Source organism: uncultured Tyzzerella sp. (assembly GCF_963558545.1).
Taxonomy (GTDB): Bacteria; Bacillota; Clostridia; order Lachnospirales; family CAG-274; genus Tyzzerella.
Map to the genome: position 1 here is coordinate 1 of NZ_CAUWHO010000015.1, position 42,239 is coordinate 42,239.

Here is a 42,239-nt window from a genome sequence, read left to right on the forward strand (position 1 = left end):
GTAAAAAGAATGATATTTTATAATAATTAAAATTCTATTTATAATCTTGAAGGAGGATATATGAAAAATAAATTATACTGGTTGTTATTAGTTCCAGGGATTATACTATTGGTGTTTTTTCTCGTTATACCAATTTTAAATACTTTATTTCCTACGGTATATGATAATGGATTTACCCTGTCTAAATATATAGAATTTTTTAGAGATGAGTATTATCTTAGTATTTTAATTAGAACATTAAAAATTTCTATAATTAGTACGATAGTATGTGTCTTACTGGGTACACCTACAGCATACTATATATCAAGATGCGACAAGAAATGGCGTAGTTTACTTATTGCTATATCTATTTTTCCGTTATTAACTAACTCAGTTGTAAGAAGTTTTGCTTGGATTAATATTTTAGGTAAAAAAGGTGTTATTAATACAATGTTAATGAAAATTGGGTTAATAGAAGAACCACTTACATTGTTATATACAGAGTTTTCTATTATTATAGGAACAATATATTTATTTTTACCTTTAATGATAATAACAGTAGTTGGAGTTATGGAAAACATAGATAATGATATGATGGAAGCAGCAGAAAGTCTTGGTGCTAATCGTATAACAGCATTTTTTAAGGTTGTATTACCTATGAGTTTACCAGGAATTATTGTAGGCAGTGTTTTAGTATTTACAGGAGCCTTAACAGCATATACAACACCGCAACTACTAGGAGGTAATAAAAACTTAGTTTTGGCTACGTTTATACAACAACAAGCTATGTCTGTTGGAGATTGGACAGGAGCAAGTGTTATAGCTACTATAATGATTATTATAACTGTTTTAGTTATTAAAATATTAAATATGATATCATCAAAATTAGATAAGAGAGGTGAAGATTAATGCGTAAAAATAAACTACTTACTATTTTTTCTATGCTTGTATTTTTATTTTTGTTTATACCATTAATAATTATAGTAGTAACAGCTTTTGGGGAAGAAACTACTATAACATTTCCTATAAAATCTTTTTCATTAAAATGGTTTTCTAGTGTGCTTGAATCACAATCTTTTATGTCTTCTTTTTTAATTAGTATAGTAATAGCTTTATTTGCAACTTTATTAGCATTATTAGTAGGAATACCAGCATCTTACGCTATTTCTAGGTATTCTTTTAAAGGGAAAAATTTTCTAAAAGGTTTTTTCTTATCGCCAACTATTATTCCAGGTATTGTTGTAGGGTTTTCGCTTTTTCAATTTATGGTAATTAAACTTAGGATACCTGTTTTTTATGGTTTATTGTTAGGGCATTTTTTAACTGTTTTACCATATATTATACGAGTTGTTGGTTCTAGTTTAGAACAGTTTGATTTTTCTATAGAAGAGGCTTCTTGGAGCTTAGGGTGTAATAAATTTAAAAGTTTTTTTAAAGTTGTATTGCCTAACATTACATCTGGTATATCTTCAGCATTTTTGTTAGCTTTTATAAATTCTTTTAATAATATACCAATATCTATGTTTTTAAGCGGACCAGGGGTTACAACATTCCCTATATCATTAATGAATTATATTGAATATAATTATACCCCAACTGTATCTGCAGCATCTGTTTTACTTATGTTAGTTACTATAATTATAATGTTTATTGTAGAAAAAACATTGGGTATATCGGCATTATCTAAATAGGAGGAAAGAAAATATGTCATTTATGAAGCTAGACAAAATAAATGTTAGCTATGATGGTAAAAAAAATATACTAGAAGGCCTTAGCCTTGATATAGAAAAAGGTGAGCTAGTATCTTTACTTGGGCCTAGTGGTTGTGGTAAAACTACAACGCTTAGAGTTGTTGCAGGTTTTGTAGAGGCAACAGGAGGAAAATTTATATTAGATGAGGAAGATTTAACAAAAACTCCTGTTCATAAAAGAAATTTTGGGTTAGTTTTTCAAAGTTATGCACTTTTTCCACATCTTAGTGTATATGATAATGTTGCTTTTGGGCTTAAATTAAGAAAAGTAAATAAATCAAAAATTGATGCAAAAGTTAAAGAAATATTAGAAGTTTGTGGTTTATCGGAGCTTGCAAACCGTTTTCCAAAACAAATGTCTGGTGGACAAAGACAAAGGGTTGCTTTAGCTAGAGCTTTAGTTATACAACCTAAATTATTATTATTAGACGAGCCTCTTAGCAATTTAGATGCTAAGCTTCGTATAAATATGCGTGTAGAAATAAAACGCTTACAAAAAAAATTAGGCATAACAACTTTATTTGTTACACACGACCAAGAGGAGTGTTTTTCTATATCAGACAAAGTTGCAGTTATGAATAATGGTGTAATTGAGCAATATGATACACCTGAAAATATATATAACCGTCCTAAAACAGAGTTTGTTGCACGTTTTATTGGTTTTGAAAACTTTATAAAGCTAGAAAGAACAGAGGGCAACAGCTATAAGTCAGAAAATGGACAAGTGTTTACTGTTGAAAGTGATAATCATTTACAAAGCTGTCTAGGGACTATTAAACCAGATGATATAATAATATCAAATGATGAAAACCTTCAAAATACTATAAAAGGAATTGTACAGGTTAGAACATTTTTAGGTAAATCTTATCAATATGAAATAGAAACACCTTTAGGAAAGTTTGTTGTAAATGAACAAGCAGATAAAATGTATGAAACAGGTGATACTTTAACAATAGTATTGCCTTCAAATAAAATAATTTTAGTATAATTAAAAGGAGATAACAATAATGAAAAAAACTTTAGCAATATGTTTTGCAACATTAATTACTACAATATCTTTAGCAGGCTGTGGCTCAAAAGCAGAGGATAATAAAACATCAGAAGAAAAACGTAAATTAGTAATTTCTACTTGGGGATTAAGCGAAGACGTATTAAAAGAAGATGTTTATAAACCTTTTGAAGAAAAATTTAATTGTGAAATAGTTTTAGAAGTAGGGACTACACCAGAGCGTTATACAAAATTGGCAACAGACCCTAATTCTAAAGTAGATGTAATAGATTTATCTCAAGCAAAAGCAGCAGAAGGTTATGAGGCAGATATTTTTGAAAAAATAGATTACTCTAAAATACCAAACTCTAAAGACCTTATACCAGCAGCAACAGAGCTTACAAAGTTTGGATATGGTCCTGCTTATACTATAAATAGCATTGGTATTATGTATGATAAAGAAGCTTTAGGTTTTGAAATTACAGAATTTGCAGATTTATGGAAACCAGAACTTGTAGGTAAAATATCTATACCAGATATTACTTCTACTTTTGGACCTGCTATGATGTATGTTGCAAATGACTATAAAGGTGGAGATATAGCATCAGATGAAGGGGAAAAGGCTTTTGAAGCTTTAGAAGAATTAAAACCTAATATTGTTAAAACTTATTCTAAATCTTCAGATTTAGCTAATATGTTTGCATCTGGCGAAATACAAGTAGCAGTAGTAGGAGATTTTGCTATACCTACAATACAATCTGCTGCTCCTCAAGTAACATATGTAAGCCCAGTTTCTGGTACATATGCAAACTTTAACACAATGGATATTAATAAAAATTCTAAAAATAAAGATTTAGCTTATGAATTTATTAACTGGAGACTTAGCAACGAATTACAAACAAAAACAGCTTCATCTTTAAACGAAGCTCCTACTAATAGTACAGTACAATTAACAGATGATGTTGCTTTAAATAAAACTTATGGTGAAGTTGCTAATAATGCAAAAATTATAGATTATAATGTAGTTAACCCACTTTTAACAAAATGGGTTGATAAATGGAACCGTATTTTAAATAGTTAATTATATTTAAATATAAATTTTAATAATTTAAAGGGAAATTAATATGGAATATGTAGATTTAATAATAAAAAATGGTAATGTATATAACACATTTTTGCAACAATTTGAAAATAAAGATATTGCTATTTTAAATGGTAAATTTTATTACATATCTAATAATATGACAGAAATAAAAGCTAATAGTGTTATAGATTATAAAGGCAAATACATTATTCCCGGATTTATTGATATTCATATGCATATTGAAAGTTCTATGACTGTTCCTAGTCAGTTTTCTAAAATGGTTTTACCTTATGGGGTCACTACAGTTGTAGCTGACCCTCATGAGATAGCCAATGTATTAGGGATAGACGGAATAAATTATTTTTTATCTAGTGATACAACACTAGATATTTTTTATGGAATTCCATCAAGTGTACCATCTACTAATAGTTACTTAGAAACAACAGGTGGTAAAATTTTAGAAGAAGACGTTTTAGAATTACTAAAAAATCCTAAAATAATATGTTTAGGAGAAGTAATGAATTTTAAAGAGTTAATATCTAAAGATGATACTTTAATAAAAAATATTATAAAAATATGTAAAGAAAATAAATCGTATTTGCCAATAGAAGGGCATTGTCCTAAAATATCAGGGTTAGACTTATCCAAGTTTATATATGCAGGTGTTGATTCGGACCACACACAACAAACAGCTGAATCTATATACGAAAAAATAACAAATGGAATGTTTTTAGAAATACAAAGAAAATCTATTAATAAAGATACTATAAAAACATTAGTAGAGAATAATTTTTATGAATATTTTGCTTTTGTAACAGATGACGTTATGGTAGACCAGTTAAAGGAAGGGCATCTTAATAAAATTGTAAAAATGGCAGTAGATTTAGGTATGCCTATAAACAAAGCTATATATTGTGCAACGTATACACCGGCTAGAAGAATGAACCTTACTGACAGAGGCTGTATATCTGTTGGGAAAATAGCAGATTTTATAGTTTTAGATAATATAGAAAATTTAAAAATTAAAGATGTATATAAAAATGGTAATTTGTATTTAGGAGAAGATAGTAAAAAAGAAAATTTTCCACAATATTTTTATAATACTGTAAAATGTGATAAAGCAGTATTAGAGGATTTTGAATTAAAAACTAATAAAAAGGATAGTGTATTATGTAATGTTATCCAAATTAATAAAGATAGTACATTTACTAAAAAAATAACAAAAAAATTGCCTGTTGTAAATGGCAAAATAAATTGGGAAGATAGTGGACTTTCTTTACTTGTAGTGTACGAAAGATACAATAAAACAGGTAATAAAGCATATGCTTTAGTTGAAGGAGCAATTAATAAAAAAGGCGCAATAGCTACAACTTTGGCACATGACCATCATAATCTTATGGTAATTGGGATAAGTAAAAAGGATATGTTAATTGCTCAAAATAGTATAGTTGATATGCAAGGTGGCTATGTTGTTTGTGAAGATGAACAAATAAAAGCAAAAGCTATTTTAAATGTTGGAGGCATAGTAAATGATGGAGATATTAATGAACTGGCTAAAGATATAAAAAATGTTAGAAAAGCTATGAAAAATTTAGGATATGAGCATATTAATGAAATAATGTCTTTTTCTACATTATCTTTACCTGTTTCTCCAGAAATAAAAATAACTGATAAAGGTATGTTATATACAAAAACTCAAAAATTTATTAATATAGAAGGTGAATAAATGAAAACTATTATAAAAAATGTTAAAATTATTACTATGGATAATAATATGACAGAATATGAAAATAGTTTTGTTTCTATAGAAGGTGAAAATATATCTTTTATAGGGCATATGAAAGATTTTAAAGAAGAGAGTAATTGTAATATAGTAGATGGTAATAATGGTATATTAATGCCTGGTATGATTAATACTCATACACATTTAAGTATGATACCTTTTAGAAGCCTTGGAGATGATTGTAAAGATAGGCTAAGAAGATATTTATTTCCTTTAGAAAATGAATGTATGAACGAAAAATTAGCTTATTTTAGTGCTAAATATGCCATATGTGAAATGCTTTTAAGTGGTGTTACTACTATTATGGATATGTATTATTTTGAAGATGAAGTTGCAAAAGCTAGTGAAGAAATGGGTATAAGAGCATTTTTAGGAGAAACTATTGTAAATTTTCCATCTTGTGATAGTAAAGAGGCTTTTGGTGGGTTAGATTATGCCATAAAATTTATAGAAAAATGGAAAAACCATAATTTAATAACTCCTTTTATAGCACCTCACGCACCAAATACAAATAATACTAAATCTTTAATAGAAGCTAACCAAATATCTAAAAAATATAATGTACCTATAAGTATGCACTTGTCCGAAATGGATTATGAAATTAAATATTTTAAGGAAAAATATAACAAAACACCAATTGAATACTTAGAAAGTATAGGGTTATTAAGTGATAGATTAGTAGCAGCACATTGTATTTATTTAACAGATAATGATATAAAACTTTTAGAAAAATATAATGTAAAGGTGGCACATTGTATTGGTTCTAACACAAAATCTGCCAAAGGTGTTGCACCTGTTAATAAAATGTTAAATAATAATATATCTGTTGGTCTTGGTACAGACGGAGCATCTAGTGGAAATACATTAGATATTATTACTCAATTTAAGTTATTTGCAAATTTTCATAAATTAGAAAATAAAGACCGTAGTATATTTCCAGCTAAAGAAATTGTAAAACTAGGAACTATTTTAGGTGCAAAAGTATTAAATAAAGATAAAGAAATAGGTTCAATAGAAGTAGGTAAAAAGGCAGATTTAGTTATTATAGAAACAGAATCTGTTAATATGTTTCCTGTTTTTGACCCTTATTCCGCTATTGTATACAGTGCTAATGCTAGCAATGTTAATACAGTTTTTGTAAATGGAAAATGTCTTGTAAAAAATAAAAAACTTGTAAATAATAATTTAGAGGCCATTAAAAATGACTTAAAAAGTAATATGAGGCAGTTTGAAGAAAAAGCTAAAAAACAGCTAGAAAAGGCTATCCTATAGTGTAATTTATAAAATTAAATTTTACTAATCAATATGATAAAAAAATACTTGAAATTATATAATATGTATGTTATAATTTACAAGATATGTAATACGAATGTTCCGCTGTTATAATAGATAATAAGAACATTTAATTTGAAAGGGGATTACTTATGAATAATATTATTAGAGAAATTGAAAATGAACAACTTAAAAAGGATATTGCAGATTTTAACGTAGGTGATACTGTTAAAGTTTACGCTAAAGTTGTTGAGGGTACAAGAGAAAGAACACAAATGTTTGAGGGAACTGTTCTTAAAAGACAAAACGGTGGTGCTCGTGAAACATTTACTGTAAGAAGAATTTCTTATGGTGTTGGTGTAGAAAGAACTTGGCCTTTACATTCTCCAAGAATTGAAAAAATAGAAGTTGTTAGATACGGTATTGTTAGACGTGCTAAACTTAATTATCTTCGTGATAGAGTTGGTAAAGCAGCTAAAGTTAAAGAAGATATCAATAGAAGAAGCAAATAATTATATTTTTAATAATTATAGAAAAAGAATAATAGATTTCTATTATTCTTTTTCTATAATTAAAGCTATATAAAATAAATTTAGAACCGGTGGGATAAAATGAATATACAATGGTATCCAGGACATATGACAAAAACAAGACGTATGATGCAAGAAAACATAAGTCTTGTAGATATTGTTATAGAACTTTTAGATGCAAGAATTCCTTATAGTAGCAAAAATCCTGAAATAGATGAACTTGCTAAAAATAAACATAGGATAGTTATTTTAAACAAAGTAGATTTAGCAGATGATAAAAAAACAAATCTTTGGATAAAATATTTTGAAGAGAGAAATTGCAAGGTTATATTAGTAAACTCTATAACAGGCAAGGGGCTTAAAGATATAACAGAAGTAGCTAAAGAGCTTATGAAAGAAAAAGTAGAAAGGTTAAAACAAAGAGGGAGACTTTTTGTTCCAACTAGAGCAATGATAGTTGGAATACCTAATGTTGGTAAATCTACATTGATAAATAAATTTGTAGGTAAATCTTTAGCAAAAACAGGAGATAAGCCAGGTGTTACAAGAGGTAAACAATGGATAAAAATAAAAAAAGATTTTGAACTTTTAGATACACCAGGTATACTATGGCCTAAATTTGAAGACCAAAAGGTTGGGTTAAAATTAGCATTTACTGGTGCAGTTAATGATGATATATTAGATACTTATACTCTTGCTTTAAATCTTATAGACTATTTAAGACAAATATATCCAAATAGCTTAAAAGAGAGATATAAAATAGATTTTAATGATGAAGATAAGTCAGAAAAAATATTAGAAAATATAGGTATAGCTAGAAGTTTTAAAACAAAAGGTGGAGAAATTGATTTACAAAGAGCTGCATACATACTAATAGATGAATTTAGAGGATGTAGGCTTGGTAAAATAACTTTGGAAGAACCATACGATTTTTTAGATAATGATTTAAATGTATAAATTTTACTGAAATCAACCTGTATAAAAATTAAATATATGACAATAATATCTATTGTAAGGTAAGTTAATATTTTAAAAAGTAATTTATTAAGGAAAAATATATTACTTTAAATATAAGCTAATCTTATTTTATATATCAACTCATAAAATATATTTATTTTTAGGAGGTATTTCTTATGGATAAGAAAAACAGTAAAAATTTAAAATCTAACAAAAATCAAATGAACAACTCTAATTCTAGAGTAGAGTTTGCTGATGACATAAGCTCAAACACAAGTAAAAAAGCTAGTAAACACAATACTAACAAGCATAGTGATTGTAATAGTAGCAAATAATTAAAGAATATCTAAAATAGTTAAAAGACTGGAAACTAATTTAAGTTTACAGTCTTTAACTATAAAAAATATATTTATGAGGTGATTTATATTGAGAGGGAAAGAATTATTAAAACTAATATTTAAAAGGTACTTTATATCAGGTTTAAATGGTATGGCTTTAGGTCTTTTTGCAACACTAATAACAGGCCTTATAATAAAACAAATAGGGTTATTAATAGGTGGAGAAATAGGGGTAATATTTTCAAAAATAGGATTATTTGCATCTATATGTATGGGAGCAGGTATTGGTATAGGTGTTGCTAAATCTTTAAATTGCCCAGACTTAATAATATATTCATCTTCTATTACAGGTTTTTTTGGCTCGTATTCACCACAAATATTTGAAGGTAAAATATTTAATGAAGGTAGTATAATACTAGGTGGAGCAGGAGACCCACTAACTGCATTTTTAGCAGTTATTTTTGGTATAGAGCTAGGAAGATTAGTACATAAAAAAACAGTTGTAGATATAATAGTTACACCATTAGTAACTATTATAAGTGGGTGCATATTAGGATTGCTAATTGCACCATTTGCATCATATATTATAAATTCAATTAGTAATTTTATTGAGGTTGCAACGAATTTCCAACCATTTTTAATGGGGATTATAATATCTGTTATTATGGGGATATTATTGACATTGCCAATTAGCTCAGCAGCTATTGCTATTATACTAGGATTATCTGGTATAGCAGGTGGTGCTGCTACAGTTGGTTGTTGTGCACAAATGGTTGGTTTTTCTGTTATGAGCTTTAGAGAAAATGGTTTAAATGGACTTTTTGCTCAAGGATTAGGAACATCTATGATACAAATATCTAATATTATTAAAAAACCAATTATTTGGTTACCACCAATAATAACAAGTGCTATATTAGGACCTATAAGTACAGTAGTTTTAAAGATGGAAAATATTCCAACAGGAGCTGGTATGGGGACAAGTGGTTTGGTAGGACAAATATCTACTTGGCAAGCTATGTATAATGGGGAAAACGGGTTATCACTTATTATAAAGATTTTATTACTTCATTTTATATTACCAGCAATAATAACACTTTTAATATCTGAATTTATGAGAAGTAAAAATTTAATAAATTTAAATGATTTAAAATTAAATCTATAAAAGGCTATTTTTAAATAGCCTTTTTAATTTGAAAATATTATGTTAATCTCTTTTTTATGTAAAGTATTAAAAAAATTAATTTTAAAATCATAACATAAATATGAGAATAAATTATTTAAATAAAAATTTATTAATTTTTAAAATTTACTTAACATTGACAAATCCAATTAAAAGATATTATAATAAGTAGTATCTTTTAATAATATTAAGTTATAAACTTTCAATATTAATTGATAATTATTAATATTAAGAAAGGGGGTTTTACAAATGAATAAAATAGTTTTTATTGTCTTTTATTGTTTTATGTTATTAACTTTAAATGCTTGCAGTAAAACAGAAAATGTTAAAAAGGAGGCAGAAAAAATGGAAATATCAAAAGATTATATTAATGTAGAAAATGCCAAAGAAATTTATTTTGCAGGGGGGTGTTTTTGGGGCATTGAAAAATTGTTCCATAGTATAGATGGGGTTTTAAATGCAGAAAGTGGTTATGCAAATGGTAAAGAAGAAATTATACCAGATTATAAAAGAGTTTTAAAGGGAGATACAGGTTATAGGGAAACGGTAAAAGTTTTATACGACCCAAGCAAAGTTTCTTTAGAACAGTTACTTGGGGCATTTTTCTATGTAATAGACCCAACAATAGAAAAAAGACAAGGTAATGATATAGGTGACCAATATCAAACAGGCATATACTTTGTAGATGAAGATTCAAAAAATATAGTTGAAAAATTTGTAGAAGAAGAAAAGAAAAAATATAAAAAGTTTGTTGTAGAAATAGAACCTTTAAGCAAATTTTTCTTAGCAGAAGATTACCACCAAGATTATTTATATAAAAATCCAAATGGATATTGCCATATAGTTCCAAAAACATTTGACGAAATAAATGATATAATAAAAAATATTCCTAAATTAGATGTTCCAAATTTAAATAAATATGTTAAACCTAGTGATAAAGAATTGAAAAATAAATTAACAGATTTACAGTATAATGTAACTCAAAAAGGAGCTACGGAATATGCTTTTACAGGAGAATATTGGGACTTTTATGAAAAAGGTATATATGTAGATATAGCAACAGGAGAGCCTTTATTTTCCTCTTTAGATAAATATGAAAGTAGCTGTGGTTGGCCTAGTTTTAGTGCACCTATAGATAAAAATAATATAATATTTAAAGAAGATAAATCTTTTGGTATGGATAGGACAGAGGTTAAAAGCAAATCGGGAGATTCTCACCTTGGGCATATTTTTTATAATGAACCTGAAAGTCCTAATGGTGTTAGATATTGTATTAATAGTGCTTCTTTAGAGTTTATTCCTTATGATAAAATGGAAGAAAGAGGATATGGTCATTTATTACATATTTTCGATAAAAATTAAATTATTTAAAAAGGCTATATTTTTATATATAGCCTTTTGTTGTATACAAATTGATATTTGTATTTTCATCTATATTTTATTTTTAGGAGGTCTTTCTCCAAAGAATTGATAAAATTCAACCTTTACATTACCATTAAACAATTTTCTTTTTTTGCTACATTTTTTACCATATAATTTTTCAAAACCTTCGTGAGAAGTAAGGATATAAGTAGAAAAAGTTTTATTACTATTAAAAATTTTACCCATATCTTTATAAAGCTGTTCAACTTCTTCTAAAACACCTATACGTTCTGCATAAGGAGGGTTGCATACACATATTCCATATTTTATATTTTGTATATCTAATTTGTTTAATGGTTTTACTTCAAATCTAATACAGTCGTCAACACCAGCTATTTTTGCATTACCTTTAGCTATTTGTATAGCTTTTTCATCTATATCACTTGCATATATTTCTGGTCTACAATCTACATCTATTTTACTATAAGCATCTTTTCTAGCTTCTTTCCAATAAGATTTGTCTATAAAATCCCAATTTTCAGATGCAAAATTTCTAGTAAGACCTGGAGCAATGTTTTTGGCTATCATAGCAGCTTCAATAGGGATAGTACCAGAGCCACAAGTAGGGTCTATTAAAATACGGTCTTTTTTATAGTAGCTTAAATCTATTAAAGCACTAGCTAAAGTTTCTTTTAAAGGAGCAGCAAGTTGATTTTCTCTATAACCACGTTTATGTAATCCTGTGCCACTTGTATCAAGAGTAATAGTAACATTATCTTTTAACAATGCCACTTGTATTTTATATAAATTACCAGACTTTGAAAAATAATCTATATCTTTATATGTTAGCTTTAGTTTTTCTACAATAGCTTTTTCTGTTATTTTTTGACAAGCTGGTACACTTGATAAAGTAGATTTTAAAGATTTACCAGATATAATAAAGTTAGCATCTTTAGGTAAAAAATCTGCCCAGTTTACTCCTTTTACACCTTGAAAAAGCTCTTCAAAAGTAGTTGCCTTAAACTTTGCCATAACCATTAATATTCTATCAGCACTTCTAAACCATATATTAGCTTTAGGTATATCTTTTATCTCGCCTGTAAAATTTACTATACCATCTTCGACAGATATGTTAGAAAAGCCTAAATTTTGGGCTTCTCTTTTAACAATAGCTTCTAGCCCAAATGTTGTAGTTGCAATAAAATTTATCATAAAAATTCTCCTATGTTTTGAGTTTATAAATTAATTTAAACTTTAATTTTATATTAATTGTATAAATTATAGCTTAATTAAATAAATTAATCAATAAAATATTAAATAAATACTTTATTATATAATTAAAATATTGTATAATTAAAAAGTATAAAAATGTAAAATGAAAATTAGAGTAGAGGTTTTAATATGTATAAATTGTTAAAAACAGAAGGCAGAGCCAAGCTTGGTGAGTTTCATACAGTGCACGGTGTTATAAAAACACCAGTTTTTATGAATGTTGGTACAATAGCAGCTATAAAAGGTGCTGTTTCTACAGAAGACTTACAAGGTATAAAAACACAAGTAGAACTATCTAACACATATCATCTACATTTAAGACCAGGTGATAAAGTTGTAAAAAAATTAGGTGGGTTGCATAAATTTATGGTATGGGACAAGCCTATATTAACAGATTCTGGTGGGTTTCAGGTATTTTCTTTAACAGGGCTTAGAAAGATAAAAGAAGAGGGGGTATATTTTAACTCTCATATAGACGGTAGAAAAATTTTTATGGGACCAGAAGAAAGTATGCAAATACAATCTAATTTAGCATCTACTATTGCTATGGCATTTGACGAATGTCCTCCTTATCCTGCTACAAGAGAATATATGCAAAATTCTGTTGATAGGACTACTCGTTGGCTAAAAAGATGTGTAGTTGAGATGGATAGGCTTAATTCTTTAGATGATACTATTAATAAAAATCAAATGCTTTTTGGTATAAACCAAGGTGGGACTTTTTCTGATATTAGGATAGAGCACGCAAAAGTTATATCAGATTTAAACTTAGATGGATATGCAATAGGCGGGCTTGCAGTTGGAGAAACACATAAAGAAATGTATAGGATATTAGAAGATGTTGTTCCATATTTACCACAAAATAAGCCAACTTATCTTATGGGAGTTGGTACGCCAGAAAATATTTTAGAGGCTGTTGATAGAGGAGTAGACTTTTTTGATTGTGTTTTACCTGCAAGAAATGGTAGACACGCTAATGTTTATACTAATGAAGGTAAGTTAAATCTTAACAACGCTAAATATGAGCTAGATGATAGGCCAATAGCAAAAGATTGTAATTGCCCTGCTTGCAAAACATATAGTAGAGCATATATAAGACATCTTTTTAAAGCTAAAGAAATGTTAGCTATGAGATTATGCGTTTTACACAATTTATATTTTTATAATAATATGATGGAAGAGATAAGAGATGCTTTAGAAAAAGGAGAATTTAAGGCTTATAAAAAAATGAGATTAGAAGGCTTTAAACAAAATGATAAATAAAATAAATTTTAATTATTAATTATATAGCGTAGTATTTATTATTTGTAAAGGAGATTTTGTAATGGCAAATATTAAAAGAATTTTTGTAGAAAAAAAAGATGGTTATAATATAGAGGCTAAAGGTTTATTAAAAGATTTTATTCAAAATTTAGGTATAAAAAGTTTAGAAAATATTAGAGTTTTAAATAGATACGATATTCAGCTAAAAGATGAAGGTGTATATCAAGATGCAAAAAATACAATATTTTCTGAACCACCAGTTGATATAGTTTTTGAAGAAAATATTAACCTTAATGATGACGAATTTATGTTTGCTGTTGAATATCTTCCAGGGCAATATGACCAAAGGGCAGATTCTGCCATACAATGTATAAGCCTTATAACAGAAGGAGATGTTTCTTTAGTAAAAAATGCTAAAGTGTTTATTTTAAAAGGAAACCTTTCTAGCGAAGAAATAGAAAAAGTAAAATCTTACGCTATAAACCCAGTAGATTCTAGGGAAGCAAGTGGAGAAAAACCAGATAACTTAGATATGGCATTTTCTAACCCTGATGATGTAGAAATATTAGACGGGTTTATACAAAAAACAGAAGAAGAGCTAGAGCAATTTAGACAAGAATTAGGCCTTGCTATGAACAAAGAAGACTTAATTTTATGTAGAGATTATTTTAAAGATACAGAAAATAGAAACCCTAGCATTACAGAAATAAAAATGATAGATACATATTGGTCTGACCATTGTAGACATACAACCTTTGCTACAAAACTTAATAACATAGAAATAGAAGAAGGATTTTATAAAAAACCAATAGAAGATGCTTATAATGTTTATTTAGAAGAAAGAAAAGCTTTATATAAAGATAAACAAAAAGATATTTGCCTTATGGATATAGCTGTTATGGGAATGAAAGCCTTAAAATCTAAGGGGATTTTAAAAAATCTTGATGAATCTGAAGAAATTAACGCTTGTAGCATTGTAGTAGATGTTGATGTAGATGGTAAAAATGAAGAATGGCTTGTTATGTTTAAAAATGAAACACATAACCACCCAACAGAGATAGAGCCTTTTGGTGGGGCTGCAACTTGCCTTGGTGGTGCTATAAGAGACCCACTATCAGGTAGAAGCTATGTTTATCAAGCAATGAGGGTAACAGGTAGTGCAGACCCTACAACAGAAATAAAAGACACGTTGCCAGGTAAATTACCTCAAAGGACAATAACAAAAACAGCAGCTCACGGGTATAGCTCTTATGGTAACCAAATAGGGCTTGCAACAGGATTAGTAGCAGAAATATATGATGAAGATTATGTTGCTAAAAGAATGGAGATAGGTGCAGTTATAGGAGCTAACAAAAAAGAAAACGTAATAAGAAATGTGCCTAAAAAAGGCGATGTTGTTATTTTAACTGGTGGTAGAACAGGTAGAGATGGTTGTGGTGGAGCTACTGGCTCGTCTAAAGAGCATACAGAAGAATCTATCAACAATTGTGGGGCAGAAGTGCAAAAAGGAAATGCACCTACAGAAAGAAAGCTACAAAGATTATTTAGAAACGAAAATGTAAGCAAGCTTATAAAAAGATGTAATGACTTTGGAGCAGGGGGGGTATCTGTTGCCATAGGTGAGTTATCAGATGGGCTTGATATTGATTTAGACTTAGTGCCTAAAAAATATGAAGGGCTTGATGGAACAGAGCTTGCTATATCAGAATCTCAAGAGAGAATGGCTGTTGTTGTAGAAGAAAAAGATGTTGATAAATTTATAGCTTTTGCTAATGAAGAAAACTTAGAGGCAGTTGTTGTTGCTAAAGTTACAGATGACAGACGCTTAAGAATGAAATGGAGAGGCAAAGAAATAGTAAATTTATCTAGAGATTTTTTAGATACTAACGGTGCTACTCAAAATATGGATATATTTGTAAAAAGCCCTAAACAAAAAATAGAAGAAAAAGAAGATTTAACAAATATAAAAGAAAAATTACTTAACAATTTAAAAGATTTAAACGTATGTAGCCAAAAAGGGTTATCTGAAATGTTTGACTCTACTATTGGTACAGGGACTGTTTTAATGCCTTTTGGTGGAGAAAATCAACTAACACCTCCAGAAGCTATGGTTTGTAAAATACCTGTTTTAAAAGGTGAAACTAACACAGCTACAATTATGAGCTATGGATATAACCCTAAAGTTGCTAAATGGAGCCCGTTCCATTCTGCTATATATGCCGTTGTAGAATCTGTTTCTAAAATAGTTGCCACTGGTGGAGATTATAAAAATATTAAATTAACTTTCCAAGAATATTTTGAAAAATTAGGTAACGATAAAGAAAAATGGGGCAAGCCATTTAGTGCATTAATAGGTGCTTTACACGCACAGCTTAACCTTGGCATAGCTGCTATTGGTGGTAAAGATAGTATGTCTGGTACTTTTAAGGATATGAACGTACCTCCTACATTAGTGTCTTTTGCTTTAGATGTTGCTAATGTTAATAATGTTATATCGCCAGAGTTTAAAAAAGAAGATAACTATATTATTAAGCTTAATACAAAATATGATGATTATGATTTACCTATTTTTGATGAGCTTACTAAAAACTATGAAAAAATAAATAACCTTATAAAAGATAAAAAAGTTTTATCTGCTAGCACAATAGGATTTGGTGGAGCTTCGGCATCTATTAGCAAAATGTCTTTAGGTAATTACATAGGTGCAAACGTTTCTTTAAATAAAGATGTATTTAATTATAGCTATGGTTCTTTTATTTTAGAAGTTGATAAAAATGTGAACATAGAAAAAGAATTTGAAGGCTTTACATATGAAAATTTAGGTAAAACTACAAAAGAACAATTTATAACAATAAATAATGAAAAAATAGATTTACAAGAAATACAAAAAGCTTGGTTTGACACTTTAGAGCCTATATTCCCTACAAAATATTACGATGAGTTTAAAAAACTAGAGATAGATGTTAAAGAATATAAAGTGTGTGAAAAAAGAAAAAGCAACATATCTATAGCTAAGCCTAAAGTTTTTATACCTGTATTTCCTGGAACAAACTGTGAATATGATTTAAAACGTGCTTTTGAAAAAGCAGGTGGAGATGTAGAAACATTTGTATTTAAAAATCTTGATAGTGATGGAATAAAACAATCTATTGAGCAAATGGTTAAAATAATAGATAAATCTCAAATAGTTATGATACCAGGTGGATTTAGTGCTGGAGATGAGCCAGATGGGTCTGGTAAATTTATTGCATCTATATTTAGAAACCCACGTATAAAAGATAGCGTAATGAACTTACTTAATAACAGAGATGGGCTTATGCTTGGTATTTGCAATGGTTTTCAAGCCCTTATAAAACTTGGGCTTGTACCTTATGGTGATATAAGAGATATGACAGAAGATGCACCAACTTTAACATTTAACACTATTGGCAGACATATATCTTGCCTTGCAACAACAAAGATAATCTCTAATAAATCTCCTTGGCTTTATAATTGTAATGTAGGAGATACACATAAAATACCATTTTCTCACGGTGAGGGTAGGTTTGTTGCAAACGAACAAATGATGAAACAGCTTATAGAAAATGGGCAAATAGCTACACAATATGTAGATAAAAACAATAACCCAACTTATGATATTAAATTTAACCCTAATGGGTCTATGCTTGCCATAGAGGGTATAACAAGCCCAGATGGACGTGTGTTTGGAAAAATGGGTCATTCTGAAAGGATAGGAAATGGTCTTTATAAAAATGTAATAGGAGAAAAAGACCAAAAAATATTTGAGGCAGGTGTTAATTATTTTAAATAGTTAGTATAAAAGTGTAAAAATAGGAGATTATATGATAAAAGATAAAGAAAAGTTAAACAAAATTCTTTGAGGATTAGTTTTAATATATATTCCTTTTCATTTAACATTTGCTTTTCCTATATTTAAGCTAACTACATTTGATAAAAATATAATAGGTATAGTATTTACAATAATAGCGTCTATACTTATATTAAAAAAAGAAGTTGATAAAAATAAAGCTATAAGTATGATACTTCCTATTATTATGTTTGCATTAAATATAAAATTATATGGGATAGTATTAATATCAATTATATTTACTTTAATAAAAAATAAAAATTACTTACTTATGTATTTTATTACGTTTATTTTAACTTGTTTAGGTATGGTTTGTAGATATATTTTAGAATATGGGGAAGTATCAAATACAAGGGATTTTACTATTTTTAATATATTAATTACATTAATTTTTATGCCTATATTAGTTATGTTAATAACATTATTAATTGAAAAAGCATTAAGTATAAAAAATACTAAATAAAATAAAAAAAATGGGGTGTTTTTATATGAAAGTTACAAGCGTTGTTATTAGTGGTATAGCATTATTAATAAGTGTAAGTGCTTTAGCTTTATCTATTGTATCACTTGTTCACAAAAGGAAATAAAAATAAAATTTTTGTTAAAAAGTTGTTTATCTTATTGGGAATTTGTGTTATAATGTAATCATAGTTGTTAAAAAGTAGTAATTACTATTTTTTAACCATAATCTTTAAAATTAGGAGGACTTTAAAATGATTAAAGTAGGTATTAATGGTTTTGGACGTATTGGTCGTCTTGTATTTCGTGCTTCAATTGAAAGAGATAATTTAGACGTTGTTGCTATAAATGACCCATTTATCGACCTTGAATATATGGTTTATATGCTTAAATATGACTCTGTTCATGGTAGATTTGATGGTGATGTTTCTGTTAAAGGTGACAAGCTTGTTGTTAATGGTAAAGAAATTACTGTTTTCCAATGTATGAACCCAGAAGAAATTGCTTGGGGCGAAGCTGGTGTAGAATACGTTGTAGAATCTACAGGTGTATTTACTACTATCGACAAAGCTTCTGCACACTTTAAAGGTGGTGCTAAAAAAGTTGTTATCTCTGCTCCTTCTGCAGATGCACCTATGTTTGTTATGGGTGTAAACCACAAAGAGTACAAATCAGATATGAACGTTGTATCTAATGCTTCTTGTACAACTAACTGTCTTGCACCTTTATCTAAAGTTATCAATGATAAATTTGGTATCGTTGAAGGTTTAATGACAACTGTACACGCTACTACAGCTACTCAAAAAACTGTTGATGGACCATCTAAAAAAGACTGGAGAGGTGGACGTGCAGCAGCTGCTAACATAATCCCATCTTCTACTGGTGCTGCTAAAGCAGTTGGTAAAGTTATTCCAGAATTAAACGGTAAATTAACTGGTATGGCATTTAGAGTTCCAACTCCTAACGTATCTGTTGTAGATTTAACTTGCCGTCTTGAAAAACCAGCTACTTATGAAGAAATTAAAGCTGCTGTTAAAGAAGCTGCTAATGGCGAATTAAAAGGTATCTTAGGATACACTGAAGATGATGTAGTATCTACTGATTTTGTTCACGAATACTGCACATCTGTATTTGATGCTAAAGCAGGTATTGCTTTAAATGACAACTTTGTTAAATTAGTTTCTTGGTATGACAATGAGTGGGGCTATTCAAACAAATGTCTTGATTTAGTTGCTCATATGGCTTCTGTAAACTAATATTAAAGATTAAATATAATAAAACCTATAGCAAAATGCTATAGGTTTTATTATATTATTAAAAATGTGTGTTTACTAAAATATCTACCCAAAATGAAAAAATAGCTGTAGTATATATAAGCATAAAACAAATATAAAATAGTAAATATATAAAATAAAATTTTTTTATATTTTGGTATTTATTTTTTGATTGTGTAAAAACATATACTATTATGCCTAAAAAGTTAGAATAAATAGATACTATAAGCCATAAAAATGGTTCGAGATTTTTTTGTTTTGCATCTAAATAAACAAAAATATAGGCAATAATATTTAAGATAATAGGAATAATAAAAATTAAAGTAATAGATACCATATAAGAAAATAAATATATTAATAGTTCCATAAAAAATAAACTCCTTACGTTATAATATGAAATATTATACCATAAAAAAAACTACAAAGTAAATATTTGTAGCTTTTTTTGTAATAAAGTGTTTAATTTTTATTAAAATTGTCATCATTATGGTTGTTATCATTATTATTAGTATTGTTATCTACGGGGTCTACATTAATAGTTGTAGTATTATAGTTAGTATTTGAAGGCTCATTACTTGTATTAAAGAAATCTTTTATAGACTTTGTAAAATCGTCAAATAATCCTTCTGTTTTATTAATAATTATCTGTGCATTTTCTTTAATTTTTTCTGTGTTTGGCTTAGGCATATTATAAATTTTATATTTTATATCATTTGCAAAATCATCAAAGTTTGAAGAATTGTTTTTATTTAAAGCATTTAAAAGTTTAACTCCATCATCAACAGAAATTTTGCCATCTTTAATCATTTCTAAAATCATCATTCTTTCATTTGTCATATCAATAACCTCCATAAAATTTTTATTTTATTTATATAAGAATACGCAAAAAATAAAAAAAGGTTTATATATTGTATAAGTTTTTATAAAAAAATAAATAATATGATAAAAGAGGGTTAATTTTTAGTAAAAGTATTTTTAATTGTGTGTTATTAATAAAAAATTACATTAAAACTAATGAAAAATTGTATAAAAAATGTAAAGCAATAAAATGGTAAATATGTTATAATATTATCAATGTAGTTTATATATTATTAACTACAAATTCTAAATATAAACTTTAAATTTAGTAGCACAAAAAATTGTGTATTTTGAAAGGGGAATTTATTATGTTAAATAAAAAATCCGTTGATGATTTACAAGTAAAAGGGAAAAGAGTATTAGTAAGATGTGACTTTAATGTTCCATTGCAAGATGGTGTTATTACAGACGAAAACAGAATAGTTGCAGCTCTTCCAACAATAAATAAATTAATAAATGAGGGTGCAAAAGTTATTTTATGTTCTCATTTGGGTAAACCAAAAGAACCAACTCCTAGTGCGTCTTTAGCACCTGTTGCTACTAGATTATCAGAAAAATTAGGTAAAACAGTTGTTTTTGCAGCAGATGATACAGTTGTTGGCGAAAATGCTAAAAAAGCTGTAGAGGCTATGCAAGAAGGTGATGTTGTTTTATTAGAAAATACTAGATTTAGAAAAGAAGAAACTAAAAATGTAGAAGACTTTAGCAAAGAGCTTGCTAGCCTTTGTGATGTTTATGTAAATGATGCATTTGGTTCTTCTCATAGAGCACATTGCTCAACTGTTGGTGTTACAAAATTTGTTTCAGAATCTGCAGTTGGATATTTAATGGATAAAGAAATTACTTACTTAGGTAATGCAGTAAATAATCCAGAAAGACCTTTTGTTGCTATATTAGGTGGAGCTAAAGTTTCTGATAAAATAAATGTTATTAACAATTTACTTGAAAAAGTAGATACACTAATAATTGGTGGTGGTATGGCTTACACATTTATGAAAGCTAATGGTCTTGAAGTGGGTGAATCTTTATTAGAAGCAGATAAAGTAGACTATGCTAGAGAAATGATGGAAAAAGCTAAAGCTAAAGGTGTAAATTTCTTAATACCTGTTGATACTGTTGTTACAAAAGAGTTTAAAAATGATACAGAATTTAAAACAGTAGAAGGTGGTATTCCAGCTGGTTGGCAAGGACTTGATATTGGGGAAAAAACTAGAGAGTTATTTGCTAATGCTTTAAAAGATGCTAAAACAGTTGTTTGGAACGGACCTATGGGTGTATTTGAATTTGCTAATTTTGCAAAAGGTACTATTGCCGTAGCAGAAGCTTTAGCAAATATTGATGCTACAACTATTATTGGTGGTGGAGATTCTGCAGCAGCTGTTAATCAACTTGGATTTGCAGATAAAATGAGCCATATTTCAACTGGTGGTGGTGCTTCTTTAGAATTTTTAGAAGGTAAAGAATTACCAGGTGTTGTTGCAGCAGATGATAAATAATATTTTTAAAATATAAAAATAAATTTTTATAATAGGCTAAGGCTTTTTAGCCTTAGTCTATTATTTTATGGAGGATATTATGAGAAAAAAAATTATTGCAGGTAACTGGAAAATGAATAAAAACCACAATGAAGCAGTTGAGCTTATCAATACTTTAAAAAGTGGTATCGATACAGATAAAAGTGATGTAGTTGTTTGTGTTCCTTTTGTAGATTTAATGTCTGTTTCTGAAGCTATTAAAGGTACAAATATTAACCTTGGTGCTCAAAATATGCATTTTGAAGAATCGGGTGCATACACTGGAGAAATTGCTCCTGCTATGCTTAAAGAGCTTGGTGTTAAATACGTTATAATTGGACATTCTGAAAGACGTGCATATTTTGGAGAAACTGATGAAACAGTAAATAAAAAAGTTAAAAAAGCTTTAGAGCACGATATAGTTCCTATTTTATGCGTTGGTGAAACTCTTGAAGAAAGAGAGCTTAATATTACTATCGAGCTAGTTAGAATACAAGTTAAAAAAGCTTTTGCAGATGTTTCTAAAGAAGATGCTAAAAAAGTTGTTATAGCTTATGAACCAATTTGGGCTATAGGTACTGGTAAAGTTGCTACTAAAGAACAAGCTGAAGAAGTGTGTGCAGAGGTTAGAAAAGTTGTAGCAGAGATATATGGCCAAGATGTAGCAGATGTTGTTAGAATACAGTATGGTGGAAGTGTTACAGGGGATAGTGCTAATGAGCTATTTAATATGCCTAATATTGATGGTGGATTAGTTGGTGGTGCTAGCCTTAAAGAAGATTTTATAAAAGTTGTAAATTATTAATAGTATAAGGAGATAAATATGGGCAAAAAAACTACTGTTTTAATGATACTAGATGGGTTTGGAATAAATGAAAAAACAGAAGGTAATGCAATTAAACTTGCAAATACTCCTAATATTGATAAAATAACTAAAGGATATCCTTGTGTTAATGGTAATGCTAGTGGTTTATTTGTTGGCTTACCAGATGGACAAATGGGAAATTCTGAAGTTGGACATTTAAATATGGGAGCTGGGAGAATTGTTTATCAAGAGCTTACTAGAATAACTAAATCTATACAAGACGGAGATTTCTTTGAAAATAGCGTATTAAAAGGTGCTATGGAAAATTGTAAAGAAAGAAATACTGCATTACATTTAATGGGACTTTTATCTAGTGGTGGTGTGCATAGCCATAATGAACATTTATATGGATTATTAAAAATGGCTAAAATGAATGGTATTGAAAAAGTTTATATCCACGCATTTTTAGATGGTAGGGATACACCTCCAACATCTGGTAAAGGATTTTTACAAGAATTGCAATCTAAAATAAATGAGATAGGTGTAGGTAAAATAGCTACTATTAGTGGTAGATACTATGCTATGGATAGAGATAATCGTTGGGAAAGAGTGGAACACGCTTATAATGCTATGGTTATGGGTAAAGGTGATAGTACAGATAATGTTATCACTTACATAGAAAGCTCTTATTCTAAAGATGTTAATGACGAATTTGTAGTGCCTACTGTTGTTACAGAAAATGATATGCCAGTAGCTACTATTAATGAAAATGATTCTGTTATTTTCTTTAACTATCGTCCAGATAGAGCAAGAGAAATGACAAGAGCATTTTGTGATGAAGATTTTACAGGTTTTGACAGAGATAAAGGTTACTTTAATACAAAATTTGTTACTTTTACAGACTACGATTCTTCTATAAAAAATAAAGAAGTTGTTTTCTTAAAAGAAAGTTTAAGCAATACTTTTGGGGAGTACATATCTAATTTGGGACTTACTCAATTAAGACTTGCAGAAACTGAAAAATATGCTCACGTTACATTTTTCTTTAATGGTGGTGTAGAAGAACCTTATAAAAATGAGGATAGAATTTTAATACCTTCACCGCAGGTAGCTACTTATGATTTACAACCAGAAATGAGTGCTAAAGAAGTTACAGAAAAATTAACAGAAAATATTGCAAATGGTAAATATGATTTAATTATTGTAAACTATGCTAATCCTGATATGGTTGGGCATACCGGTGTTTTAGATGCTGCTGTTAAAGCTATTGAATATGTAGATGAATGTATTGGTAAAGTGGTAGATACTGTTTTAGAAAATAATGCACAAATGTTTATATGTGCAGACCACGGAAATAGTGACCAACTTATTGATTATACAACAAAAGAGCCTTTTACAGCACATACAACAAATCCTGTTCCATTTATACTTGTTAATTGTGATAAAGCTAAAGGCCTTAAAGAAGGTGGCAAGCTTGCTGATATAGCCCCAACTCTTTTAGATATGATGAATTTAGAGCAACCAAAGGAAATGACAGGTGAAAGTTTATTAGTTAAATAATTTAAAAATTATAGTGTTAAAATATTGACATTATTTACATTTAAAGTTATTATTATATTATAACAGGTTATGTTATACAACATAAATTGAAAGGAGATTTTTATATAATGAAAGGTTATATTGAAATTGTTGATGTAATTGCAAGAGAGGTATTAGACTCTAGAGCTAATCCTACTGTTGAAGTTGAAGTTATCGTAGAAGATTTAGTAGGTAACTTAGTAATGGGTAGAGCAGCTGTTCCTTCTGGTGCATCTACTGGTGAACACGAAGCAGTTGAGCTTAGAGATGGTGGAGATAGATATGTTGGTGCTGGTGTTGAAACAGCAGTTAAAAATGTAAATGAAATTATCTCAGAAGAAATTATTGGTATGAATGCTCTTGACCAAGTTTCTATTGATAGAACTATGATTGCTTTAGATGGTACTCCTAACAAAGCTAAATTAGGTGCTAATGCTATTTTAGCAGTATCTATGGCTGTTGCTAGAGCAGCTGCAGAAGCTTTAAATATGCCTTTATATCAATATTTAGGTGGATTTAATTCTAAAACTTTACCAGTTCCTATGATGAACATTTTAAACGGTGGTAAACACGCAGATAACACTGTTGATGTTCAAGAATTTATGATTATGCCTGTTGGTGCTACTTCTTTCAAAGAAGCTTTAAGAATGTGTGCTGAAATTTATCACAACTTAAAGAAAGTATTAAAAGCTAGAGGTCTTTCTACAGCAGTAGGTGATGAAGGTGGTTTTGCTCCTGACTTAGCTACTTCTGATGAAGTTATCGATTTAATCCTTGAAGCTACTGAAAAAGCTGGTTATAAACCAGGTGAACAAATTAGAGTTGCATTAGACGTTGCTTCTTCTGAACTTTATGACAAATCTACTGGTAAATACTACTTTGAAGGCGAAAGCAAAATGAAAGGTGAAGAAATTTACAGAACTTCTGAAGAAATGGTTGCTTACTATGAAGCACTTGTTGCTAAATACCCAATCATCTCTATTGAAGATGGTTTAGATGAAAACGACTGGGACGGTTGGAAATTATTAACTGAAAAATTAGGTAATAAAATTCAATTAGTTGGTGACGACTTATTTGTTACTAACACAGAAAGATTACAAAAAGGTATTGAGCTTGGTGTTGCTAACTCTATCCTTATTAAAGTTAACCAAATCGGTACTTTAACTGAAACTTTTGAAGCTATTGAATTAGCTAATAGAAATAATATGACAGCAGTTGTATCTCACCGTTCTGGTGAAACAGAAGATTCTACAATTGCAGATATCTCTGTTGCTGTAAATGCTGGTCAAATTAAAACTGGTGCTCCTTGCCGTTCTGACAGGGTTGCTAAATATAACCAATTATTAAGAATTGAAGAAGAACTTAATGATACAGGTAATGTAGCTGAATATTTAGGTCTTAACACTTTTTTCAATTTAAAAAATAAATAATTAATTATTGTTAAAAAGGCTATGATTTTATCATAGCCTTTTTATTGTATGTAGAATATATAAGGGATATTTTATGAAATTCTTTATAGTACTGGATTGGAGAGGTGTTAAGTCTAATTATGATTTTTAAAAATCTTTTAATACTTTTGAAAATGCATTGCTTGATGGGATAGAGATACCAAAAGAAGAATGGCTTTTACTTTGTTGAAAAACTGTATCGGATTAAATGAAATACAATTTATTCTGATAAGTGAAAGCAAGTAGGTATATTCACACAAACGGCTTAAATAAGGAAATGGCTGTGGATATTTTTCATTGTTCTTAAAAATAGCAGAGAGATTCGGACTATTGTATCGAGCCACGTTGAAACTGTTGTAATGCTTTATAAAAAATATTATTTCAAAATAAAAAATAAATTTGTATAGCCTTATAATGTATAAGTCATATTATTATTTAGCTCCTTTATCTTATTAAAATAATATAAAGTGGCTTTTTTTATTAATTTTAAAGGAAAAATTGATTTGATTACTCTACCATTATATAGATAATTATAATAAAGTTGATAAATTTATGATAAAGGTATAATATACATATGTAAAATTTTAAAATTATTTTATATACGTACTTTTGTTAATATAGTGTAAGATTAGCTATATATATATATTATTTTTTATTAAATATTAACATATAAAAAACTTGTATTTATATGTTGTTTTTGGTAAAATATGCTTATAAATTTTAATAAACTAAATTAATACAGATTATGTTTTGATTTCTAAATATAATTTAATAGGAGAGATGATATTTTGTACAATGTAATTATCGTAGACGATGAAGAAGAAATAAGAAATGGACTTATGAAAAAAATAGATTGGGAAAGATATGGTTTTAACATTATTTCTCAAGCAGAAAATGGAAATGAAGCTTTGGATAAAATAGAAAAATTAAAACCAGATGTCGTTTTTACAGATATAAAGATGCCTTTTTTAACAGGCATAGAGCTTATTAAAATTATAGCATCTAATATGTATAATATAAAAGTAGTTGTAATATCCGGGTTTAATGATTTTGAATATATAAAGGAGGCTATGGATAATAACGCATTTGGTTATCTTTTAAAGCCAATAGATAGTGAGGAGCTTATAAATATTTTAAATAGAATAAAAAATAATTTTGATATAGAGTATAACCAAAAGCGTAACTTAGAAGTATTAAAAAAACATTATTTAGAAAGTTTACCTGTAATAAAAACTCAATTTTTAACAAAGGCTATAGAAAGAAAACTTTCATTAGATTATTGGGAAAATAAATGTAACAGCTTAAATATAAATTTAAATAATAAGTATTTTTTAGTGGCTACGATAAAATATAGCTTTAAAGATAGTGAAAATAATTTTATAGAAGATGATGAGCTTATCCCATTTTCTATAAAAAATATATTTGATGAAAAAATGGAAGAGGGTATAAAAAATATACAGTTTGTTAGCTTTTTTTATTCAGATAACATAGTGAGTATATTTAGTTTAGATAATAAAAGGTATATTAAAAGCTTAATAAAAGAGCTTAATAGTGTTTGTGATATTTATTATAAGATAATGAATATAAAGATAACAATAGGTCTTGGGTATTGTGTTGAAAAAATAGAACATTTAAAAAATTCTTATGAAAGTTCAGAAGAAGCTCTCTTATATAAGATGATTATAGGAAGTGGAAAAACAATATTTATAAATGACATAGATCCAGATAAAAGTATAAAATTATCTTTTTCAGAAAATGATGAAAAAAAACTCTTTTCTATTATAAATTTAGGTGAAGAAGATGATATTGAAAAATTTATTAATGAGATATTTTATGATATAGATAAAACCATAGTAAATTTTAATGAATATAGGCTGTATCTTATAGAAATAATATTATCTATTTTAAAAATAAGTAAAAATTATAGTATAACTAGCGAAGAAATATTTGGTAAAGATTTTGAAATTTATAAAACTATAGATAAGCTTGATTCTATAGATGTGATTAAACAATATTTTTTAGAAAAGTTTAATATTTTAAGTATTTTTATAAGAAATAAAAGAATTAACTCTACAAATGCTATTGTTGAAAAAGCTAAACTTTATATAGATGAAAATTATTCAAATCCAGAACTTTCTATAAATACTATATGTGATGTTTTATTTATAAGTCCTACCTATTTTTCTTCAATATTTAAAAAAGTTTTAAATATAAGCTTTATAAAATATTTAACAGATTTAAGGCTTGAAAAGGCATTAGAGCTGATAAATACAACATCTGAAAAAACTTATGTTATAGCACAAAAAGTAGGATATACAGATGCAAACTACTTTAGCTACGTTTTTAAGAAAAAATATGGTGTATCACCTTTAAAATATAAAAATAAGGAATGATTTTTTGAAAAAAAGAAAAAATAGATGGCTGTCTTTTAATAATTACGGTATACAAAAAATAATAATGTTATCATTTACTTTTATATCTATAATTTGCTTAAGTATAGTAGGGATAACATTTTATCTAAGGTATGTTACAAATATTAAAAGTGTTATATCCAAAAATAATGATTTATTATTGGAGCAAGTACATATTAATATAAATAGCTATTTAGATAATATGATAGATATATCAAAAGCTATTTATGATGAGATTTATATTAAAAATTCTTTAGATAATGTAAATATAGATAATGAAATACAGATATTACACAAAGTTAATAATAAAAAAGTTGTTAATATAGGTTTATTTTCTAAATATGGTGAGGCAGTATCTTTAAGCGATAATATAAGTTTAAAAGAAAATATAGATGTTAGAGATAATGAATGGTTTATAGATGCTATAAAAAATAAAGATAAGTTTAACTTTTCGGTACCTCATATACAACAGTGTTTTGAATATAAAAATAATGAACATATTTGGGTTATATCTATTAGCAAATATGTTCAAATTAAAAAAAATGGGAAAATGATAGATGGAGTTATATTAGTAGATATAAATTTTAATGATATAGAAAAAATAATGTCTAAAGCTAACTTAGGAGAAAAGGGATATGTATATCTTGCTAATAATAAAGGAGATATTGTCTATCACCCAAGGCAACAACTTATATATTATAATTTAATAGAGGAAAATAACAAGAAAAATAGTTTGTTAGAAAAAGGTGTTTATGTTGAGGATTATGAAAACTATGAAAGGATAGTTAATGTAAAACCATTAGATGCTATAAATTGGACAATGATAGGGATAACCCCTGTTATAAATATGAAAAAAGAATATATAAATATAGGGATATTTATATTATCTATTTTATTATTTGCAATATCACTTATTTTGATATTAAATATGATTTTATCTTATAAGATAACTATGCCTATAAAGGAGCTAGAAAAGGCAGTTAAAAATTTTGAAAATGGAAATTTAGATTTTAAGGTAAATATAGAAGGGTTTTTAGAAGTTACATATTTAGGTGAAGTGATAAATGCTATGTTAGATAGTATAAAAAACCTTATAGAGTCTGTTAATAGAGAGCATTATCAAAAGAGAAAAAGTGAGCTAGACGCTTTGCAGGCTCAAATAAACCCACATTTTTTATATAATACACTAGATTCTATTGTAGCTATGATAGAAAATGAAAAATATAAAGCATCTATAGATATGACTATATCTTTAGCTAAATTATTTAGGATAAGTCTTAGCAAAGGAGAAAATATTATACCTATAAAAGATGAGCTAGAACATATTAAAAACTATTTAAAAATACAAAGTATACGATATAAAAATAAATTTTCATATAAAATAAACTGTGATGAAGAGATTATAAATTGTGCAACTATAAAATTGACTATACAACCTTTAGTAGAAAATGCCATATATCACGGTGTTAGCTTTTTAGATGAAGATGGTATGATAGAAATAAATGTTTATAAAAATGAAGAAAATGTAAATATAGATATCATTGATAACGGACTTGGTATGTCTAAAGAATGTTGTGAAAATATGTTAAAAGGTAAAGTTGAACCTAAAGGTGGTGGCTCTGGTATAGGTATAAAAAATGTAAATGACCGTATAAAACTTTATTTTGGAGATAATTATGGTATAGAAATATTTAGCGAATATGATGTTGGAACAACAGTTAGAATAGTTATACCTATAACACAAATAAAATAATTTTATAGGAGCATAAAATATGGAAAAGGTTAATAAAAGGTTTATTATTTTAGTTACTTTAAGTTTTATAGCTATAATTTCCTTATTAATGATAAATAGAGTATTTTTTATACTTGATAATAAGGAATACAAAATAGCTGTTATACTAGATAAACAAAATGCCTTGTATAATGAATTTATAAAAGATGGTGTTAACTTAGCAGGCTATGAGATGGGGATAACAATAGAATATATAGAAACAGATAAAGATTTAAACATAGCTTTAAATGAGCAAATAGAAGATAATAGTAGTGGAATAATTATTTTAGAGCCTAATAATAAATATATAGATATACCTAAAGGACTTAAAAAGCCAGTTATATTTTTAGGAGAAGATTTAGATTTAGAACCTAATACAGAGTTATCTTATATAAATAGTGATAGCTTTAAGATGGGAAAATATATAGCAGAAGAAATATTAAAAAATGGAAATATAAGAAAAAATATTGTCTTTGTTACAAATAATGATTTGAAAAAAACTGAAGAAAATATGTATAAGGGATTTTTAGATGTAATGAAATTTTCTTATAATGATATTAAACAAATTGTATTTGATAAAGAAACCATTTTTGAAATATTAAAAAATAATAAAAACGATGTTTTTGTTACATTTGACCCTTATATATTAAATGAGCTTTGTGAAATAAAAAGTAAAAATATAGAATTAGATAAAAAAGAAATATATGGGCTATCTAAAGGTAATGAAAGAATTAGATATTTAGAAAATGATATAGCTAAGGCTGTTATTGTAAAAAATGAGTTTAGCTTAGGTTATTTAAGTGTTGATATAATGCGTAAAATGATAGAAAAAAAACCTTATAGTAATGAAAAAATAAATTTTAATATAGTAAATAAAAGAAGTATGTATTTAAGAGAAAACCAATATCTTTTATTTCCTTTTAAATAATTATAAAATTATTTATCATAAAAATTTAATAAAATATCATAAAAATTTATATAGAAAAACCATAAAACTAAAGTTATAATTAAGTTGAATAAAGGATTACATAATAAGTATAATATTTTAATAATTATATTTAGACATAATTATAAGATGAACAGGAATAAAAATATAATATGTATTTATTATACAATTTAAGTTTAAATAAGCTTAATTTTAATGTATTTATTATTTAGGAGGGAAATAATTATGAAAAAATTTAGTAAATTAATTTTTATTGCATTAAGTGGAACAATAATGGCTTTATCTATGGTAGGTTGCGGCTCTAAATCAGAACAGCCAGAAAGTTCAAATGAACAACAAGCAGAAGGTAACAGCCAAGAGACAAATGAAAGTGTAGTAAAAGTTGGTGTTTTACTATATAAATTTGATGATACTTATATTTCTACAGTTCGTCAAAGTTTAGAAAAAATTCAAAAAGAAAATGGAGGAAAAGTTGAATTTAGTTTCTTTGATGGAAAAGGCGACCAAGCTACACAAAATGATAGCATAGATACTTTATTACAAAAAGGGACAGATGTTTTACTTGTAAATCTTGTTGACACAGGAGCTGGTCAAACAGTTGTAGATAAAATTAAAGCGGCAGATAAACCTGTAGTATTTTTTAACAGAGAGCCTGCAGCAGATGTTATAAAATCATATGATAAAGCAGTTTTTGTAGGTACAAATGCTAAAGAAGCTGGTATTTTACAAGGTAATATCTTATCAGGACTTTGGGAAAAAGATAAAGCTAATATAGACACTAATGGTGATGGTAAAATGCAATATGTAATGTTACAAGGTGAACCAGATAACCCAGAGGCTGTTGCAAGAACAGAATATTCTGTTTCAACAATAAAAGAAAAAGGTATAGAGGTTGAAGAGCTTGCAAAACAAGTTTGTAACTGGGACCAAGCTTTAGCTCAAAATGCCACAGAGGCTTGGGTTTCTAAATTTGGTGATGGTATAGAAGTTGTTATAGCAAATAATGATGGTATGGCACAAGGTGCTATAGCTGCTTTACAAGCACAAGGGTTTAATAATGGAGAAGGCTCAAAAACTATCCCTGTTGTTGGTGTAGATGCAACAGCAGCAGCACAAGATTTAATAGATAAAGGTTATATGGCAGGCTCTGTTTTACAAGATGCTGAAGGTATGGCAAAAGCTTTATATAGCACAGGTATGAATTTAGCACAAGGTAAAAATGCTATTGAAGAAACAGAATATACATTTGATGAAACAGGTGTTGCTGTTCGTATACCTTACCAAGAGTATACTAAATAAATCTAAAAATTATATTTATTAAAATGTAGATATTTATAAAAATAATCTTACCTAAAGATTTATAGTGTAAATAAAATTTAGGTAAGATTATTATATATTCTAAATATTTTATAAATATTATTTTAAGTTAGTTTAAGGTATGTTATAAATATAGTTAGAGAGGCTGAATATATGGAAAAATATTTACTTGAAATAAAAGATATATGTAAAAGCTTTCCTGGTGTTAAGGCACTTGATAAAGCTAACTTAAACATAAGAAAAGGAACTGTACATTCTCTTATGGGAGAAAATGGAGCAGGTAAATCTACCCTTATGAAATGTTTATTTGGTGTGTATACAAAAGATGAGGGTGAGATATACATAGAAGGAGAAAAAATACAGTTTCAAAATCCTAAGCAAGCTATGGAAAATGGTGTTGCTATGGTTCATCAAGAACTAAACCAAGTTTTACAAATGAACGTTATGGAAAATATATGGCTTGGTAGATACCCTACAAAAATGGGTATAGTAGATAAAAAAGAGATGTATAATAAAACTAAACAAATTTTAGAAGAGCTAGAGATAAATGTTGACCCAAAAGATAAGATGGCAGATTTATCTGTATCTCAAAGACAAATGGTTGAGATAGTAAAGGCTGTTTCATATAACGCAAAAATACTAGTTTTAGATGAACCTACATCTTCTTTAACAAACCAAGAGGTAGAACAGCTATTTAAAATAATTAACAAGCTTAGAGAGAATGGTTGTGGAATTATATACATATCTCATAAGATGGAGGAGATACTCCAAATATCAGATGATGTTACTATAATGCGTGATGGTAAATGGATATCTACACATCTTGCAAAAGATTTAACAATGGAAGAAATAATAAAACTAATGGTAGGTAGAAACCTTGAAAATAGGTTCCCACCAAAAGATAATGAAATAAAAGAGGTTATGCTAGAGATTAAAAACTTAACAGGGGCGACAGAGGACTCTATAAAAGATGTAAGTTTTGAACTTAGAGAGGGAGAGATACTGGGTATAGCAGGTCTTGTAGGAGCTAGAAGAACAGAACTTTTAGAAACTATATTTGGTATGAGAAAATATTCAAAAGGTGAGATATATTTAAAAGGTAAAAAAATAGATAATAAAAACCCTAGAGTTGCTATAAAAAATGGTTTTGCTCTATTAACAGAAGAAAGAAGAGCAACAGGAATTTTTGGACAGTTAGATATTAAATTTAATGCTTGCATATCTAATATAAATGGCTATATGAAATATGGGTTATTAGATAATAAAAAGATGAAAGAGGACACTAGCTGGACTATTGAAAGTATGAGGGTAAAAACACCTAGCCAAAAAACAGCTATAAAAACTTTATCAGGTGGTAACCAACAAAAAGTTATTATAGGTAGGTGGTTACTTACAAACCCTGATATACTTTTATTAGATGAGCCTACAAGAGGGATAGATGTTGGTGCTAAATATGAAATATACCAATTAATAGTAGATTTAGCTAAAAAAGGAAAAAGCATAATAGTTGTTTCATCTGAGATGGTTGAGTTACTTGGGATATGCGATAGAATAATGGTTATGTCAAATGGATATTTGGCAGGAGAAGGCGATGCTAAAGATATGACTCAAGAAGATATAATGACACTAGCAACTAAGTATGTTTAAGGAGGGTTAATATAGTGGAAAGAGCTAAAAAAAATATAGATTTTAAAAACTTACTTTTAAATAACGCTTTATATATAGTATTATTTTTAATGATAATTATCTTTATTATAAAAGAACCTAGATTTTTATCTTTTAAAAATTTTACTAATATATTAAGCCAAGCTTCTACAAGAGGTATATTGGCTTTAGGTATTGCTGGGCTTATTGTTTTACAAGGGACAGACCTTTCGGCAGGTCGTATATTAGGTCTTACAGCCGTTTTATCAGCATCTTTATTACAATCTGTTACATATGCGTCTAGAATGTATCCAGATTTACCCCAATTAAGCCCTATTATACCATTAGTTATAGCTATTTTTGTTGGAGCAATATTTGGAGCTATAAATGGGTTTGGTGTTGCAAAGTTAAAAGTGCACGCTTTTATTATAACTTTAGGTACACAGCTTATAGCATATGGGATAACTTGTTTATATATAGATAGACCACCTTTAGGGGCTCAACCAGTAGCTAACTTAGATGAAAGATATACAAAGCTTGTTAACGGGTCTTTTGATATAGGGGGTATACATATACCATATCTTGTTATATACCTTATTATAACATCTTTAATTATGTGGGTTATTTGGAACAAAACAAAACTTGGTAAAAATATGTTTGCCATAGGAGGAAACCCAGAGGCAGCAGCAGTATCTGGTGTTAATGTTGTAAAAAATATAATGATTGTATTTATAATAGCAGGGGCTTTATATGGAGTTGCTGGATTTTTAGAGGCAGCAAGAGCAGGCTCAACATCAACTAATACAGGTATTAACTATGAGCTTGATGCTATATCTGCTTGTGTTGTTGGGGGTGTATCATTTACAGGGGGTATAGGTACTATACCAGGTGTTTTATTAGGTACAGTTCTTTTACAAGTTATAAATTATGGTTTAAACTTTATTGGAGTTAATGCTTATTGGCAATATATTATAAGAGGGTTAATTATAATTATAGCTGTATCTTTAGACGTTAGAAAATATTTATCTAAAAAATAATAAATGAGGTGTATTTTTTGGATACAGAAAATAAAAATGAACAAAAAAATGGAGCTAAAAAACATTTTAAAGAAACTATATACGACAAAATAGACATACCTTTAAAAAAATTAGATAAATTTTTAATAGGTGCTATAGTTTTTTTAATAATATTAACTATTTTTAGTATTTTATAAAATATAGAAAGACATCTTTTGGTGTCTTTCTATATTTTTGTATATTTATAATATATTAAAAACAGATATGTTAACTAATATAACATTAAAATACTTTTTTCATTTTATTTTAAGTATTAAGCTATTATTTTCATACAAAATATTATATTTTTTTATTTTTTTTAAATAAAATAGATAATATTTATTAAAAAAATTGCATATATAATGATTTTATGATAAAATTATTAAGAAAAATTATAAAAAAATATATGCAAAGGAGAGATTATAATGGAAATGCATACAGTAGGCATTTTATCATTACTTCCACCTATTATAGCGATAATACTTGCGCTTAAAACAAAGGAAGTTATATCTTCACTTATTATTGGTATTTTATCAGGTACATTAATATATTCTATATATGATACAGATGGTATTATACAAATTGGAGCTAGGACTGTTGATGTTACTATGAGCCTTATGGGGCAAAAATTATCTGAAAATAGCTCTATAATAATATTTTTAGGGCTATTAGGTGCAATAGTAGTTGTTGTTACAAAAGCAGGTGGTTCTAGGGCCTATGGAGAATGGGCAGTAAAAAAAATAAAGACTAGAAAAGGTGCTAAAATATCAACTTTTATTTTAGGGGTTATTATATTTATTGATGATTATTTTAATTGTTTAACAGTTGGTACAGTTATGAGACCAGTTACAGATAAATATAAAATATCTCGTGAGAAATTAGCTTATATTATAGATGCAACAGCAGCACCTATATGTATAATTGCACCTGTTTCATCTTGGGCAGCATCTGTTATATCTCAAATGAGTGATGCAGGTTTAAACGGAATACAAGACTTTGTTAAAACTATACCATTTAATTTATATGCACTTTTAACTATAATAATGGTATTTGTTGTTTCGTTAACAAAAATTGAATTTGGGAAAATGGCAAAATGTGAACGTTTGGCTCTTTCAGGAGAAGTAAATGAAGACTTTCAAGAAACAGAAGAAGATGAGCTTAGTAAAGTAACTATATCTGATAAGGGTACAGTTTATGACTTAGTCATACCTATATTAGTATTAATAGTATCTTCTGTGGCATCAATGTTGTACATTGGTGGATATTTTAATGGTGGAATGACTTTAGCAGAGGCATTTGGTAATACTAATGCAGGTCCAGCATTGGCTATTAGTGGATTTTTTACATTATTAGTTACATTTTTATTATTTGTACCAAGAAAAGTTTTATCATTTAAAGAGTTTATGTCTGGTATATCAGCAGGGGTTAAATCTATGGTATCTGCTTATATAATTCTTACTTTAGCTTGGACAATAAGTGGTGTTTGTAGAGATTTATTAAATACTGGTGGATATGTAGGTGGACTTGTTGAAGGGTCTAGCTTAGCGGGAATGTTAATACCTGTTGTGGCATTTTGTGTTGCAGGTCTTTTAGCATTTTCAATGGGTACATCTTGGGGTACTTTTGGTATACTTATACCTATTATAACTGTTGTATGCCAAAATACTGCACCAGAGCTTACAATTATATCTTTATCAGCTGTTTTAGCAGGGTCTGTATTTGGAGACCATTGTAGCCCAATATCAGATACAACTATTTTATCATCTACAGGAGCAAGATGTAATCATATAAACCACGTTTCTACACAAATACCATATACATTAGTTGTAGCAACAAGCTGTCTTGTAGGGTATATTGTTGCTGGTATAACAACTAGTTTATTATTTACTTGGATATCTGCTTTATCTACTTTATGTATAATATTATTCATACTATACAAAAAAACTCCAAATAATTAAACATAATTATAGGTTAAATCCTACTTAATAAAGATAATAATAAATATTATTTAATATTTATTATTATCTTTATTTTTTTGTATGTAGAATACCACCTGTTTTACAGGTGGTTCTAAAAAGGCTGTGCCTATGAGTAGAAAAAATAACCTCCTGTTGTAAAATATATATGGGTTTGCTAGCCATATAAAAACAAAGATAGATTTTGTATAAAAATTTTTTATATATTTAAAATTAAAAATTTTATTAGTAATATTTTTTATAGAAAAGCATATAAATTATTTAAAAGACAAAGGAGGAATAAAAATGTTTATAAAGGACAAGCTTATAAATTATTTTGGTAAAAACATAAAATTTTTATTAAATAATATAGACTATCAATATTTTGAAAAGTCAGAGGAAGTTAGAATAAGACTAGATAGGTGTATAGTTTTTAAAACATTTGATAAAGAGTATTTTTTATTAAAAGATATGACTATAACAGAAAATTTTTTAGAAAATAAAGTTTATAAACCTACAATAGAGGATATATCACAAACAATAGAAACTATGAGTGGTTATTCTATATATGCTTTAGAACAAGAGCTAAAAAATGGGTTTATTACATTAAATGGTGGATTTAGGGTAGGTATAACAGGTAAAGTTATTACTGAGAACAATAAAGTAAAAACTATAAGAAATATATCTTCAATAAATATAAGGATAGCTAGAGAAATAAAAGGGTGCTCTAGCCATATTTTAAAATATATATCAAATCCAACGATAAAATCTACTATTATAATATCTCCTCCTAATTGTGGGAAAACAACTCTTTTAAGGGATATTATAAGAAATATTAGCAATTGTAAAGAAAATGTTGGACTAGTAGATGAGCGTTCCGAAATAGCTAGCTTATATATGGGAAAAACACAATTAGATGTTGGGATAAGAACAGATGTTTTAGATAGATGTAAAAAATCTGATGGAATGCTTATGCTTTTAAGAAGTATGTCCCCTAGTGTAATAGCCGTTGATGAAATAGGAAGCGATGAAGATATTGAAGCTATAGAAAAAATTGCCAATAGTGGTGTAAAAATAATATGCACAATACATTCTTATAGTATAGATGATATAAAGCAAAAGTATAATATGCAAAATATATTAAATAATAAAATATTTGAAAGGTATATTGTTTTAAATAGAAAAAATGAAATATGTAATGTAGAAAAAATTTATAATGAAAATATGGAAGTTGTATATGGTGAGGATAATTAAATGTATTTAAAAATAATTTTGTCTATTGTTATTTTAATAGGTTTTTCTATTATTGGTATATACTATTCATATAAGCCAATATATAGAAAAAATGACTTGCTAGAAATGAAAAGAGCTCTACTATCTTTAGCATCAGAGATAACCTTTTTTTCTAACATTGATGAGGCAATATTAAATATTGAAAAAAATTTGCAAAAGCCTGTAAAAAATATTTTTAAAAGATTTAGAAAAAATTTAGAGGAAAAAAGGGGTGAAGAGCTAGCTACTCTTTGGAGTGATGCCTTAAAAAATGGTTGTTATGAAACTTATTTTACTAGAGAAGATATAGAAAATATTAATATATTAGGAAAAATAATAGGTTCTTTAGATATAAGTTTTAATGTGGAAGGGTTAAACATTATAATAGATTATATAAATTCTACAGTAGAAATTTTAGAAAATGAAAAAAATAAAACATTTAAAATGTATCAAAGTTTAGGAGTTTTATCTGGACTTATGATAATAATATTACTAATTTAGGGGTGTAAATATGGATATTACAGTTATTTTTCAAATAGCAGCAGTGGGAATACTAGTTTCTGTTTTAAACCAAGTGCTTATAAGAGCAGGCAGGGAAGAACAAGCTATGCTTACTACACTTGCTGGATTGGTTGTAGTTTTATTTTGGGTTATACAGTACATAAGTGAACTTTTTGAAACGGTACAAACATTATTTAGCCTATAATATGGAGGTGTTAATTTGGACATTTTCAAAATATGTATAATAGCTATCATTTCGGTAATTATTATTTTAACTATAAAACCTCAAATGGCTAATATTTCTGTACTAATTTCAATAGTTAGTGGTGTAATAATATTTATGATGGTTATACCAATACTAGAGGAAGTAATAAGCTCTGTATTAGATATTGTTTCTATGTTAGATATTGGTATGGAGCATATAGGAATTATTTTAAAAATAATAGGTATATCATACATATGTGAATTTTCTTCACAAATATGTATAGATGCTGGAGAAAGTGCTATTGCATCTAAGATAGAACTAGCAGGTAAAGTGCTTATTATGTTTATATCTATACCTGTTATAACAAGGCTTTTAAGTTTAATAACAAGCCTTATGCCTTAGGGGGACAAGAGATGAAAAAATTTCTATTAATAATAATATTAATAATTGTGTTTAGTAAAAATATTTATGCTAATGATTATATATCAGAGGGGCTTAATATATTAAATATTGAACAATACGATACTATTATAAACGAAAATATTTATAAAAATGATTTTAAATTTTCTGATATAGCTAGGGATATTTTATCTGGAAAAAGTTTTAGCTTTAACATATATAAAATTATAAATTACATATTAAAATCTGTATTTGAAGAAGTATTTATAAATTCTAAAATAATAAAAAATGTTATATTAATTGGATTTTTAGCAGCATTTTTTAAAGTATTGACTGATAGCTTTAAAAATCAAGGGGTTGCAGAAATTGGGTTTTATACAACATATATGGTTATATCTATGTTATTAGCAACAAGCTTTAATATCGTTGTAGAAATTTTATATAATACCGTAAATAGCATAGCTAATATTATAAATGGAACAATGCCAATATTAATAGGACTTTTAGCTATGTCTGGAGCATCGGCAAGCTCCACTATATTTAGTAGCTTTATACTTGCTTCTTTAGGTATAGTATCTTTTTTTATAAAGAATATTTTTATACCACTAATATCAGGTACTGTTATTTTAAATATTATAAATTATATAATGCCTAAAGAAGTGTTAAACAAGCTTATAGAATTTTTAAAATGGCTTATAAATTTTTCATTAAGAAGTTTGGCTATGGGGCTTGGGTTTATAATTTCACTTCAGAGAATAGGTGCTCCTATATTAAATGGAGTAGTAAATAAAACGGCAAAAACATTTATAAGTTTTGTACCAGTTGTAGGAGATGTTATGACAGGTGCAATAGATAGTATTATGTATTTTGTAGGAATTTTAAAAAGTGGTATAGGTATAGCAATAGTAATAATTATTATAATATGTGCTATTGTACCAATAATAAAACTTGTAGCATTAATACTTATATATAAAATAGCAGCAGTTTTAATAGAACCTATAACAGATACAAGAATAACTTCTTGCGTAGACACAATGGGAGAGTATACAAAGCTTGTATTATCTAGCTTAATTATATTTTTAATATTATTTATATTTTTTATAGTTATTATGTTAAGTGTTACAGGATAAGGGAGATAAATATGATAAATTACTTTTACAGTTACATAAAAAACATAATATTATTTTTAATATTTATGTCATTTATACAAGTTATTTTACCAACTAATAAATATCGTTCGTATATAAATTTAGTTTTTGGTATTATATTAGTTCTTATTATGGTAAAGCCTTTAAATATTATATTTAATGATGTAAAAAATATAGAAATTTCACCTGCTTTTCTTGAAGAAACCTTTAATATTAATAGTGATATAAATAGTGAAAAGTATGTAAGTGTACAAAATGATATGATTAAAAATGCTTTTGAACATAATATTAAAAGACAAATAGAGGCTATATTAAAAGATAAATATTATATAAAAGATATAAATATAAATTTATATGAAAATAAATATAAAGAGATGAATATAGATAAGATAGAGTTATATATAGTAAAAAATGATAGAGCAATTTATGTAAAGCCTTTTAGGGAAGATGAAAATATAAGTGTAAAGCAACAAAAAGAAATAAATGATATAAAAAAATCTATATCTGATTTTTATAGAATAGATATAAATAGTATAGTTATAACAATGACATAAGAAAAGGAGATAATCTTATGAAGTCAATTAGAGAAATATTTAAAGATAAAAAAAATTATTATAGTATATTAACTGCTATTTTTCTTAGTATTCTATTATTGATTTTAAGCGATAATTTTTTAAAAAGTAATAAAAAAGAAAAGACTAACATAGACTATAAAGGACAATCCATAAATTTAGATGAGGATAAGAACTCATATGAAGCACAGCTTGAAAAAAGGCTAGAAAATATTTTAAGTAAAGTGCAGGGGGTTGGAAATATAGATGTTATGATAACACTAGAAAATGGAAAAGAAATTGTAACAAAAGAAGACAAAGTAAAAGAAAACTCTACAACTAATGAAGAAGCCTTAAATGGAGATAAAAGGCAGATTATATCTGATAAAGAACAGATTTCTACTGTAAAAATAAGTGGAGATGAGCCTTTAATTTTAAAAGAACTAACACCAAAAATATCTGGAGTACTTATAGTTGCTCAAGGAGGTGGTAACATAGATGTAAAAAATATGCTTATAAAATCTGCAAGTGCATTGCTAGGAGTAGAAATACACAAAATAGAAGTATTACAAATGAAGTAATATTTTAATATTTTTTTGAATAAACTTTATAGTAGATTATAATACAAATAAATTTTAAGGAGGCAAAACAATGTTTGCGTTAAAAAGAAATCAGGTTATAATAACAGCTTTAGTTGTTATGGTAGGGGCAGCTGGATATTTAAACTATGTAGGTAACAGTAGTGTAGAACCAACAGAAGTTGCATTAACAGATGATGGAGATATAACAGGTCTTGTCCCAGATTATGATTTATATGGAGAAGAAATAGTACATAATGAAAAAGAATCCACAACTCCTGTAAATGCAACTGCATCTAATGCTGATACAGAAGATGAGGCAGGTAAAGCAGTTTTTGTAAACAATAGTAACGATACATCTTATTTTATACAAGCAAAACTAGAAAGAGAACAAGCAAGAGCAAAACAAAAAGATATATTAACAGAGATGATAAATAATTCTAATATAGAGCAAGAAAAAAAAGCTACTGCAGCAGATGAAATGCTAAAAATTCAAGAAAGAATAGAAAAAGAAACAGCGGCAGAAGCTATGATAGAGGCAAAAGGCTTTAAAGAGGTTTATGTTAGGATAGATGATAATACAGTTGATATTGTAGTAAATAAACCAGAACTTAACGAATCTGAAATAGCTCAAATAGAAGATATTATAAAAAGAAAAACAGGAGTAACTGTGGATAAAATAAGAATAAGTCCAATTAAAAAATAATGTAAAATATAAATTATATCTTAATTAAAATAATAAAAACACTTTCTTAAAATAATTAGAAGGTGTTTTTATTATTTTGATTAACTATAAGTATTATTAAAATATAGATAAAATATTACTACACCGTATTTAGAAATTATGATATAATTAATTAGTTATTTTAATTTATTTGGGTAAATTAGATATAAGTTAATTTTATAAATACTTATTGTATTTT

Annotated in this window: 38 protein-coding genes; 35 read left to right on the top strand and 3 right to left on the bottom strand. The window is 27.4% G+C overall.

Going from position 1 to position 42,239, the window contains the following annotated elements:
- Positions 1-60 precede the first annotated feature (60 nt).
- The 11 genes from R5Z65_RS03670 (at position 61) to msrB (ending at position 11,224) form a co-directional block, all read left to right on the top strand.
- Positions 61-888: an ABC transporter permease gene (locus tag R5Z65_RS03670; protein ID WP_317367131.1), complete on the top strand. Its 828-nt coding sequence runs from the start codon at positions 61-63 to the stop codon at positions 886-888.
- A complete protein-coding gene (locus tag R5Z65_RS03675) occupies positions 888-1,670 on the top strand; it encodes an ABC transporter permease (RefSeq protein WP_317367132.1) in 783 nt (260 codons plus the stop codon). The genes R5Z65_RS03670 and R5Z65_RS03675 overlap by 1 nt, the downstream gene beginning before the upstream one ends.
- A gap of 13 nt (positions 1,671-1,683) precedes the next feature.
- Positions 1,684-2,718, top strand: coding sequence for an ABC transporter ATP-binding protein (locus tag R5Z65_RS03680; protein ID WP_317367134.1), 1,035 nt, complete (start codon positions 1,684-1,686; stop codon positions 2,716-2,718).
- 19 nt (positions 2,719-2,737) lie between these two features.
- Positions 2,738-3,799 carry an ABC transporter substrate-binding protein gene (locus tag R5Z65_RS03685; RefSeq protein ID WP_317367135.1) on the top strand — a complete coding sequence of 354 codons (1,062 nt, stop codon included), beginning with the start codon at positions 2,738-2,740 and terminating at the stop codon, positions 3,797-3,799.
- A gap of 43 nt (positions 3,800-3,842) precedes the next feature.
- The gene (locus R5Z65_RS03690; protein WP_317367137.1) at positions 3,843-5,528 is read left to right on the top strand and encodes an adenine deaminase C-terminal domain-containing protein; all 1,686 of its coding nucleotides are present in this window, start codon (positions 3,843-3,845) and stop codon (positions 5,526-5,528) included.
- A complete protein-coding gene (locus tag R5Z65_RS03695; RefSeq protein ID WP_317367139.1) occupies positions 5,529-6,857 on the top strand; it encodes an amidohydrolase in 1,329 nt (442 codons plus the stop codon). It abuts the gene before it with no gap.
- Positions 6,858-7,009: 152 nt separating this feature from the next.
- Positions 7,010-7,369, top strand: coding sequence for a 50S ribosomal protein L19 (rplS, locus tag R5Z65_RS03700; protein ID WP_317367141.1), 360 nt, complete (start codon positions 7,010-7,012; stop codon positions 7,367-7,369).
- A 99-nt stretch (positions 7,370-7,468) separates the two neighbouring features.
- Positions 7,469-8,344: a ribosome biogenesis GTPase YlqF gene (gene ylqF / locus R5Z65_RS03705; protein ID WP_317367142.1), complete on the top strand. Its 876-nt coding sequence runs from the start codon at positions 7,469-7,471 to the stop codon at positions 8,342-8,344.
- A 176-nt stretch (positions 8,345-8,520) separates the two neighbouring features.
- A complete protein-coding gene (locus tag R5Z65_RS03710) occupies positions 8,521-8,679 on the top strand; it encodes a hypothetical protein (RefSeq protein WP_317367144.1) in 159 nt (52 codons plus the stop codon).
- Between the two features lie 154 nt (positions 8,680-8,833).
- On the top strand, positions 8,834-9,844 hold the full coding sequence (locus R5Z65_RS03715) for a PTS sugar transporter subunit IIC (RefSeq protein ID WP_317367176.1): 1,011 nt from the start codon (positions 8,834-8,836) through the stop codon (positions 9,842-9,844).
- A gap of 267 nt (positions 9,845-10,111) precedes the next feature.
- The gene (gene msrB, locus R5Z65_RS03720; protein WP_317367146.1) at positions 10,112-11,224 is read left to right on the top strand and encodes a peptide-methionine (R)-S-oxide reductase MsrB; all 1,113 of its coding nucleotides are present in this window, start codon (positions 10,112-10,114) and stop codon (positions 11,222-11,224) included.
- Positions 11,225-11,293: 69 nt separating this feature from the next.
- Here msrB and R5Z65_RS03725 read toward each other — a convergent pair whose 3' ends face one another.
- Entirely contained in the window at positions 11,294-12,436 is a 1,143-nt protein-coding gene (locus tag R5Z65_RS03725; protein ID WP_317367148.1) for a class I SAM-dependent RNA methyltransferase, read from the bottom strand.
- 189 nt (positions 12,437-12,625) lie between these two features.
- Here R5Z65_RS03725 and tgt point away from each other — a divergent pair, with 189 nt between their 5' ends.
- The 4 genes from tgt (at position 12,626) to gap (ending at position 19,342) form a co-directional block, all read left to right on the top strand.
- Positions 12,626-13,759 (top strand): tRNA guanosine(34) transglycosylase Tgt, encoded by a 1,134-nt coding sequence (gene tgt, locus R5Z65_RS03730; RefSeq protein ID WP_317367149.1) that lies wholly within the window; start codon positions 12,626-12,628, stop codon positions 13,757-13,759.
- A gap of 61 nt (positions 13,760-13,820) precedes the next feature.
- A complete protein-coding gene (locus tag R5Z65_RS03735) occupies positions 13,821-17,570 on the top strand; it encodes a phosphoribosylformylglycinamidine synthase (RefSeq protein ID WP_317367150.1) in 3,750 nt (1,249 codons plus the stop codon).
- 244 nt (positions 17,571-17,814) lie between these two features.
- Positions 17,815-18,090, top strand: a complete 276-nt coding sequence (locus R5Z65_RS03740; protein WP_317367151.1) for a hypothetical protein — start codon at positions 17,815-17,817, stop codon at positions 18,088-18,090.
- 250 nt (positions 18,091-18,340) lie between these two features.
- Positions 18,341-19,342 (top strand): type I glyceraldehyde-3-phosphate dehydrogenase, encoded by a 1,002-nt coding sequence (gap, locus tag R5Z65_RS03745; RefSeq protein WP_317367153.1) that lies wholly within the window; start codon positions 18,341-18,343, stop codon positions 19,340-19,342.
- 58 nt (positions 19,343-19,400) lie between these two features.
- Here gap and R5Z65_RS03750 read toward each other — a convergent pair whose 3' ends face one another.
- Positions 19,401-19,727, bottom strand: a complete 327-nt coding sequence (locus R5Z65_RS03750; protein ID WP_317367154.1) for a hypothetical protein — start codon at positions 19,725-19,727, stop codon at positions 19,401-19,403.
- A gap of 92 nt (positions 19,728-19,819) precedes the next feature.
- The gene (locus R5Z65_RS03755) at positions 19,820-20,197 is read right to left on the bottom strand and encodes a hypothetical protein (protein ID WP_317367155.1); all 378 of its coding nucleotides are present in this window, start codon (positions 20,195-20,197) and stop codon (positions 19,820-19,822) included.
- 329 nt (positions 20,198-20,526) lie between these two features.
- Here R5Z65_RS03755 and pgk point away from each other — a divergent pair, with 329 nt between their 5' ends.
- The 20 genes from pgk (at position 20,527) to R5Z65_RS03855 (ending at position 42,022) form a co-directional block, all read left to right on the top strand.
- On the top strand, positions 20,527-21,714 hold the full coding sequence (pgk, locus tag R5Z65_RS03760) for a phosphoglycerate kinase (RefSeq protein WP_331678010.1): 1,188 nt from the start codon (positions 20,527-20,529) through the stop codon (positions 21,712-21,714).
- Between the two features lie 76 nt (positions 21,715-21,790).
- Positions 21,791-22,537 (top strand): triose-phosphate isomerase, encoded by a 747-nt coding sequence (tpiA, locus tag R5Z65_RS03765; protein WP_317367178.1) that lies wholly within the window; start codon positions 21,791-21,793, stop codon positions 22,535-22,537.
- Positions 22,538-22,555: 18 nt separating this feature from the next.
- Complete coding sequence (gene gpmI / locus R5Z65_RS03770; RefSeq protein WP_317367156.1) at positions 22,556-24,097, top strand: 2,3-bisphosphoglycerate-independent phosphoglycerate mutase; 1,542 nt, start codon at positions 22,556-22,558, stop codon at positions 24,095-24,097.
- Between the two features lie 107 nt (positions 24,098-24,204).
- Positions 24,205-25,545: a phosphopyruvate hydratase gene (gene eno / locus R5Z65_RS03775; protein ID WP_317367157.1), complete on the top strand. Its 1,341-nt coding sequence runs from the start codon at positions 24,205-24,207 to the stop codon at positions 25,543-25,545.
- A gap of 806 nt (positions 25,546-26,351) precedes the next feature.
- Complete coding sequence (locus R5Z65_RS03780) at positions 26,352-27,956, top strand: response regulator (RefSeq protein ID WP_317367158.1); 1,605 nt, start codon at positions 26,352-26,354, stop codon at positions 27,954-27,956.
- Positions 27,957-27,960: 4 nt separating this feature from the next.
- On the top strand, positions 27,961-29,727 hold the full coding sequence (locus R5Z65_RS03785; protein ID WP_317367159.1) for a sensor histidine kinase: 1,767 nt from the start codon (positions 27,961-27,963) through the stop codon (positions 29,725-29,727).
- Between the two features lie 19 nt (positions 29,728-29,746).
- Positions 29,747-30,673: a substrate-binding domain-containing protein gene (locus R5Z65_RS03790; protein ID WP_317367160.1), complete on the top strand. Its 927-nt coding sequence runs from the start codon at positions 29,747-29,749 to the stop codon at positions 30,671-30,673.
- Positions 30,674-30,916: 243 nt separating this feature from the next.
- A complete protein-coding gene (locus R5Z65_RS03795; RefSeq protein WP_317367161.1) occupies positions 30,917-31,990 on the top strand; it encodes a galactose ABC transporter substrate-binding protein in 1,074 nt (357 codons plus the stop codon).
- 171 nt (positions 31,991-32,161) lie between these two features.
- A complete protein-coding gene (mglA, locus tag R5Z65_RS03800; RefSeq protein WP_317367163.1) occupies positions 32,162-33,655 on the top strand; it encodes a galactose/methyl galactoside ABC transporter ATP-binding protein MglA in 1,494 nt (497 codons plus the stop codon).
- Positions 33,656-33,669: 14 nt separating this feature from the next.
- Positions 33,670-34,689 (top strand): galactose/methyl galactoside ABC transporter permease MglC, encoded by a 1,020-nt coding sequence (gene mglC / locus R5Z65_RS03805; protein WP_317367164.1) that lies wholly within the window; start codon positions 33,670-33,672, stop codon positions 34,687-34,689.
- A gap of 17 nt (positions 34,690-34,706) precedes the next feature.
- Positions 34,707-34,865, top strand: coding sequence for a hypothetical protein (locus tag R5Z65_RS03810; RefSeq protein ID WP_317367165.1), 159 nt, complete (start codon positions 34,707-34,709; stop codon positions 34,863-34,865).
- A 267-nt stretch (positions 34,866-35,132) separates the two neighbouring features.
- On the top strand, positions 35,133-36,665 hold the full coding sequence (locus tag R5Z65_RS03815) for a Na+/H+ antiporter NhaC family protein (protein ID WP_317367166.1): 1,533 nt from the start codon (positions 35,133-35,135) through the stop codon (positions 36,663-36,665).
- A gap of 303 nt (positions 36,666-36,968) precedes the next feature.
- On the top strand, positions 36,969-37,916 hold the full coding sequence (gene spoIIIAA / locus R5Z65_RS03820) for a stage III sporulation protein AA (RefSeq protein ID WP_317367167.1): 948 nt from the start codon (positions 36,969-36,971) through the stop codon (positions 37,914-37,916).
- Entirely contained in the window at positions 37,917-38,435 is a 519-nt protein-coding gene (locus R5Z65_RS03825; protein WP_317367168.1) for a stage III sporulation protein AB, read from the top strand.
- A 10-nt stretch (positions 38,436-38,445) separates the two neighbouring features.
- The gene (gene spoIIIAC, locus R5Z65_RS03830; protein ID WP_317356536.1) at positions 38,446-38,640 is read left to right on the top strand and encodes a stage III sporulation protein AC; all 195 of its coding nucleotides are present in this window, start codon (positions 38,446-38,448) and stop codon (positions 38,638-38,640) included.
- 15 nt (positions 38,641-38,655) lie between these two features.
- Positions 38,656-39,042, top strand: a complete 387-nt coding sequence (spoIIIAD, locus tag R5Z65_RS03835) for a stage III sporulation protein AD (RefSeq protein WP_317367169.1) — start codon at positions 38,656-38,658, stop codon at positions 39,040-39,042.
- Positions 39,043-39,053: 11 nt separating this feature from the next.
- Positions 39,054-40,169, top strand: coding sequence for a stage III sporulation protein AE (locus R5Z65_RS03840; protein ID WP_317367170.1), 1,116 nt, complete (start codon positions 39,054-39,056; stop codon positions 40,167-40,169).
- Between the two features lie 11 nt (positions 40,170-40,180).
- A complete protein-coding gene (locus tag R5Z65_RS03845) occupies positions 40,181-40,741 on the top strand; it encodes a stage III sporulation protein AF (protein ID WP_317367171.1) in 561 nt (186 codons plus the stop codon).
- Positions 40,742-40,758: 17 nt separating this feature from the next.
- Positions 40,759-41,319, top strand: coding sequence for a hypothetical protein (locus R5Z65_RS03850; protein ID WP_317367173.1), 561 nt, complete (start codon positions 40,759-40,761; stop codon positions 41,317-41,319).
- Between the two features lie 70 nt (positions 41,320-41,389).
- Entirely contained in the window at positions 41,390-42,022 is a 633-nt protein-coding gene (locus R5Z65_RS03855; protein ID WP_317367174.1) for a SpoIIIAH-like family protein, read from the top strand.
- Positions 42,023-42,239 lie beyond the last annotated feature (217 nt).

What these genes read in the sequence shown, in the direction of transcription:
- R5Z65_RS03670 (WP_317367131.1), top strand. Translation starts at nt 61, where the DNA reads ATGAAAAATAAATTATACTGGTTGTTATTAGTTCCAGGGATTATACTA.
- R5Z65_RS03675 (WP_317367132.1), top strand. Translation starts at nt 888, where the DNA reads ATGCGTAAAAATAAACTACTTACTATTTTTTCTATGCTTGTATTTTTA.
- R5Z65_RS03680 (WP_317367134.1), top strand. Translation starts at nt 1,684, where the DNA reads ATGTCATTTATGAAGCTAGACAAAATAAATGTTAGCTATGATGGTAAA.
- R5Z65_RS03685 (WP_317367135.1), top strand. Translation starts at nt 2,738, where the DNA reads ATGAAAAAAACTTTAGCAATATGTTTTGCAACATTAATTACTACAATA.
- R5Z65_RS03690 (WP_317367137.1), top strand. Translation starts at nt 3,843, where the DNA reads ATGGAATATGTAGATTTAATAATAAAAAATGGTAATGTATATAACACA.
- R5Z65_RS03695 (WP_317367139.1), top strand. Translation starts at nt 5,529, where the DNA reads ATGAAAACTATTATAAAAAATGTTAAAATTATTACTATGGATAATAAT.
- rplS (WP_317367141.1), top strand. Translation starts at nt 7,010, where the DNA reads ATGAATAATATTATTAGAGAAATTGAAAATGAACAACTTAAAAAGGAT.
- ylqF (WP_317367142.1), top strand. Translation starts at nt 7,469, where the DNA reads ATGAATATACAATGGTATCCAGGACATATGACAAAAACAAGACGTATG.
- R5Z65_RS03710 (WP_317367144.1), top strand. Translation starts at nt 8,521, where the DNA reads ATGGATAAGAAAAACAGTAAAAATTTAAAATCTAACAAAAATCAAATG.
- R5Z65_RS03715 (WP_317367176.1), top strand. Translation starts at nt 8,834, where the DNA reads ATGGCTTTAGGTCTTTTTGCAACACTAATAACAGGCCTTATAATAAAA.
- msrB (WP_317367146.1), top strand. Translation starts at nt 10,112, where the DNA reads ATGAATAAAATAGTTTTTATTGTCTTTTATTGTTTTATGTTATTAACT.
- R5Z65_RS03725 (WP_317367148.1), bottom strand. Translation starts at nt 12,436, where the DNA reads ATGATAAATTTTATTGCAACTACAACATTTGGGCTAGAAGCTATTGTT.
- tgt (WP_317367149.1), top strand. Translation starts at nt 12,626, where the DNA reads ATGTATAAATTGTTAAAAACAGAAGGCAGAGCCAAGCTTGGTGAGTTT.
- R5Z65_RS03735 (WP_317367150.1), top strand. Translation starts at nt 13,821, where the DNA reads ATGGCAAATATTAAAAGAATTTTTGTAGAAAAAAAAGATGGTTATAAT.
- R5Z65_RS03740 (WP_317367151.1), top strand. Translation starts at nt 17,815, where the DNA reads ATGTTTGCATTAAATATAAAATTATATGGGATAGTATTAATATCAATT.
- gap (WP_317367153.1), top strand. Translation starts at nt 18,341, where the DNA reads ATGATTAAAGTAGGTATTAATGGTTTTGGACGTATTGGTCGTCTTGTA.
- R5Z65_RS03750 (WP_317367154.1), bottom strand. Translation starts at nt 19,727, where the DNA reads ATGGAACTATTAATATATTTATTTTCTTATATGGTATCTATTACTTTA.
- R5Z65_RS03755 (WP_317367155.1), bottom strand. Translation starts at nt 20,197, where the DNA reads ATGACAAATGAAAGAATGATGATTTTAGAAATGATTAAAGATGGCAAA.
- pgk (WP_331678010.1), top strand. Translation starts at nt 20,527, where the DNA reads ATGTTAAATAAAAAATCCGTTGATGATTTACAAGTAAAAGGGAAAAGA.
- gpmI (WP_317367156.1), top strand. Translation starts at nt 22,556, where the DNA reads ATGGGCAAAAAAACTACTGTTTTAATGATACTAGATGGGTTTGGAATA.
- eno (WP_317367157.1), top strand. Translation starts at nt 24,205, where the DNA reads ATGAAAGGTTATATTGAAATTGTTGATGTAATTGCAAGAGAGGTATTA.
- R5Z65_RS03790 (WP_317367160.1), top strand. Translation starts at nt 29,747, where the DNA reads ATGGAAAAGGTTAATAAAAGGTTTATTATTTTAGTTACTTTAAGTTTT.
- R5Z65_RS03795 (WP_317367161.1), top strand. Translation starts at nt 30,917, where the DNA reads ATGAAAAAATTTAGTAAATTAATTTTTATTGCATTAAGTGGAACAATA.
- mglA (WP_317367163.1), top strand. Translation starts at nt 32,162, where the DNA reads ATGGAAAAATATTTACTTGAAATAAAAGATATATGTAAAAGCTTTCCT.
- R5Z65_RS03815 (WP_317367166.1), top strand. Translation starts at nt 35,133, where the DNA reads ATGGAAATGCATACAGTAGGCATTTTATCATTACTTCCACCTATTATA.
- spoIIIAA (WP_317367167.1), top strand. Translation starts at nt 36,969, where the DNA reads ATGTTTATAAAGGACAAGCTTATAAATTATTTTGGTAAAAACATAAAA.
- R5Z65_RS03825 (WP_317367168.1), top strand. Translation starts at nt 37,917, where the DNA reads ATGTATTTAAAAATAATTTTGTCTATTGTTATTTTAATAGGTTTTTCT.
- spoIIIAC (WP_317356536.1), top strand. Translation starts at nt 38,446, where the DNA reads ATGGATATTACAGTTATTTTTCAAATAGCAGCAGTGGGAATACTAGTT.
- R5Z65_RS03840 (WP_317367170.1), top strand. Translation starts at nt 39,054, where the DNA reads ATGAAAAAATTTCTATTAATAATAATATTAATAATTGTGTTTAGTAAA.
- R5Z65_RS03845 (WP_317367171.1), top strand. Translation starts at nt 40,181, where the DNA reads ATGATAAATTACTTTTACAGTTACATAAAAAACATAATATTATTTTTA.
- R5Z65_RS03850 (WP_317367173.1), top strand. Translation starts at nt 40,759, where the DNA reads ATGAAGTCAATTAGAGAAATATTTAAAGATAAAAAAAATTATTATAGT.
- R5Z65_RS03855 (WP_317367174.1), top strand. Translation starts at nt 41,390, where the DNA reads ATGTTTGCGTTAAAAAGAAATCAGGTTATAATAACAGCTTTAGTTGTT.